This window comes from Caballeronia novacaledonica, from assembly GCF_900258035.1.
GTDB lineage: Bacteria > Pseudomonadota > Gammaproteobacteria > Burkholderiales > Burkholderiaceae > Caballeronia > Caballeronia novacaledonica.
Genome location: NZ_OGTP01000015.1, coordinates 114,077 through 163,749, shown reverse-complemented (window position 1 = coordinate 163,749; position 49,673 = coordinate 114,077). Strand labels below are relative to the sequence as shown.

Sequence of the window (49,673 nt, the reverse complement as noted above, 5' to 3'; positions counted from 1 at the left end):
CATTACTCACAGGCTGAATTGAACGCAATTGCCAAGCGACTCAATGAAAGGCCGCGGCAGACCTTGGGCTTTATGACTCCAGCGGAGAAATTGGCCGAGACGTTGGGGGTTGCGTTGACCGGTTGAATCCGCCGCTTTTCAGGCCCGCTGTCACACGCAACTTGGCCATTTTTCTCCCTCAAGTTGGCACTCGCCTAAGTGTTGGCATCGAAGGCCCAGTCGGACTTGGCTCGCGCACGATCTGCCGCACCACAAGTTTTAGGGCGCTGGTTCAGCACAAAATAGCGTCGGCACAGCGCTTCGCGCTGCCGTTGGGTCTGCAAGGGAAACCGACGAAGAACAAATGCCGCGAGATGGCGGCGCTAGCAAGAGAGCGCGCGCCAACCCGATTGACCGGTCGGCCGCGAAGCGGGCTGGCGCTGTTTCGTGCTGAACCAGTTTGTTATGCGGTGCGATGTGTCGGACCGTGCGCGATCCAAGCCCGATATGACCTTTGAGGGCACTCGCTACTCTGGGGGCCATTAGGTCAATCGCCTGTGCCGCGGCCGGTGTGAGGCACTTTGGATGGGAGAAGCTACTTTCTTTGCAGCAGCAAAGAAAGTGACTGCCGCCCCGCACAGGGGCAGTGCTAATAGACCGACGCGAATACGGGATCCGGCAAAAGAATTAACACTCTGGGGGCCATTAGGTCAATCGCCTATGCCGCGGCCGGCATGAAGTATTTTGGATGCAAAAAAAGCTGCTTTCTTTGGTCACTTTCTTTGCAGCAGCAAAGAAAGTGACTGCCGCCCCGCACAGGGGCAGTGCCAATAGACCGACGCGAATACGGGATCCGGCAAAAGAATTGGGGGCCATTCGGCCAAACGAAAAAAACTCACGAGCAAAACTTCGCCAGCAACCCCAACTGCGCATTGCGAATAGACTTCCCCGGACGCCGCTTACGATAATGCCCATCGCTCTGCATGACCCACGCCGATTGATTATCACCGAGACACACCGACAAGCCCTCGGCAATCACGCGCCGCTTCAACCGCCGATCGCGTATCGGAAACGCCACCTCCACGCGGCGGAAGAAATTCCGGTCCATCCAGTCCGCGCTCGACAGAAACACATCTTCCTTCCCATTCGCATAGAAATAGAAGATGCGATGATGCTCGAGAAAGCGCCCGACGATCGACCGCACCGTGATGTTCTCCGACAAGTCCTCGACACCGGGCTTCAACGAGCACACACCCCGCACGATCAGATCGATCTTCACGCCGGCATGCGACGCCTCGTAAAGCGCGGCGATGACCGTCGGCTCCAGCAGCGCATTCATCTTCGCGACGATCCGCGCCCGCCGCCCCGCGCGCGCATGCTCGGCCTCGGCGCGGATGGCATCGATAAGCTTCGCGTGCAGCGTGAACGGCGACTGCCATAGCTGATGCAGCGCAATCTCGCCGCCGATGCCCGTCAGTTGCTGGAAGACATGATGCACGTCCTCGCACATTTCCTGATCGGACGTCATCAGGCCGAAGTCGGTATAGAGACGCGCCGTGCGCGGATGATAGTTGCCCGTGCCCAGATGCGCATACCGCTTCAGCACGAGCTTGCCGCCTTGCGACACACGCCGCACGATCAGCATCATCTTCGCGTGACACTTGTGGCCGACCACGCCATACACCACATGTGCGCCCACCGCCTCAAGCTGCGACGCCCAGTTGATGTTCGTCTCCTCGTCGAACCGCGCGAGCAGTTCCACGACGACCGTCACTTCCTTGCCATTGCGCGCGGCTTGCATGAGCGCGTCCATCAACGGGGAATCGGTGCCCGTGCGATAGATCGTCTGTTTGATCGCAACAACTTGCGGATCTTTCGCCGCCTGCAGCAGCAACTCCAGCACCGGCTGGAAGCTCTCGTACGGATGATGCAGCAGGATGTCGCCCTGATCGATCGCATCGAAGAGATTCGATGTGTTCGCGATCGGCTTCGGCACCGACGGAATATGCGGTACGAACTTGAGGTCCGGCCGGTCGACCATTTCCGGCAACTGCATGAGGCGCACGAGGTTCACCGGCCCGTTCACGCGATACAGATCGCGTTCGCTCAACTGACCTTCATCGAGCAGACGCCGCACGAGATGCGCAGGCGTTTCCGCCGACACTTCGAGACGCACCGCGTTGCCCAGATGCCGCGCCGGCAATTCGCCCTGCAGCGCGACGCGCAGATTGGTGATTTCGTCTTCATCGACGAAAAGCTCGCTATTGCGCGTGATACGAAACTGATTGCAACTGCGCACGACGAGATGCGGGAACAACTCGTTCACAAAGTGCTGCATGAACGAACTCAGCAGCACGAAACCATGCGGATAGCCCGACAGCGCTTCAGGCATGCGCACGAGGCGCGGCAGCGCGCGCGGCGCCTGGACGATGCCCATCATCGCCTGACGGCCGAATGCGTCGGTGCCTTCCAGCTCGACGACGAAGTTCAGGCTCTTGTTCAACACGCGCGGAAACGGATGCGCGGGATCGAGTCCGATCGGCGTGAGCACCGGCAGCAGTTCGTTGTGAAAGTAATCGCGCGCCCAGGCGGTCTGCTGCTCGGTCCAGTCTTCCGCGCCGTGGAAGTAGATGCCTTCCATTTCGAGCGCGGGCAGCACGATGTCATGCAGCATCGAGTATTGCTGGCGCACGAGACGCTGCGCGCGCTCGGAGACGAGGTCGTAGACGTGTTGCAGCGACATGCCGTCCGGCGACAGCGAGCCGGGGTTGTCGCGCATCTGCTCTTGCAGACCCGCCATGCGGACTTCGAAGAATTCGTCGAGATTGCTGCTGGTGATGCAGATGAAACGCAGGCGCTCCAGCAGCGGAACCGTCGTGTCGGCGGCCTGTGCGAGGACGCGCTCGTTGAAACCTAATATGCCCAGTTCGCGGTTGAATAGCGGATAGCGTATGGACATCGGAGGGAGGGAAGGGGTCTCGATCAGATGGACAAGGGAACTCTCGGATGCTCTCACAATATGATGTATTTTTTAAGACAGAACGAATTTCACAAATTCTACTCACAACCGGGATAGCGTCGCTACCGCAAATGCGCGATTTCGGATGAATCGACGAGGGCGCGGGCTGCCTCGGCATAGAATAGAATTCGTGCGCTGCAACAGCGCCGCTGTGACAGTGCCTTTTCCCCACTTCACGATTCTGGATATCCGATGGTCACACATCCCCATTTACTTGCCGCCGTCGACCTCGGATCGAACAGCTTTCGCCTGATTGTCGGACGGGTCGAGGAAACGCCCGCCGGCAGCCAGATTTATCAAGTCGACGCACTGCGCGAGCCCGTGCGGCTCGGCGGCGGCCTGTCGAAGGACAAGATGCTCGACCGCGCGTCGCAGGTGCGCGGCTGGGACGCCCTGAAGCGTTTCGGCGAACGCCTTCGCGACTTTCATCCCGATCAGGTGCGCGCCGTCGCCACCAACACGCTGCGCGTCGCGAAGAACGCGCACGACTTTCTCGTCGAAGCGGAAGCCGCGCTCGGTTTCCCGATCGAAGTCATCGCCGGGCGCGAAGAAGCGCGCCTCATCTATGCGGGCGCCGCGCATTCGGTGCCGGCGAGCGCGGGCAAGCGGCTCGTGGTCGATATCGGCGGCGGCTCGACGGAGTTCATCATCGGCTCGCATTACACGCCGATCCACATGGAAAGCCTCTATATCGGCTGCGTGAGCCATAGCCTCCAGTTCTTCCCGGCAGGCAACGTCGACGAATACACGATGCGTCAGGCCGAACTCGCCGCCAAGCGCGAAATCCAGATCATCTCGAGCGAATACAAGGGCACCGGCTGGGATCAGGCGATCGGCTCGTCGGGCACGGCGCGCGCGCTCGCGGAACTGATCGAGGCGAACGGCTTCAACGACGAAGGCATCACGCACGGCATCTCGCGCGGCGGCCTGGAGAAACTGAAGCGCGCGCTCATCAAGGCCGAGAACGTGAACCGGCTGAGACTCATCGCGTTGAAGCCCGATCGCGTGCCGGTGCTGGCCGGCGGTTTGTCGATCATGCTCGGCGTGTTCGAGGAACTGGGCATCGAATATGCCGACACGACCGATGCCGCGCTGCGGTTAGGCGTGCTGTACGACCTGCTCGGGCGCTCGCAGCATCAGGACATGCGCACGGTGACGGTCGAAGGCTTCAAGCGCCGTTATGCCGTCGATGCCGCGCAGGCCGAGCGCATCGGCGAACTGGCGATCAGCTTCTACGATCAGCTCGGCGAACCCGACGAAGACGTGCGCGAGGAAAATCGCATGTTCCTCGCGTGGGCGTCGTCGTTGCATGAGATCGGCTTGTCGATCGCGCATAGCGCCTATCACAAGCATTCGGCGTATATCGCGAGCAACGCCGACATGCCCGGCTTTTCGCGCACCGATCAGGCGCGTCTCGCGGCGCTCGTGCTCGGACATGCGGGCAAGCTCGGCAAGCTCGCACAGGCGCGCGACATCGAGTGGACATTGCTCTTCTGCCTGCGGCTCGCGGCGCTGCTGTCGCGCCGCCGCACCGATGTCGGGCTGCCCGGCATCCAGGTGAAACGCGCGGGCAGCGGCTTCGAGGTGCGTCTGCCGAACGAGTGGGTGACGAACAATCCGCTCACCGATTACAGCCTCGTTCAGGAAGCGATGGAATGGGAGAAGATCGGCCAGCCTTATCGCGTGGTGTACACGGACGACTGATCCCGCAAAGAGAAGGCCCCGTCGAACGGGGCCTTGTCATATCGGCGCTTCAGCGTGCCTGCATGTCGCCGATGAAATGCCGCGCGTAACGCGCGTTGATCTCGGAGAGACGGAAGAGGGTGAGGAAGTCGGCGGTGTTGAAGTCCGGATCCCAGGCCGGCGCGCCGCAGATTTTCGCGCCCAGGCGCAGATATCCTTTCACGAGCGGCGGCGGGCTCACGCTCGCGCCCGTGCGCAGTTCCTCGACGGGCAGCGGCGTGTGCGGGAAGGCGCGGTATTCGGGCGCGGTGAGCGCATCGGCCGGCATCGAGGTATAGAGATTCGCGGCGTAATGCCCGCCGTCGATCATGCCGACGCTCGCGCAGCCGAGCATCGTTTCGTAGCCGTTCTGCATCATGTACGCGGCGAGTCCGCCCCACAACGACATGATCACCGCCCCGTTGCGATAGTCCGGATGCACGCACGACCGGCCCACTTCGACGAGCTTCGGACGCAGGTGCGTGAGGCGCGACACGTCGAACTCGCTTTCGGCGTACAGACGGCCGATGCGCGCGGCTTGATGCGGCGGCAGCACGCGATACGTGCCCACGACCTGCAGCGTGTCGAGATCGCGCACGAGCAGGTGATCGCAGTAGGCGTCGAACGCATCGACGTCGAGGCCCGCGGGCCCGGACAGACGTGCACCCATTTCATCGGAAAACACGCGGTAGCGCAGGCGTTGCGCGTCGCGCAGCGCGTCTTCGTCACGCGCCCACGCGACTTGCAGGCGCTCGCGGCCGGTGACGGTTTCCGACGTGCGCGGAAGGTGGCGGCGCGAATCGAGCGAGAGCGATGACGCTCCGAGTTGCAGGAAGGGCGTCGGCAAATCTTGCATTGGCGTTCCTCGACAGGACGTTGCTGTGGCTTTCAGTCCCCGCCAATGTAGTAATGAACGGTTACGCTCGCATGGCATCGCAATGACGTTTCGATGAAACGACACGCGGATGAACACGAGCTTGCGCCGCCGATGCCGCTCCGCTCATAGCAGGTCGGGGTTGATCACCGCGCGCAGCACGACATGACCGTCGCCGCCGCGCGTGCGTCCCTGAAACCACCAGACGCCCGCTTTCTTGATCGACCACTCCGTTTCGTGGCCGGTCATGAGAAGCGACGCGACCCGCCCGAGCGTCGGTTGATGCCCGATCACGACGACCGTTTCGGCGACGCCGTCCGGCCAGCCGGCCGCATCGAGCACGGCCTGCGCGTCGTTGCCGGGCGCGAGTGCGTCTACGACGCGATAGCGGTCGCCGAAGGCCTCCGCGGTCTGGATCGTGCGCGTCGCGGGACTGGCGAGGAACGCGGCGTCATCGTCGATGCGCGACTTCAGCCACTTTGCGATGCCCTGCGCCTGCTTGCGTCCGCGCGGCGTGAGCTGTCGTACAAGATCGCTCGACGCCTGGTCTTCCGCTTCGGCGTGACGCCAGAGAATGAGGTTCATGAATCGTCTCCGTGATGAGGTTCGCTTTCCGAATGATGCAGAAAGATGCGTGCCTGTGTTCGGCATTGCGCATGCGAGCGGGGCACGTTACAATCTGCGGCTCGTCGGAGCGTAGCGCAGCCTGGTAGCGCATCTGATTTGGGATCAGAGGGTCGAAGGTTCGAATCCTTTCGCTCCGACCACGATACACGAAGGGGTTACAAGTCACGGCTTGTAACCCCTTTGTCTTTTCGACGCTCGTACGGGAATTTCATGCCGCGTATCGTTTTCAACCTCGTTTGTGCCGCATTCATCGCGTTCGGCTTCGCCGCCTGCGCCGACACCGCTCATCAAAAGCATGAGCCGCAAGATCCACCCGACTACAAAGGCGTGCCGACGGACATGACCCCGCCGTCGATGACCACCGATCCCGTCAAGCTGCAATAGGACTGTATGCGCCTGTCTCGGCGCGTAACGGGACGCAAGCCGCAGTCCGGATCAGCGTTTGGCAGCGCACAATCTCAATTCGGAAAACGTTACCTGCCGCACAAAATCAGAGTATTCGCTCAAGCGAAATATTTGCCGGGCACGTATCATTCGGCGAATATGTTTCAAAGTGTATCTGTCATGGATTTGCTCTGGATTTTCGCCGGCGTCGCGCCGCTCGCCGTTGCTTCGCTCGTTGCCTTTGCTGCGCATATCGATCCGTTATCGGGGCGCTGGCGCGCGCCGTCGTCGAGAAGGCCGAAAGACGACGCCGTCGACGCCTGACCGGCGCGGCGTTACTGCTTGCAGCGGATCACCATCGAGCGATTCTTGATGTTCGCGCCGAGAATCCCGCCGACAGACCCGCCCGCCGTCGCGCCGTTATCGGCGTCTTTCGACACCACGTCGTAGCCATACGCGCCGCACATTTCGCCCGCCTGCTTGTAACAGGCCGCCCAGGTCGTGCTCGCATCGCTGCCGCTGCAGTTGATCGCGAAGCCCGTGTCGCCCGAAGGCAGATAGGTCATCGTCGCCGTGTGCGCGCATCCGGCGAGTGCGCCGGTCAAGGCCAAAGCCGCGCCCAGCGCGGCCGTGTTCATCCTCATCGTCAATCTCATCAATCTTCCTTTAACGTCCGCCGGATTTTCAGCGCGGCGGTAGATAGCGTGCCGGGTCCGTCGAGCGGCCCATGTAGCGCACTTCGAAATGCAGCATTGTGCGATCGCTGTCGGTGTCGCCCATTTCGGCGATCTGCTGGCCTTGCTGCACGGTCTGACCTTCCTTCACCAGCAGCGCGCGATTGTGGGCGTAGGCGGTCAGATAATCGTCGTTGTGCTTGACGATCAACATGTTGCCGTAGCCGCGCAGGCCGTTGCCCGCGTAGACGACACTGCCCGTCGCCGCGGCGACGACCGGCGTGCCCGGCACATTGGCGATGTCGATACCCTTCGAGTTCTTGCCGTCGAAGCCGCGAATGATGCTGCCCTGCGCCGGCCAGACGAGCGTCACGCCCGGTCCAGGCTTGTTCTGCGACGACGCCTGCGCGCCGCCCGCCGTTCCCGCAGCCGATGAATCGGCCGTGGTCGCGCTGCCCGCCGGCGGCGTGATGCGCAACACCTGCCCGACCTCGATGGCGTCGGGATTCGTGAGCCCGTTCCAGCGCTTGATGTTCGCCACCGAGGTGCGATTCTCACGCGCGATCTTGGACACGGTGTCGCCGCGCTCGACGCGATAAAAGCCCGGCGCGACCGGCCCCGTTCCGCAAGCGGCCAACACTGCGATGAGCGATGCGCAGATGAGCCGTCGAATTCTTTTTTGCAAACCTGACCTCGTAAAGCACCGCCGCGAGACGTGCACGCACAGTCGCGCGGCGAATCGAAAGGCAGGATTTTACCGTCTCGGGTTTCCCCGGACAGAAAGGCGCGTCGTATCGGAGTCGATCGCCTTATTCGTCGCGTGTGACGACGAGCCTGAGCGACGCCGTCTCCGTCTTGCCCGGCGCGAGCCAGCGCAGGCCGCGGCCGTTGTGGATGGCGTCGGGCAGGCCGATCCACGGCTCGACGCAATAGAAGTCCGAGGTGTCCGATTCGGTCCACGTCGTCACCGCGTACCACGGCACCGAGTCCGGCTGCCGCAGTTCGAAGCCGATCGTGCGCTTCAGGCCCGGCAGCTTCACGAGCATCGGTTCGTCGGTTTGTCGCGTGAGGCAGTGAAACGTATCGACGATGCCCGGATCGGCGAGCGAATAGCGCGGCAGGCCGGGCTCGGCTTCGCTGATCGCGCCGTCCGCCAGTTGTCGCCGCCGCTCGGTGTGCGGCAGCTCGACGCTGCTCTCGGCCCGCTGGCCGTGCGGCAGATGAAAGTAGAAATGATGCCCGGCGTAGTAGGGCAGCGCGACTTCGCCCGGATTCGACGTGGTGAGCTCCACTTCGAGCGTATTGCCGTCGACGATGCGATACGCCGCCTCGAAGCGGAACGCGAACGGATAGCCGTCGCGGGTCGCGTCGCTGTCGACGAGCGTCATGCGCAGGCCGTGGCCGTCGGCGTCGCGCGTGCAGGAGGAGGGCAGATTGCGCGCGAAGCCGTGGGTCGGCAGCGCGTGCACGACGCCCTCCGGATCGCGCCATTTGCCGATTTCTCCATCGACGAAATGGCGTCCGAGAAACGGAAAGAGCAGCGGATTGCCGCCGCGGATCTTGGCCGGATTGGACCAGTCCGGCGCATCGGGCCAGTGCACGACCGGCTCGCCGCCGACGCGCCAGGTCATGAGCCGTCCGCCCGCGCGCGGCGCGAGCTGGATGGCGGCGCCGTCGCGCCCGATTTCGATGACGTCAGTTTCCGGTGACATGATGGAGGCGCTCCGTTGGATGGCAAGGCGCCGCGCACGGCGATCCGGCGCGGCCTCGACGATTCTGCCTTGGATTTCCGTCCGGAAAAACCCTTTGCGGGAAATTGCGACTGAGCAAGCTTCATGCAATGTGTTGTTATATCCTCCGTGTGTTGGGAATCAGACGGACAAGGAGCAGTCATGGATCTGGCGATGGCAATGGGCGTCGCGATGTTCGCCCTCTTCGGCGCGAGCACGGCGATCTTTCTCTACAAGCTGGCGGCCTGAGAGGCGCTCGCGGGCGCGTTTTCTTTCGTGCCGCCTATATGTTGCTTGCGATTATCGTTCGTTCGCCCGACGATTGACTGTCGGCGCATCTTGTGTGCGGTTTGCGCTTGGCGCGGGTTTTCACCACCGGCATAATCGGTCCCGTTTGCGCGCCGTATCGAATTTTCCCTTCCTGTTTCCATTTCCCTGATGCCTCTTCGGCTTCGCGTAATGCGAGGGATGGAACTGCACGGCGCGTCCTTCTTCCTCCTCAAAAAAGGACCGACGCGTGACTTTGTGGTTTCTCGTATTCCTGAGCGTGCTCCAGGGCGTGACCGAACTCTTTCCGGTCAGCAGTCTCGGCCACACCTTGCTCGTTCCCGGCCTGATCGGCATGCACATCGACAAGCATGCGCCGCAGTTGCTGCCGTTTCTCGTCGCGTTGCATCTGGGCACGGCCATCGCGCTGCTGTGGTATTTCCGCGCTCGGTGGATCGCGCTGATTCGCGGCTTCTTCGCGTCGCTCGGCGGCCGCAAGAACGACGACGGCCACATGATGTGGGCGCTCATCATCGGCACGATTCCGACGGGCATCGTCGGGCTGGTGCTCGAAAAGCGGCTCGAGGCGATTTTTCACGATTTGCGGATCGTCGCGGCGGCGTTGATCGTCAACGGCGTGCTTCTGTGGCTGGGCGACCGTCTGCAAAAAAGCCGCGCGATGCGGGCGCCCGAGAAACTCACGTTCAGGCAGGCGTTTCTGGTCGGACTGGCGCAGATCGGCGCGCTGATTCCGGGTTTTTCGCGCAGCGGCCTGACGATGATCGCGGGCACGGGCGCCGGGCTCACGGCGGAGGCGGCGGCGGAGTTTTCGTTTCTCCTCGGTACGCCGATCATCTTCGCGGCGGGCGTGCTCGAATTGCCGAAGCTCTTCCACGCGCCGGGACAACTGGCCGATTCCGTGCTCGGCGGCGTGCTGACGGGCATCGCGGCGTATCTGAGCGTGCGCTTCCTGATGCGTTACTTCGAAGGGCACGGCAAGCTCGCGTCGTTCGGTGTGTATTGCGTGATCGCGGGGATTTTCTTCCTCGGCTGGTTCATGATGCATCCGCAGCCGGTCTGACGAACGCGGGACTCGCGGGGCGGTGAATGAGGTAAAATCGCGGTCTCTTCTGATCCGCGGCTGTTTTCTTCGCCGCCGCGCGCTCCGGTTCTCCGCCCTTAGCTCAGCTGGATAGAGCAACGGCCTTCTAAGCCGTAGGTCACACGTTCGAGTCGTGTAGGGCGGGCCAAACGGCCTGCGTCGAGCCCAGTCTCAGCGACTGGGCTTTTTGTTTTTTTGTGTCCGTGCAGGCATCGATGATCGTCTGCATGCCTAAGCGAATCGCGCCGCTGGCCCGCTTCCTGCCACTTTCTCCAACAGCGTCCGCGCCCGATCCCCGCAATCCCGCGCCGCGCAACGTATCGGAAAAATTAACCATCTCGTACAAGCGAGCGTTCCGCCCGTTCACGGTGCACGGCTGCCTCATCGTGGCGCGCGATGCGCCATAACGGTGACACCAACGAGCCGAATCGACGCAAGAGGAGCGACTTGAACAAACGAGCATACGAATCCAGCCTGGCGCAATGCTCGCTATGGAACCGCAAGCAGGCGCGCCTGCAGCCGGAGTCGCGGCGCGTGTTGCTCGCGCTGCCGGAGCGTGTGCTCGGCGCGTCGCTCGCGTCCTTGTTCGAACTGAAGGGCTTTCCTGCGCAACTCGCGGTGGACGCGTCATCGCTCAGGCGCATCGCCGGGGAATGGCGTCCGCATGTGCTTTTTCTCGATACGCGCGTCGGGGGCTGCGGCAACTACGCGCTGGTCGGCGGGCTACGCGAGCTCGATGACGACGCGAATCGGCTCATCATCGCGATGAGCGGCTTTCTGCCCGAAGAGCCGATCGCGCATCTCAAGGAAGCGGGCTACGACGGCCATTGCCGCCGTCCGTGTCCGGTGTGGCAGATGACCGATTTGCTCGACGAGTTCTTCGCATGTCACGCGGTGCGTTGAGCGCGCCGTCCTGCTGCCGCATCGCGCGCGCGTAGCCGCGCGGCCCGAAGACGACGTTCAGCGCGATCATCGCGACGAGGCTCGCGGCCAGCACCGTCCACGACATCGAAAAGCCGCCGCTCACATCGCGCACGATACCCGCGACGACCGGCGCGATCGCCGCGATCACGAAGCCCACGCCCTGCACGAACGCGACGAGCCGCGCGGCCACTCCGGGATCGTCGGCGTGATCGAGCGTCAGCACGAGCGAGAGCGCGAACACGCCGCCCAGTCCGCCGCCGAGCAACGCGACCGTCGCGAGCGGCGCCGAAAGCGGCGCGGCGAGCAACAGGCCGAATCCCGCGAGTTGCGCGACGAGACCGAGCGCGAGCCACGGACGACGATCCCGGCCGCGCCCGAAGCGAGCGGCCGCCATCGGCAGCAGCAACGCCGACGATGCCTGGAACACCGTGAGCATCGCCAGCAGCGTGCCGCTTTCGGTCACGCTCCGGCCGAGTTGCTGATAGTACGCGGGCATCCACGCGACGAGGCTCGTATAGCCGCCGTTGACGAGCCCGAAGAAAATCCCGAGCGTCCACGCCCGCCGATTGAAAAAGAGCGACGGCGCGGGTTTCGCGTCGCGTGCCGACGACGCGCGCGGCAACGCGTCCGCGCGCATCAAGAGCATCCACGCCGCAAGCGCGATCAGCGCGGGCATCGCCCAGAACGCGAGCCCCGCCTGCCACGACACGCGCGACGCGAGCGCCGGCGTGATGCTCGCGCCGAGCCCTCCGCCCGCCATGATCGACGCGGAGTAGAGGCCCATCGCGAAGGGCAGGCGCGCGGCGAAGCGCGTCTTCATGACGCCCGGCAGGAGCGCCTGAATGACCGCGACGCCCGTGCCCGCGATCGCCGCGCTTGCGACGAGCGCAGCCGCATTCCCGGCGAAGAGCCGTCCCGCGCAGGCGGCGACGATCGCGATGAGCCCGATCGCCACGCCGCGCGCATTGCCGATCGAGCGTGACAGCGCGCCCGCGCCGAACGCGCACACGCCCATCGCGACGACGGGCAGACCCGTCAGCATCGACGCGCCGCGAAACGACAGTCCGGTCGCGTGCAGGATCACGCCCATCAGCGGACTGATCGACGTGAGCAGTGGCCTCAGATTGAGGCCGATCGCGACGATCACCGCGAGCCACGCTGCGTTCGAGGATTTCATGCGATGATGCGCTCCGTGTATCGTGCGATTTGGTTGACCATTCTAGCAGCGTTTGGTCAACCAAAAATACGCGAAACCTGATAGACCGGATTCGCGCCGAAACGCGGGCACTGGCTACAATGCGATTCAACGCAAGCACGACCAGGCATCATGGCATCACGCAAGGACACATCATCCAACGAAGCCGCGAACGCGACGCCGCCCGACGAGCGCGTGTACGCGGCGATCGCTTCCGCGCTTCTGCGCGGCAAGCTCGCTCCCGGCGCGCAACTCGTCGAGCGCGAACTCGCCGCCGCGTTCGACTGCACGCGCGGCACGATCCGCAAGGTGCTGGCGCGGCTCGGCGCCGAAGGCAAGCTCACGCTCGAAGCGAATCGCGGCGCGTTCGTGCCATCGCCGACACCCGCCGATATCCGCGAGGTGTATCGCGCGCGGCAGGTGGTGGAAGCGGGCATCGTCGCGACGCTGTGCGGTGCGTTGAGCGCGCCCGACAAACGCGCGTTGCGCGCGCACGTCAAGGCCGAGCAGCGCGCGTTGAAGGCGGGGAGCGTGGAGGAGTGCGTGCGCCTCGCGGGCCGCTTTCATCTGCTGCTCGCGGAACTGGCGGGCGCGCCGGAAGTGCTGGCGTTTCTCGCGAAGCTGGTCGCGAAAACCGAGCTCTACAAGGCGCTGTTCGATCCGACGAAACTGTCGAACTGTTCATCGGACGAACACGGGCGGCTCGTCGATGCCCTCGACGACGGCGATCTCGCCGCCGCGCTCACGGCGATGCGCACGCATATCGACGAACTGGAAGCGCGCGTGCTCGCGCAGGCGAGCGGCGCGCGCACGAACGATCTGGCGACGCTCTTCGCGGGCGCGTGAGCATCGGCGCAAAAAAACGGGCCGCGGCGTGAAAGCCGCGGCCCGTTTCGTTTTGAAGCCGAGCGAAAGCGCTTATTGCGAGAAGTCGAGCGCGTTGGTCAGATCGCCCATCGCCTTGCCGCCGTTCGCGACGAGCGCGTCGTCACGCGACTTCAGGCCCGCCAGTTCCGGCAGGCTGAAGCGCTTGGTGATGAAGCGCAGGATCGACGTCGTGTCGTATTGCGTGTGATCGACGAAACCCTTCTTCGCATACGGCGAGATGATGAGCGCCGGAATGCGCGTGCCCGGACCCCAGCGGTCGCCCTTCGGCGGCGCGACGTGATCCCAGAAACCGCCGTTTTCGTCATACGTCACGACGACGACCATGTTCTTCCACTGCGGGCTCTTCTGCAGATGCGAGATCAGATCGGCGATGTGCTGATCGCCCTGCGCGACGTCCGTATAACCGGCGTGCTCGTTCAGGTTGCCCTGCGGCTTGTAGAACGAGACTTGCGGCAGCGTGCCCGCGTCGATCGCCTTGATGAACTCTGAGCCGTTCGTGCCGCCGTCGAGCAAGTGCTGCGCGCGATTGGCGGTGCCCGGCGCGAGGTCGACGAAGTAGTTGAACGGCTGATGGTGCGTCTGGAAATCAGGCACCACGTTGACCGCGCCGTTGATGAGCGAACGGTCCGCCAGCGCCGCCGCCCACGAGCCGCCGTACCACGCCCAGCTCACGCCGGCCGAGTTCAGCAGATCGCCGATGTGCTGCTGCGTCTGCGGCGGCAGCGTCGTCGGCTGGCTCGGGTCCGCGAGGTTCTGATCGCCGCCCGTGACCGGCTTGTTGCCGCTCGGCTGATACGGCGGCTGCATCGTGTTGACCGCGAAGAAGTCGGGCGTGAGCGTGCCCGAATTCACGAACTGCGCGTCGGCCGAACCGGTCAGCGCGGAAGGCGGGGGATTCGTCTTCGTCTTGAGCGACACGCCATCCGCATTCACCGACGAGATCGATCCCTTCGCGACGCTCGTGTCCGCGTTCGGATAAACCGGCGTGCACGCGCAGATGAGCCATTGGTGGTTCAGGAACGAACCGCCGAACGCGCTCATGAAGAAGTTGTCCGCGAGCGTGTATTGCTGTGCGATCTTGTAGAGCGGCAGCTTGTCCGGCGGCGTGTCGTAGTGACCCATCACGAGACCGCCCGAGTCGCCCCACGCGGCGAACTTGTCGTTCTTGCCGCCGTCGATCTGCATCTGGTTCTCGTAGAAACGGTGATACAGATCGCGCGTCGTGACGTTGAGTTGCGTGTTGAAGCCCTTGGGATCGTCGATCGCGAACGGCGAGTTCGGCAGGTTCACCGTCATCGCTTCGGAGATCGCGGGCGTCACGCCCTTCGCCGTCAGGCCGGTCCAGATCGTCGGCAGCGTCGCCAGCACGGAGCCGTCGCGATCGAGCTGCTGCGAGTTCGCCGCCGTCACGTTCTGCAGACCGTTCGCGCCGGGGAAGTGGCCATAGAGGTTATCGAAGCTGCGGTTTTCCGCGTAGATCACGACGACGTTCTGCACCGACGAAATATCGTTGTCGTGGTGATCGTCGCCGCCGCATGCGTAGAGGCCGAATGCGGCGGCTGCCGCGAGCGGCACCGCGCAAACGAGTTTCTTGTTCATTGAGGTTCTCTCTTGTGTTGGGGACCGGTGCGCGACGCGGGCATCGTCGACGCCAAGCCTTTGCCCGCAGGCGTTCGCAGTGTCGCAACGCAAATTGACGCAGCCGTGTAACAAGCCTTTCGTTTGCGTAATGTTCGCTTAATAAATATCTGCCGGCGGGTCCGGCATGACAGCGTCGAGTCCTGTCACGTGAACGACACGCGCGCGACATACGCTTCGGCTTCTTTCAAGACCAATCCTCACGCCCATGTCTTCGATGCGCTTGCCGTTCGTCCTCTGTGCTCTCGCGCTCGGCGCGTTATCGGCGGCGATGAGCGGCTGCGATTCGCATGCGGCCGACAAAAGCGCGAGCGCTCCGGCGCAACCGGCGACGAACGTCGCGGCCAACGCGGCGCCGCACGGTCAGTCGCGCGCGGAAGTGTTCGCGCATGTGAAGCAGATGACGTCGCTCGGCGAGAAGCTGTTCCTCGATCCGTCGCTGTCCGGCTCGGGCAAGCTCGCGTGCGCGTCGTGTCATAGCCCGAGCCACGCGTTCGGGCCGCCGAACGCGCTGTCCGTGCAACTCGGCGGCAACGACATGCATCAGCCGGGTTTCCGCGCGGTGCCATCGCTGAAGTATCTGCAGGCGGTGCCGGCGTTCACGCTCCACTATCACGATTCCGACGACGAAGGCGACGAGAGCGTCGATGCCGGACCGACCGGCGGCCTCACGTGGGATGGCCGCGTCGATCACGGCTCGGACCAGGCGCGCATTCCGCTCTTATCGTCGTTCGAAATGGGCAGCACGCCCGGCAAGGTCACGGCTGCGGTGAAGGTCGCGCCCTATGCCGACGACTTCCGCAAGGCGTTCGGCGCCGATGTGTTCGACAGCGACGACAAGGTGTTCGCCGCCGTGCTGCAATCGCTCGAAGCGTTCGAGCAGTCGCCCGAGAAGTTCTATCCGTACACGAGCAAGTACGATGCGTTCCTCGCGGGCCGCGCGAAGCTCAACGACGCCGAGATGCACGGCCTTCAGCTCTTCAACGACGAGAACAAGGGCAATTGCGCGTCGTGTCACATCAGTCAGCGCGCGAAGGACGGTTCGCCGCCGCAGTTCAGCGACTTCGGTTTGATCGCGATCGGCGTGCCGCGCAATGCCGCGCTGCCGGTCAACAAGAATCCGAACTTCCACGATCTCGGCGCATGCGGTCCCGAGCGTCATGATCTGAAGGGCCAGGACGAGTATTGCGGCATCTTCCGCACGCCGTCGCTGCGCAATGTCGCGACGCGCAAGGCCTTCTTCCACAACGGCATCTATCACAATCTGGACGAGGTGGTGCGCTTCTATGTCGAGCGCGACACGAACCCGGAGAAGTTCTATCCGGTGTCGAAGAAGGGCGTCGTCCGGAAGTTCGACGATCTGCCGAAGCGCTACTGGGAGAACATCAATACCGAAGCGCCGTTCGATCGCAAGAAGGGCGAGAAGCCCGCGCTCGACGAAGCCGAGATCAAGGACGTGGTCGCGTTCCTCGGTACGCTCACCGACGGCTACGATCCGGCCAAGGACAAGGACTCGCAGAAGGGCACCGGCATCAACGAAATGAAGTCCGTGTCGAACTAACGCACGTCCGTGCGGCGGGGCGGCCGAACGTCCCGCGTCATGCTATCCTCGTTGCGGCCCGCCCAAGCGGGCCGAGGTCGATGAATCGACGTTGCCGCTCTGGTTGCACTTGCAGGCGGCATACTCATCCGCAACGAGGACACTTCAATGCCGACCGCACATCGAGCATTCGCTCGCGCTTCATTCACGACGTTCGCGGCAGCCGCGCTCGTCGCCGTGAGCACGGCCGCATCCGCCGCCAATCTCGGCTTTCTGAACAACACGCCGATCACCTACATGAAGCAGCGCGACCTGCAGGCGCTCAACAACGCCGCGCAGACCGCGCTCAATACCAAGCAGGACGGTGAATCGCTCGACTGGGACAACAAGGGCACGGGCAACACGGTCCCGATCAACGGCACCGTGACGCCGCAGGATACGTTCGAGTCCGGCGGTCTCAAGTGCCGCAAGGTCACGCTCGTCGCGCACGCGAAAGGGCAGACGCAGACCTGGATGCCGGTCGCCTGCAAGGCGAGCGACGGCAAATGGAAACTCAAGAAGCAGTGATGAGCGGAGCAGGCCGTCGATGACCGCGCGCGCCGTATCGTGCGGCGTGGTCATCCTGAACGGGCAGGGCGACGTGCTGCTGTGCCACGCGACCGAGACCACGCACTGGGACGTGCCCAAGGGCGCCGCCGACCCTGGCGAGGGGCCGCGCGAGGCGGCGTTGCGCGAGCTCGTCGAGGAGACGGGCATCGTGCTGCCCGCCGAGCGGCTGAAGGATCTCGGGCGCTTCGTCTATCGACGTGACAAGGATCTGCATCTCTTCGCGGTGCGCGTGAGCGAGGACGACGTGCAGCTCGAAAACTGCGTGTGCGAATCGTATTTTCCGCGCTACAGCGACGGCACCATGATTCCCGAAATGGACGCTTACCGCTGGGTCAGTCCGGCGGACGTCGACAAATTTGCGAGCCGCAGTCTCGCGCGTTTGTTTCAGACGACGTTATCGCTCGTTGAGTTGCATGAGATGCTTTGAGGTTTTTCGCTGGATCCCGTTTTGTTATTGGTCTATTAGCGTTCCCCTTGTGCGGGGCGGCAGTTATGTTTTGCTCCTGACGAAAGGTTCATCGGGCTTTTTCGCCGGATCCCGATTTGTTATTGGTTTATTAGTGTTGCCCCTGTGCGGGGCGGCAGTCACTTTCTTTGCTGCTGCAAAGAAAGTAACCAAAGAAAGCAGCTTTTGAGGCCCGCGGTCACACGCACGTTGGCCAATTTTCTCCTCCAAGATGGCACTCGCCTAAAGAGTGCCCTCACAACAATCACCGGGCTTGGCTCGCGCACGGTCTGCCGCACCACATGTTTTAGGGCGCTGGTTCAGCACGAAATAGCTTCGGCACAGCGCTTCGCGCTGCCGTCGGGTATGCAAGGGAAACCAACGAAACACAAATGCGGTGAGATGGCGGCGTTAGCGAGAGGGTCTGCGCTGACCCGATCGACCGGTCGGCCGCGAAGCGGGCTGGAGTTATTGGTGCTGAACCAGTTCGTTATGTGGCGAGTGATGGCGGACCGTGCGCGAGCCAAGCCGCGCGAGGCCTATGAGGGCACTCGCTACTCTGGGGGCCATTAGGTCAATCGCCTGTGCCGCGGCCGGTATGAAGCACTTTGGATGGGGATAGCTGTTTCTTTGGTTACTTTCTTTGCAGCAGCAAAGAAAGTGACTGCCGCCCCGCACAGGGGCAGTGCTAATAGACCGACGCGAATACGGGATCCGGCAAAAGCATCAAAACTCCGGGGGCCATCAGCCAATCGCCTGTGCCGCGGCCGGCATGAAGCACTTAGGATGGCGAAAGCTGCTTACTTTCTTTGCAGCAGCAAAGAAGGTGACCGCCGCCCCGCACAGGGGCAACACTAATAAACCAATAACAAATCGGGATCCGGCGAAAACCCAACTCAGTCGCGAATACGGGCTCCAGCAAAACCCCACCTCAATCGACCGTGCGGTCGTTCGGATTGGCGAAGAGCGCCTTCATTTCCGGCGACATCGGAAATTGCAAATTCATGCCGTCCGGCGGAATCGGGCGCATGAACCAGGTGTCGTAGAGCTTCGTGGCTTCGCCCGAGCGCTGCATGTTGGCGATCACGTCATCCACGATACGCTTGAACACCGGGTCGCCCTTTCTCATCATGCAGCCGTACGCCTCGTTCGCAAGCGATGCGCCCGTCACCATGTAGTCGCTGCGCGCCGCGCCTTCCTGGGCGATCTTGCCGTAGAGCAGCGGGTCGTCCATGACGAACGCCACCGCGCGATCCGACTTCAGCGCGGCGAACGCTTCCGCATGATCGCGCGCGCTGATGATGCGCAGATTCAGCTTCTGGTCGATGCTCATCTGCCGCAACATGCGCTCGTCCGATGTACCCGCCGTGGTCGCCACGGTCTTGTTCGCGAGGTCGGCGTAGTCGCGGATGCCCGACTTCTTCTTCACCGCCATCCGGATGCCGTACTGGAAAAAACTGTTCGAGAACGCGACGAGCGGATCGCGCTCGGCCACATGCGCGGTCGAGCCGCATTCCAGATCGACCTGATTGTTCACGACATACGAGATGCGGTTCGCCGACGTGACCTGCACGTTCTTCACCGCGAGATTCGGCATGTTGAGGCGCTTCTTGATCTCGTCGACGACCTTCAGCGCGATGTCGTACGAGTAGCCGACCGGCTGCTGCTTCACCGTGTACGAGAACGGCACCGACGACTCGCGCGTGCCCAGCACGATCGCGCCGTTCTCCACGATCTTGCGCAGCGTCGCGGAAGGCGGCATCTGATCGACGGCGGCCTGCGCCGCCGTGAGTCCGGCAGCGGTGGCGCCATGCGCGCCGGCGGACGCGAGCACGAGCAGGAAGGCGAGGGCGGCACGTCGTTGCGCCCATATGGGGTGCGGCGCGAAGCAATGCGGCAGCTTCATGATGTCCTCGTTGGGAGCGGCGTGCGAAGAGTCCGGCGAGATTCGTCGAACGCGCCGCGTGGCTGCGCGGCGCGCCCGTTACGTCGATATCAGGCCGGTTTGCCCCAGCTATCGCGCAAGCTCACGATGCGGTTGAACACCGGCTTGCCCGGTTGCGAATCCACACGGTCCGCGACGAAATAGCCGTGCCGCTCGAACTGGAAGCGGTCTTCGGCGTTCGCGTCGCGCGCGCTCGGTTCGAGATACGCATTCACGACGCGCTTCGAGTCCGGATTGAGCGCGTCGAGGAATTCCGCGCCGCCCGCGCCGGGCTGCGGCTCCTTGAAGAGGCGGTCATACAGGCGCACTTCGGCCGCATACGCGGTCGCCGCGCTGACCCAGTGAATCGTGCCCTTCACCTTGTAGTTGTTCGCGCCTTCCGTGCCTGAGCGGCTGTCCGGGAAGTAGTTGCAATGGACGGCGGTCACGTTGCCGTTTTCGTCCTTTTCCGCGCCCGTGCATTCCACGACGAAGCCGTACTTCAGCCGCACCTTGTTGCCGGGGAAGAGGCGGAAATAGCCCTTCGGCGGCGTTTCCTGGAAGTCTTCGCGCTCGATCCACAACTCGCGCGAGAACGGAAACGAGCGCACGCCGCGATCCGGGTGATGCGGATGCACCGGCGCGCTGCACGACTCGCTCTGTCCTTCCGGATAGTTGTCGATGACGAGCTTCAAAGGGTCGAGCACTGCGATCGCGCGCGGCGCCTTCTCGTCGAGATCGTCGCGCAGCGCGCCCTCGAGAATGCTCATGTCGATCCACGAATCGACCTTCGTGACGCCGACGCGCTCGACCATCAAGCGGATGCTTTCCGGCGTGAAGCCGCGCCGGCGCACACCGACGATGGTCGGCATGCGCGGATCGTCCCAGCCGTCGACGTGATTTTCCTGCACGAGCTGCAGCAGCTTGCGCTTGCTCGTGATCGCATACGTGAGGTTCAGGCGCGAGAACTCGATCTGCTGCGGCAGCGGACGTTGAAACACGCCGTCGTCCGCGAGCTGCGCGAGGAACCAGTCGTAGAGCGGACGATGATCCTCGAATTCCAGCGTGCAGAGCGAGTGCGTGATGTTCTCGATCGCGTCCGACACGCAGTGCGCGTAGTCGTACATCGGGTAGATGCACCACGTGTCGCCCGTGCGGTAATGATGCGCGAAGCGGATGCGGTAGATCACCGGATCGCGCATGTTGAAGTTCGGCGAAGCCATGTCGATCTTCGCGCGCAGCACGTGCTCGCCTTCCTTGAACTCGCCCGCCTTCATGCGGCGGAAGAGTTCGAGGTTCTCCTCCGGCGTGCGCTCGCGATACGGCGAGTTGATGCCCGCTTCGGTGGCCGAGCCGCGCGTGGCGCGCATCTCTTCGGCGGTTTGACTATCCACGTATGCCTGGCCCTTCTTGATGAGCATCTCGGCGTATTCGTACAGCTTGTCGTAGTAGTCGCTCGCGAAGTATTGATGCTCCGCGCCGTCCTTGTTCCAGTCGAAGCCGAGCCACTTCACGGCGTCGATGATCGACTCGACGTATTCGACGCTTTCCTTCTCGGGGTTCGTATCGTCGAAGCGCAGGTGGCACACGCCGCCGTAATCCGCGGCGAGGCCGAAGTTCACGCAGATGCTCTTCGCATGGCCGATGTGCAGATAGCCGTTCGGCTCGGGCGGAAAGCGCGTCTCGACTCGCTGCGACCATTTGCCGGAGCGGTTGTCGTCTTCGATGATGTTGCGAATGAAATTGGATGGCGCCGGAGCGTCGTTGCGATCGGTGTTCATGCGAAAGAGAGTGCCAGCGGATGCGCTCGCGCGCGTGAAACGGTTCGGGAAGCGTTCCTTGGCCAACCGGCCCGGAACGCGTACGAATGCCTTGAATATTGAGTCGATTCTACCTTACGCAACCGTCCGGGGCAGGCGGCGACGGCGTTCGTCGCGCGATTCGCACAGTCGCGCGGTTTCGCGAGTTCCGTTACATGGTTTACGCCCGGCGACGCCCTTCGTAACCCCCGTAACCGGACGTAAATCGCGTTGAAAGGCGCGTGCGCGCAATTTTAAGATCGGCTCGCCTGCATCGGCCGCGCCTTCGTGAACGGCGCGGACATGCGCGAAAAGCACGACACATCACAACGACAACACAAGGAAGCCCATCATGAAGAAGATCGCCATCACGACGCTCAAGTTCGCCGCCGCCGCCGCGCTCGTATCGAGCCTCGCCGCTTGCGCAAACGTGTCGCGCCAGCAGGCGCACGCCGGAGTCGGCGCGGCTGCGGGCGGCGCGCTCGGCTATCTCGTCACCGGCGGGCCGATCGGCACCGTCGCGGGCGCGGCGGCGGGCGGTCTGATCGGCGCGGGCGTTCGCTGATGTCCGCTCAGATGGCCTTCGACGCCCGCAATTGCGCGATTTTCGCTTCGTCGTAGCCGAGCACGTCGGCGAGCACGCTCGTCGTGTGTTCGCCCAGCAGCGGCGGATGCGTGCGCGCTTCGGGCGGCGTCGCGCTCATCTTGATCGGGCTCGCGACGAGCTTCACCGTTCCGGCCGTCGGATGCGGCAAATCGATCTGCATCTTGCGCGCGAGCACTTGCGGATCTTCGAACACTTCGCCGAGATCGTTGATCGGACCGCACGGCACGCCCGCGGCTTCGAGTTGCGCGATCCAGTCGTGCTTGCCCTTGCCGCGCACCATGTCCGCGAGAATCGGCACGAGGATGTCGCGGTTGCGCACGCGTGACGGATTCGCCGCGAAACGCGGATCGTCCGCCAGTTCCGCACGTCCGCCGGCTTCGACGAACTTGCGGAACTGCCCGTCGTTGCCCACGGCGACGATGATCCAGCCATCGCTCGTCTGGAAGGTCTGATACGGCACGATGTTCGGATGCGCGTTGCCCCAGCGCACCGGCGGCTTGCCGCTCGCGAGGAAGTTCGTGTTCATGTTGGCGAGCATCGCGACTTGAACGTCCAGCAGCGCCATGTCGATGTATTGCCCCTCGCCCGTGCGGTCGCGGTGCGCGAGCGCGGTGAGCACGCCGATGGTCGCGTACATACCAGTCATCAGGTCCGCGATCGCCACGCCGGCTTTTTGCGGACCGCCGCCGGGCTGGCCGTCGCGCTCGCCGGTGATGCTCATGAATCCGCCGATGCCCTGCACGATGAAGTCGTAGCCCGCGCGCGACGCATACGGCCCGCTTTGTCCGAAGCCCGTGACCGAGCAATAGACGATGTCCGGCTTCACGGCCTTCAGCGATTCGTAGTCGAGCCCGTACTTCTTCAGTTGCCCGGCCTTGTAGTTCTCCAGCACGACATCGCTTTGCGCGGCCAGTTCGCGGACGATTTGCTGGCCTTCGGGCGTCGCGATATCGACCGTCACCGAACGCTTGTTGCGGTTCGCCGCGAGATAGTACGCGGCCTCGTGCGTGTCGTCGCCTTCGGGCGTCTTCAGGTAGGGCGGGCCCCAGTGGCGCGTGTCGTCGCCGGTTTCGGGCCGCTCGATCTTGATGACGTCCGCGCCGAAGTCGGCTAAGGTCTGCGCGCACCACGGTCCCGCCAGCACGCGGGTCAGGTCCAGCACGCGGATATGGCTCAAGGCTCCCATACGATGTCGCTCGCTTTCGTCGTGTCTGCAGGATTGCGACTGTCGCACAGAACCGCCGCGCGCGCGATAGCGGGGGTGCCCGTTGGGCGGCCGCACCCGCCGAATCCCGTATAATCGACAATCACCCTTGCCACGCCGGCAGCGCTCGAACAGAGCCGCCCGCGGGCGCCATCAAAGAACCGAAGACACGCCCCGTACGCTATGAAAGCCGCCGAAATACGCGAGAAATTCCTGAAGTTTTTCGAATCGAAGGGCCATACGATCGTGCGTTCGTCGAGCCTCGTGCCCGGCAACGACCCGACGTTGCTCTTCACCAACTCGGGCATGGTCCAGTTCAAGGACGTGTTTCTGGGCAGCGAATCGCGTCCGTACTCGCGCGCGACCACCGCGCAGCGCAGCGTGCGCGCGGGCGGCAAGCACAACGATCTGGAGAACGTCGGCTACACCGCGCGGCATCACACGTTCTTCGAGATGCTCGGCAACTTCTCGTTCGGCGATTACTTCAAGCGCGACGCCATCCACTATTGCTGGGAACTGCTGACGAAGGTCTACAGCCTGCCCGCCGAAAAGCTCACGGTGACCGTCTACCAGGAAGACGACGAAGCCTTCGACATCTGGGCGAAGGAAATCGGCGTGCCGGTCGAGCGCATCATCCGCATCGGCGACAACAAGGGCGCGCGTTACGCGTCGGACAACTTCTGGCAGATGGCCGACACCGGCCCGTGCGGTCCGTGCTCCGAAGTGTTCTACGACCACGGCCCGGAAATCTGGGGCGGCCCGCCGGGATCGCCGGAAGAAGACGGCGACCGCTTCATCGAGATCTGGAATCTCGTGTTCATGCAGTTCAACCGCGACGCGCAGGGCAACATGACGCCGCTGCCCAAGCAGTGCGTCGACACGGGCATGGGCCTCGAACGCCTCGCCGCCGTGCTGCAGCACGTGCACAGCAACTACGAAATCGATCTGTTCCAGAACCTCATCAAGGCCGCCGCGCGTGAAACGAACACGCCGGATCTGGAAAACAACTCGCTGAAGGTGATCGCGGACCACATCCGCGCGTGCTCGTTCCTGATCGTCGATGGCGTGATTCCCGGCAACGAAGGCCGCGGCTACGTGCTGCGCCGTATCGTGCGCCGCGCGATCCGTCACGGCTACAAGCTCGGCAAGAAGGGCGCGTTCTTCCACAAGCTCGTGGCCGATCTCGTCGCGGAAATGGGCGCGGCGTACCCGGAACTCGCGGACGCGCAGCAACGCGTGACCGACGTCCTGCGTCAGGAAGAAGAGCGCTTCTTCGAGACCATCGAGCACGGCATGTCGATTCTGGAAGGCGAACTCGCCGATCTGGAAAAGAAGGGCGTCAAGACACTGGACGGCGAACTCGCGTTCAAGCTGCACGACACCTACGGCTTCCCGCTCGACCTCACGGCGGACGTGTGCCGCGAACGCGGCGTGACCGTCGACGAACCCGCGTTCGACGACGCGATGGCGCGTCAGCGCGACCAGGCGCGCGCGGCGGGCAAGTTCAAGCTGGCGGCGGGCCTCGAGTACTCGGGCGCGAAGTCCACGTTCCACGGCTACGAAAAGGAAATCTTCGACGACGCGAAAATTCTCGCGCTGTATGTCGAAGGCGCGTCGGTTCAGCAAGCGCAAGCGGGACAACAAGCGGTCGTCGTGCTCGATCACACGCCGTTCTACGCAAAATCGGGCGGTCAGGTCGGCGATCAGGGCGTGCTCGCGAACGCGAACGTGCGCTTCGCCGTCGCGGATACGTTGAAGGTGCAGGCCGACGTCGTCGGTCATCACGGCACGGTCGAGCAGGGCACGCTCAAGGTCGGCGACGTCGTGAAGGCCGAAATCGACGCGGTACGCCGCGCCCGCACCGCGCGCAACCACTCGGCCACGCACCTGATGCACAAGGCGCTGCGCGAAGTGCTCGGCGGCCACGTGCAGCAGAAAGGCTCGCTCGTCGATGCCGACAAGACGCGCTTCGACTTCGCGCACAACGCGCCGATGTCGGACGAAGAAATCCGCCGCGTCGAGCAGATCGTGAATAACGAAATCATCGCGAATGCGCCGGGCGTCGTGCGCGTGATGCCCTACGACGACGCCGTGAAGGGCGGCGCAATGGCGCTCTTCGGCGAAAAATACGGCGACACGGTCCGCGTGCTCGATCTGGGCTTCTCGCGCGAACTCTGCGGCGGCACGCACGTGCAGCGCACCGGCGACATCGGCTTCTTCAAGATCGTGATGGAAGGCGGCGTCGCGGCGGGCATTCGCCGCGTCGAAGCCATCACCGGCGACAACGCCGTGCGTTACGTGCAGGAGCTCGATTCCCGCATCAACGCGGCGGCGGGCGTTTTGAAGGCGCAGCCGTCCGAACTCACGCAGCGTATCGCGCAGGTTCAGGAGCATGTGAAGTCGCTGGAGAAGGAACTCGGCGCATTGAAGTCGAAGCTCGCGGCAAGCCAGGGCGATGAACTCGTGTCGCAGGCCGTCGATGTGTCCGGCGTGCACGTGCTCGCCGCACAACTCGAAGGCGCGGACGTGAAGACGCTGCGCGAAACCGTCGACAAGCTCAAGGACAAGCTCAAGAGCGCGGCGATCGTGCTCGCATCGGTCGAAGGCGGAAAGGTCAGCCTGATCGCGGGCGTGACGCCGGATGCGTCGAAGAAAGTGAAGGCGGGCGAACTCGTCAACTTCGTCGCGCAGCAAGTCGGCGGCAAGGGCGGCGGCCGCCCGGACATGGCGCAGGCGGGCGGCACGGAGCCGGCCAACCTGCCGGCCGCGCTCGCGGGCGTGACGGGCTGGGTTCAGCAGCAGCTCTGATCCGCTTCTTGGTCTGCCAGATAACGGCTCGGTCCTCACGGATCGGGCCGTTTTTCTTTCAGCCTGTCAGGCACATCGCGTGCAACGCTCCCATCACGTTCAACAACAAAGGGAGAAGCGTCGTGAGTCGCAAAATCGTATTGATCGCGCTGACGTCCGCCATGCTCGCCACGACGGGCGCGGCGCAGGCGAAGGGCTGCGTCGAAGGCGCGGCGGTCGGCGGCGTGACGGGGCACGTCGCGGGCAAGCACGGCACGGCGGGCGCGGTGGGCGGCTGCGCGGTCGGCCATCACGAAGCCAGCAAGAAGGACAAGAAGGCACAACAAGCGAACGCGGCGAGCGGATCGGACGCCAAGTAAGCATCGCCCGGATCGGCGCCACGGCGCGCGCCGATCCGAGCCGCTAGAATGGCCGGATCGCCGGCCGCGCGACGCTATTCGTCCGCGCGCCTCGTTCAAAAAAGGCCATCACAGCGATCCCATGACAGCGCCCACGGACCCGATCCAACACTTCGCCTCCGACAATTACGCAGGCATCTGCCCCGAAGCGCTGCAAGCGCTCATCAACTCCAACACGAGCGGCCACGAGCCCGCTTACGGCGACGATTCCTGGACGGCGCAAGTCTGCGACCGCATCCGCGATCTCTTCCAGACCGATTGCGAAGTCTTCTTCGTCTTCAACGGCACCGCGGCGAATTCGCTCGCGCTCGCTTCGTTGTGTCAGTCGTATCATTCGGTGATCTGCCACGAACTCGCGCATATCGAAACCGATGAATGCGGCGGCCCCGAATTCTTCTCGGGCGGCTCGAAGCTGCTCACCGCGCGCGGCGAGAACGGCAAGCTCACGCCCGACGCGATCGAGGAACTCGTCACGAAACGCGCGGACATCCACTATCCGAAGCCGAAGGTCGTGTCGCTCACGCAGGCGACGGAAGTCGGCACCGTGTACACGGTCGCGGAAATCCGCGCCATCGCCGCGATCGCCAAGCGCCGTCATCTGAAAGTGCACATGGACGGCGCGCGTTTCGCCAACGCCGTCGCGACGCTCGATGTGCATCCGTCGGAGATCACGTGGCGCGCGGGCGTCGACGTGCTGTGCTTCGGCGGCACGAAGAACGGCCTGCCGGTAGGCGAGGCGGTCGTGTTCTTCGACAAGGCGCTCGCCGCCGATTTCGCGTATCGGCTCAAGCAGGCGGGCCAGCTCGCCTCGAAGATGCGCTTCATCTCCGCGCCGTGGCTCGGCCTGCTCGACGACGACGTGTGGCTGCGCAACGCGCGTCACGCGAACGCGATGGCGCAACGGATGGCCGAGCGCCTCGCCGACATTCCCGGCGTGAGCCTGCTTTTCAAGCCCGAATCGAATGCGGTGTTCGCGGAACTGCCGCCGCACGTCGCCGCGGCGCTGCGTGCGAAGGGCTGGCGTTTCTACCAGTTCATCGGCTCCGGCGGCTGCCGTCTGATGTGCGCGTGGGATACGCAGCGGGAAACCGTCGAGCGCTTCGCCGATGACGTGCGCGCGCTGGCCGCGTCGACCTAACCCCGATTGACACGCGCGTCGCAGCGATCCAACATGCCCGCACATTCCTCACAGGTTCCCGCGCCATGGCCTTCATCTTTTATCTGACCCATATCCATCTCGGCTACGACGCGCTTCAGACGCTGGAAAGCGAATGCGCGCGCATCGGTATCAAGCGTCCGCTCGTCATCACCGACAAAGGCGTCGCGGCGGCGGGCCTCGCGGATCGCGTGATCGAAAGCGCGAAGCTCGGCGCGCTGCCGGTGTTCGACGACACGCCGTCGAATCCGACCGAGGCAATGGTCATGCGCGCCGCGGAGCAATACCGTCGCGAAGCGTGCGACGGCCTGATCGCGGTGGGCGGCGGCTCGTCGATCGATCTGGCGAAGGGCGTCGCGATCGCGGCGACGCACGACGCGCCGCTGACGAGCTTCGCCACGATCGAAGGCGGCAGCGGCAAGATCACCGAGCGTTCCGCGCCGCTGATTGCGGTGCCGACCACGTCGGGCACGGGCAGCGAAGTGGCGCGCGGCGCGATCATCATCCTCGAAGACGGGCGCAAGCTCGGCTTCCATTCGTGGCATCTGCTGCCGAAGTCCGCGATCTGCGATCCGTCGCTGACCCTTGGCCTGCCGCCGTCGCTCACGGCCGCGACGGGCATGGACGCGATCGCGCATTGCATCGAAACGTTTCTCGCGCCCGCGTTCAATCCGCCCGCCGACGGCATCGCGCTCGACGGACTCGAACGCGCGTGGGCGAACATCGAGCGCGCGACGCACGACGGCCAGGACCGCGACGCGCGCCTGAACATGATGTCCGCGTCGATGCAGGGCGCGATGGCGTTTCAAAAGGGCCTGGGCTGCGTGCATTCGCTGTCGCATCCGTTGGGCGGGCTCGCGGTGAACGGGCGCACGTCGTTGCATCACGGCACGCTGAACGCGGTGGTGTTGCCGGCGGTGCTGCGCTTCAACGAGCGCGCGCCGACGGTCGTCGCCGAGCGGCGCTTCGAACGCATGCGCCGCGTGATGAATCTCGCGGAGAGTGCCGACGTCGCGCAGGCCGTACACGACATGACCGCGCGCCTCGGCTTGCCGACGCGTCTTTCGCAGATGGGCGTCGACGAAAGCATGTTCGACAAGGTGGTGAAGGGCGCGCTCGCCGATCATTGCCACAAGACGAATCCGCGCGAGGCGAGCGCCGACGATTATCGACGCATGCTGACGGAGTCTCTCTAAGCGATGAGCAAGCCGGTTCCGACCACGCGCGCGGACTACGCGCACTTTCTCGCGATCAGCACGCGCTGGTCGGACAACGACGTGTACGGGCATATCAACAACGTCGTCTATTACAGCTACTTCGACACGGTCGTGAACGAATATCTGCTGCGCGCGGGCGTGCTCGATTTCAGCGAGGGCGAGACCATCGGCCTCGTCGTCGAGACGCGCTGCAACTTCTTCGCGCCGATCGTGTTTCCTGAAGCCGTCGAGGCGGCCTTGCGCGTCGAGAAGCTCGGCAACACGAGCGTGCGCTACGAAGTGGCGATCTTCGCGGAAGGTTCGGACAGCGCCGCCGCGCAGGGACATTTCGTGCACGTCTATGTGGATCGCGTGACGCGCAGGCCGGTGCCGCTGCCCGCGCCGCTCGTCGATGCGCTGAAGCCGCTCATCACCGGCTGAGGGCGCGTCTTGCTTCAGTGGCTCTGCGTGAGTCTGCTCAACGGCGTGAGCGTCGGGTTGCTGCTGTTCATGCTGTCGGCGGGGCTGACGCTGATTTTTTCGATGCTCGGCGTGCTCAACTTCGCGCAAGCGAGCTTCTATATGCTCGGCGCGTATGTCGGGCAGGCGCTCGCCGCGTATGGCGGATTCTGGTTCGCGCTGATTCTTTCGCCGTTGGCCGTCGGCATCGCGGGCGCGTTGTTCGAACGGCTGTTGCTCAGACGCGTGCATGCGCGCGGCGCGCTGGCGGAAATGCTGCTCACGTTCGGCGCGGCCATCGTGATCGGCGAGGGCGTGAAGCTCGTGTGGGGGCTCGGACCGTTACCCGCATCGATTCCGCCTGTGCTCGACGGTCCGCTCTTCACACTGTACGGCGCGTCGTTCGCGCGCTATCGCGTGTTCATGATGACGGTCGCCGTCCTGATGCTCGGCGCGCTCTGGCTGAGCTTGCGCGTATCGAAGACGGGCCTCGTCGTGCGCGCGGCGCTCACGCATCCCGCCACCGTCGAAACGCTCGGCCACGACGTGCCGCGCGTGTTCACGATGGTCTTCGCCGTCGGCACCGCGCTCGCCGCGCTCGGCGGCGTGATCGCTGCGCCGCTCGCCGTCATCGAACCGGCGATGGCCGACGCGATGGGCCCCATCGTGTTCGTCGTCGTCGTGATCGGCGGGCTCGGGTCGCTGGGCGGCGCGCTCGTCGCCTCGCTGCTGATCGGCTGCGTGCAGACTTTCGCGGTCGGCGCGAGCGTGTCGGCGGGCGGCATCGCCGCGTCGCTCGGCGTCACGCTGCCGCCCGCGTGGAGCGCGTTGACGGTCGCGCAGCTCTCGCCCGTGCTGCCTTACCTCATGCTCGTCGCGATGCTGGCCGCGCGGCCGCGCGGACTCTTCGGCGAGCGCACGCACGATGCCTAGATTTCTCGCGCTCGCCGTGGCGCTCGCGCTGCCGCTCTTCTTCGGTCAATCCTGGCTGCTCGCGTATTTCGCGCAGACCGCGACGCTGATCGTTTTCGCGCTCTCGTACAACCTGTTGCTCGGCGAGACAGGTTTGCTCTCGTTCGGCCACGCCGTGTATTCGGGGCTCGGCGCATTCGCCGCCGCGCACGTGTTCAATCGCTACGGCGTGTCGCTGCCGCTCTTGCCGATCGTCGGCGGATTCGCGGCGATGCTCGTCGCCATCGTGTTCGGCGCGATCTCGACGCAACGCGCGAGCACGGCGTTCGCGATGATCACGCTCGGCATCGGCGAACTCGTCGCCGCGTGCGTGTGGCTCGTGCCGGGATGGTTCGGCGGCGAGGGCGGCGTGACGATCGATCGCGCGAGCGGACCGGCGTTCTTCGCGTGGACCTTCGGACCGTTGCGCGAGGCGTATGCGCTGATCGCGTGCTGGTGCGTCGTCGCGGCGCTCGCGATGTTCGCCTTCTCGCGCACGCCGATGTGCCGCCTCGCGAACGCCGTGCGCGACAATCCCGCGCGCGCGGCCGCGATCGGCTTCGCGCCGGCGCGCGTGCGTTTCACGATGCTCGTCGTGTCGGCGTTTTTTGCGGGCATCGCGGGCGTGCTGACGTTGATCAATGTCGAGCTGGTGTCGTCGGAAGGCGTGGGCCTCGCGCGCTCGACGAGCGTGCTCGTCGCGACCGTGATCGGCGGGGCGGGCGCATTCTTCGGGCCGGTGATCGGCGCGGTGCTGCTGACGTTCCTAAGCGTCGCGGTGGCGAGCGTGAGCGCCGCGTGGCCGATGTACCTCGGGCTCTTCTTCGTGTGGGTCGTGATCGCCGCGCCGGAGGGCGTCGCGGGTCTGATCCGGCGCGATGCGCGAACGCTGGGCCTTGCCGCGTTCAGCGCGATGGTCTGGGGTGTCGCGGTCGTCGTGCCGGTCGAGGCGCTCTATGCGGGAAGAATCGATATGCGCGCGTGGCTGATCGCATTGCCGTGCGCCTTGCTCGGTCTATGGCTCGCGCGACGCACGAGGTCCGCGCGATGAGCGCCGCGCTCGAACTGCACGGCCTGACCAGGCGTTTCGGCGCGACGCGTGTGTTGCGCGGCGTCGATCTGCACGTTGCGGAGGGCGAACGGCACGCGCTCATCGGACCGAACGGTGCGGGCAAGTCCACGCTCTTCGATCTGATCTCGGGGCGCGCGCGGCCCGATGACGGGCGCATCGTCGCGCAGGGAATCGACATCACGGGCAAGCCGCCGCAGCGCGTCTCCCGTTTGCTTGCGCGCAGCTTCCAGACGACGAGCGTGTTCGGCGGTTTGTCGGTGCTCGACAATCTGCGTTGCGCGGCGCTCGGCGCGTCGTCATCGCGGTTTTTCGATCGATGGCTGCCTTCGCGAAGAATCGATGAACGCGCACACGCGATGCTCGACGCCATCGGACTCACGGAACGCGCCGATGAACTTGCCGCGCGTCTGACTTACGCCGAGCAGCGCGCGCTCGATCTGGGCATTGCACTCGCGACCGACGCGCCGCTCATCCTGCTCGACGAGCCCACCGCCGGCATGAATCGCGCGGAGGCGACACGCGCGCTCGCGTTGATTCGCGCGACGACGGAAAGGCGCACGCTGCTCGTGATCGAGCATGACATGGACGCGGTGTTCAGTCTCGCGGATCGCATCTCGGTGCTCGTGCAGGGGCGCGTGATCGCGACCGGCACGCCCGCCGCGATACGTGCGAATCGCGATGTGCGGGAAGCCTATCTCGGGGCATTCGCGTCATGAGCGCGGCACTGCGCATCGACGGTTTGCGCGCGTGGTACGGCGCGGCGCAGGTTCTGCACGGCGTGAACCTGTGCATCGGCGAAGGGGAAGTCGTGGCGCTCGCCGGACGCAACGGCTCGGGACGTTCGACACTCGCGAAGGCCATCATGGGACTCGTGCGATGCGCGGGTGACATGCGTTATCGCGATGTTCAGCTCGTCGGAACAAGGCCGCACCGCATCGCGCGGCTCGGTATCGGTTACGTGCCCGAAACACGCGACGTGTTTCCCGCGCTCACCGTACGTGAAAATCTCCTGCTCGGCGAAAGGAAAGGCACACGCTTTTCGATAAGGGATGCTTATCGATTGTTTCCCGTGCTGGAAGAGCGCGCGTCGGTGAAGGCGGGCGCGCTATCGGGCGGCGAGCAGCAGATGCTCGCGTTGGCGCGCACGCTGACGGGCGATCCTTCGCTCGTCGTCATCGACGAACCCGGCGAAGGGCTAGCGCCGCAAGTGCTCGCGCAAGTGGCCGCGTGTCTCGCGGCGCTGCGCGAACGCGGCGTCGCGATGCTGCTGATCGAAGAGCGTTTGACGATCGCGCGCATGCTCGATGCGCGCGTCGCAGTGATGGGCCATGGAGCGATTCAGTTCGATGGCGCGATCGCGTCGCTCGCTCGGGACGAGGAAGTCATGCGCGAATGGCTTTCCATCGGCTAGGCCGATGCCTTGCTGTCTCGCTCCACGATCCATTCGTGCTTCGGATCGTTCTTGAAGTGCCACGTGCGCTTGTCGCCCGCCATCACGTTGAGATAGTAATTGTCGTAGCCATACGGCACGACCACCGGATGATATCCGCGCGGCACCATCACGACATCGTGATCTTCGACGGCCATCGTTTCGTCGAGGTCGCGCTCGTCGGTATAGACGCGCTGAAACGCAAACCCTTGCGGCGGATTCAGCCGATGGTAGTACGTCTCCTCGAGCGAACTCTCGACGGGCACGTTGTCCTGATCGTGCTTGTGCGGCGGATAGCTCGATGCATGTCCGCCGGGCGTGCGCACTTCGACCACGAGCAAGGACTCGGCGTTTTCCGTTTGCGGAAGAATGTCGCACACGTAGCGCGTATTCGCGTTCTTGCCGCGCGTCGAGCGCTTCATCTGCGACGGCTCGATCAGCCGCGGCGGAAACTCGCCCTTCGCGGGCGCGCTCGCGACGCCGATTTCCGCGTCGCGTTCCGCGCGCACGATCGCCGCGAGCTTCGGCGGCACGTAGACCGCATAGGGCGCGGCATCTTCGAACACGCTGTCGCGCGAGCCGATCGACTGATAATGCTCGTCGCCCGCCTCGACGCTCACGGTGCCCGTCAATACGACGATGCAGCTTTCGCGATCGGCATCGTAGACGTGCACGACATCGCCCGCGTTCAGGCGATACGCCGCGAAGCCGACGTGCTTCCAGCCCGCGGAATCGGGCGTGACGCGCGCGATGGTTTGTGCCTCGCGCGATGCTTTCACCAGCAGGCTCATGCCGCCTCCTTGAATGTTGCGTCGACGAGCGCGCGCAGCGTGCGATAGCCCTTTTCGGCATACGCGTAGCTCGGCGCGATCACCGGATCCTGTTCCGCTTCCACGACGAGCCAGCCGTCGTAATCGTGCTGCGCGAGACACGCGATGATGCCCGGATAATCCACGCAGCCGTCGCCCGGTACGGAGAACGCACCGTTGATGACCGCATCGAGAAAACTCCAGTTGCGATTGCGCGCGAGCTTCACGATGTCCGGCCGCACGTCCTTGCAATGCACGTGACACACGCGGGCGATGTGCTTTTGCAGCACGGTCAGGGCATCGCCGCCCGCGAACGTGATGTGGCCCGCGTCGAACAGCAGACCGACTGCATCGTGGGTCAGCGCCATCAGGCGATCCACATCCGCGGGCGTTTCGACATACGCGCCCATATGATGATGATAGGCGACGCGCACGCCGCGCGTGAGCGTGAATTCGGCGAAGCGGTTCAGGCGCTCGGCGTATTCGTTCCACTGCGCGTCCGAGAAAAAGCGCGGACGTTGATAGAGCGGGCGCGGTGCGCCCTGAATCGAATGGGCGACTTCACCGTAGACCATGACGGTTGCGTTGTTTCTCGCCAGGAGGTCGAGATGTGGGCCGACGGCTTCTATTTCCTCTTCTGCGCTGCGTTGCGCGAGTTTTCCCGAGTACCAGCCGGAGACGAGCTGGAGATCGTATTGTGCAAGCAGCGCTTTTAGTGCCTGCGGCTCGCGGGGGAACTTGTTGCCTAGCTCGAAACCTTCATAGCCGATTTGTTTTCCTTCCGTCAGTGCGGTAGACAGAGGGGTCTCCCCGCCGAGAGAAGGCAAGTCGTCGTTCATCCACGACAATGGATTGATGCCGATGCGGACGTTTAATGCCATTGTGGTTTCCTCTTCGTTTATTGTGCGCGGGGGCGATGTTGTATCGCTGGATCCCGTATTCGTGTCGGTCTATTAGCGTTGCCCCTCGTGCGGGGCGGCGGTTATTTTTTGCTGCTGCTGAAGAAAGGTACATCGGGTTTTTTCGCCGGATCCCGTGTTCTTAGTGGTCTATTGGCGTTGCCCCTGTGCGGGGCGGCAGTCACTTTCTTTGCTGCTGCAAAGAAAGTAACCAAAGAAAGCAGCTTTTCAGGCCCGCGGTCACACGCACGTTGGCCAATTTTCTCCTCCAATATGGCACTCGCCTAAAGAGTGCCCTCACAACAATCACCGGGCTTGGCTCGCGCACGGTCTGACTCATCGCACCACATAACAATCTGGTTCCGCACCAAATAGCTCCGGCCCGCTACGCGGCCGACGGGTCAATCGGGTTTGCGCGCGCGTTCTTGCTCACATTGCCGTCTTGCCGCATAACCGTTGCATACAGGTGGTTTCCCTTGCATACCCAACGGCAGCGCGAAGCGCTGTGCCGAAGCTATTTCGTGCTGAACCAGCGCCTTAAAACATGTGGTGCGGCAGACCGTGCGCGAGCCAAGCCGTGTTCTGCTTGTGAGGGCACTCGCTATAGCCGTTCCATTCAGCCAATCGCCTGTGCCGCGGCCGGCATGAAGTGCTTAGGCTGGGGATAGCTGCTTTCTTTGGTTACTTTCTTTGCAGCAGCAAAGAAAGTGACTGCCGCCCCGCACAGGGGCAACGCCAATAGACCGACACGAAAACGGGATCCGGCGAAAACCCTCGAAGCTTCAAAAAGCCCCCGCGCCGCGCGCGATAAAAGCTGCCTTCATTGCAGCAGCAAAGAAAGCGACTGCCGCCCCGCACAGGGGCAGTGCCAATAGACCACTAAGGATTCCACGAAAATCCCCTAAAATCCCCGCGCTTTGAGCGCCCGCTCATAACCTTCCCGAGCAACCACGACCGCTTCGCGGTCAGAAACCTCGGGCACGGCAACCTCCCACCACCATCCCCCTTCCTCGGTAGGCCGAGCCGGATCGGTATCGATAGCAATCAGATAACTTCGATCCGCCGCACGCGCGCGCTTCATCGCGGCTTGCAATTCGTCGATGCTCGACACATGCTCCGACAACGCGCCCAGCGAGCGCGCATGCATCGCGAAATCGATCTCGGGTGCACCGGGCGCGCCTTGCCTGCAATCATCGATAAGATTATTGAACGGCGCCCCCCCGCAAGCCTGCTGCAATCGATTGATGCAGCCAAACCCGCGATTGTCGAGCAACACGACGATGATCTTCGCTCCGAGCATCACGGACGTGGCGAGTTCGCTATTCATCATCAGATAGCTGCCGTCGCCGACGATCACGATCACCTCGCGATCCGGCCGCGCGAGCTTCACGCCCACACCGCCCGCGATTTCGTAGCCCATGCACGAATAGCCGTACTCGACGTGATAGCCGCCCGGCGCACCCGTGCGCCACAGCTTCTGCAAGTCCGCCGGCAGCGTGCCCGCCGCACACACGACGATGTCCCGATGGGGCGATGCATCGTCCGAACGCTGCACCGCGCCGATGACATCGGCTTCGCGCGGCAACACGCCATCCGCGACGGGCGCGCTCGTCACGTGCGCGACGGTCTCGCGCCATTCGTTCGCGAGCCGATGCGCGCGCGTCGTCCATTGCGGCGCCGCGCGCCAGTCGCCGAGCGCATCCGACAACGCATCGAGCGCGGCGCGCGCATCGGCCTGCACGGAGAGCGCGTTCTGCTTCAACGCATCGAACGGATTCGCATTGATCGCGACGAGCCGCGCCTGCGTGAAGAGCGTGTTCGATCCGGTCGTGAAGTCCTGCAAGCGCGTGCCGACAGCGAGCACGCAATCGCTCGCATGAGCGAGTTCGTTCGCCGCCGATGCGCCCGTCACGCCGATGCCGCCGACGTTCAACGCATCGTCCCACGCGAGCGCGCCTTTGCCCGCCTGCGTTTCCGCAACCGGAACGCCGTGCTTGTGCGCGAACGCGCGCAAGGCGTCGGTTGCGAGTCCGTACAGCACGCCGCCGCCCGATACGATCATCGGTTCACGTGCTTCACGCAGCATCGCTGCGGCGCGTTCGATCTCGCGCGGAATCGGCGCGGGCGCATGAAACTCGACGACCGGCGGCGCGAAGAACGAAGCAGGGTAGTCGTACGCCATCGCCTGCACGTCTTGCGGCAGCGCGAGCGTGACGGGACCGCAGAGCGCCGCATCGGTGAGCACGCGAATCGCGCGCGGCAAGGCGCTCAGCAATTGCGCGGGATGCACGATGCGATCGAAGTATCGCGACACCGCTTTCAACGCATCGTTCGCGGACACGCCGCCGTCATGAGCGTCTTCGACTTGCTGCAACACCGGATCGGGCGCGCGCGAGACGAAGATATCGCCGGGCACCAGAAGAACCGGCAGGCGGTTCACATGCGCGAGCGCCGCGGCGGTCACGAGATTGGTCGCGCCCGGACCGATGGACGTCGTCACCGCCATCATGCGGCGTCGCATGTGCGCTTTTGCATAGGCGATCGCACTATGCGCCATCGCCTGCTCGTTGTGCGCGCGATACGTCGGCAATTCATCGCGATGCCGATACAGCGCTTCGCCGATGCCCGCGACATTGCCGTGGCCGAAGATCGCGAACACGCCGCCGAAAAGCGCTTCGCCATGCTCGTTGCGAAGGGCCACGAGATAGCGCACGATGGCCTGCGCGGCGGTCAGCCGGATCGTGCTCGAAGTCGCGGCCGTTTCCGTTTGCGTTGCACGCTGGTTCATGCGGCTTGCTCCTGTTTGACCGGATGATCTTCCACACGCGGTGCCGCACGCGCATCGCGCCATGCAGCAATCAGCGCTTCGAACGTGCGGCGCACGCGCGCGATCAGTTCGCGGTCGTCGATCTCGTTGGCGAGCCACGCATGGCTCGGTTCATGAAAGATCGTGCGCCCGACGGTGAAGCCCTTGCAAGTCTTCGACGATGCGGCCGCCTTGAATCCATCGCGCAACTGATCGACGCCCGCCGACAGCCCGAGCAGCACCACGCCACGGCAATACGGATCGCGTTCGGCGATCAGCGCATCGATCGCCTGCCATTGCTTCGCGCTCATCGGTTCGAGCTTCCACCATTCCGGATAGATGCCGAGGTTGTAGAGACGCTTCAATGCGCGATATACGGTGTCATCCTCCACCGGCGGGCCGTTCTTTGGCGCGATCACTTCGAGCAGCAGTTCATTGCCGCTTTCCTGCACGGCATCGTAGAGCGCGCGAATCTGCGCTTCCTGTTCGAGCCGCACGTCATGCGGATGATCGGGGTGATAGTGCACGAGACATTTCGCGACCTGCTCGCGCGGCCATTGAACGAGCGTCGTGCCGATCGAGCGGCCGTGATCGAACACGAGCGGCATCGAGCCCGGCAATTCGACCGGACGTCCGATCCACCAGCCGCGTCCGGTCGCCGCGTTCAGCGCGTCCTGGCCGTAGCGATCGTCGATCAACACGCCGATTCTTCCTTCGAGGCCGAGTTCCTTTTCCGTCTGCGCGACGGCTTCGACGAACAGGTTCTTCAATGTCGCGATGCGCGTTTCGCTCGCGCCGGTCTGCTGCGCGAGATCGAAGAACTGATTGCGATGATCGAACGCGAAGCCGAGCACTTCATCCCATTGCCTGCGTTTCGGGCTTACGCGATGCAGCCGCGCGAGCGTCGCATCGCGATCGGGGCGGCGCATGCGCACCGGATCGTCCTTGGCTGCGGCGAGAAAGTAGTCCAGCTCGGCGGGCGTGGGCATCGCGGGCGCGCAGCCGTGACGCGACACGACGAGCGCGCCGCATGCATTGGCCGTTTGCGCGCACGCTTCGAGCGGTTCGTCGCGCAGCCAGCCCGAGAGGAAGCCCGATGCGAACGCATCGCCCGCGCCGAGCACGTTGAGCACTTCCACTTCGACGCCGCCGTGTATCGGCGCTTCGTCGATGGAAGCGGGCACCGCGTCCTCGATGATCGAGCAGCCGAGCGGACCGCGCTTCACGACGAGCGTCGCGCCGGTGACGTTGCGCACCATCGCGAGCGCATCGATCAGACGATCCTTGCCGCCCGCGATGCGAAACTCTTCTTCCGTGCCGATCACGAGATCCATCAACGGCAGGATGCGCTGCAAATGCGCGGTGACGCTTTCGTCGGCGATGAAGCGCGTCTCGCCATCGGCCTTGCCCGTGAGGCCCCACAGCACGGGCCGGTAGTCGATATCGAGAATCGTGCGCACGTTATTGCGCCGCGCATATTCGAGCGCGCGGCGGCTCGCGCGGTTCACCTGTTCCGTCGAGAAGTGCGTGCCCGTGATGATCAACGCCTTCGACGATGCGATATACGCTTCATCGAAATCCGCTTCATCGACAGCCATGTCCGCGCAGTTCTCGCGATAGAACACGAGCGGAAACGTGTCGCGATCTTCGAGACCGAGCAAGACGAGCGCAGTGAGCCGTTCACGATCGATGCGCACATGGCTCACGTCGCAGCCTTCGCGTTCGAGCGTTTCGGTGAGAAAGCGGCCCATGTGATCGTTGCCGACGCGTGCAAGCATCGACGATTCGAGGCCGAGCCGCGCGCAGCCGAACGCGATGTTCGCCGACGAGCCGCCGAGATACTTCGCGAACGTCGATACGTCTTCGAGGCGCGCGCCGACCTGCTGCGCGTAGAGATCGACGGCGAGGCGTCCGAGGCACACGATATCGCGTGTGCGATCCGGCGCGAAGCGAGAGGTAGGTTGTGTTGGCATGGCTTGAATGTCCTCAGATCGTCGCGCCTTCGAGTTCGGTCATCATCTGCTGCATTTCCGCGCCGCCCGCCATCATGTCGAGCACTTCGTTCTTGCTGATGGTGTCCTTCGTGAACGTGCCCATCGAGCGGCCGCGATTGAGCAGCGTGAACGAATCGCCGATCGGATACGCGTGATGCACGTTATGCGTGATGAAGATCACCGAGATGCCTTTTTCGCGCGCCTTGTGAATCAGCTTCAGCACGTTGAAGCTCTGCTTCACGCCGAGCGCGGCGGTCGGTTCGTCGAGGATCAAGACGCGTGCGCCGAAGTGGATCGCACGCGCGATCGCGAGACATTGCTTCTCGCCGCCGGACATCGTGCCGATGGGCTGATGCGGATCGCGCACGTTGATGCCCATTTCCGCGAGCTTGGCGCGAGACGTTTCGGCGGCGAGATCGAGGTCCATCACGCTGAATAAACCGAAGCGCTTCTTCTGCGGCTCGCGTCCCATGAAGAAATTGCGCGCGACGGAAAGGAGCGGCACGAGCGCGAGATCCTGGTACACGGTCGCGATGCCGAGATCCAGCGCTTCCTTCGGCGAATCGAAATGGACGGGCTTGCCATCGACCAGATAGTCGCCGGAAGAGGGCGTGTGCACGCCGGCCAGCGTCTTGATGAGCGTGGACTTGCCCGCGCCGTTATCGCCGAGCAGGCAGTGCACTTCGCCGCGCTTGAGCCGCAACGTCACGCCGTTGAGCGCGATCACCTTGCCGAAAAACTTGCTGACGTTTTCGAGCGCGAGGATGTTGTCGTCGTTCATGTCGGTTCTCTCCTCATTGAGCCTGCGAGACGCGGCGGCGCACGTAATGGTTGAAGAGCACGGCGATCAGCAGCATCACGCCGAGGAACACGCGGAACCAGTCCGAGCTTACGTTCGTATAAGTGATGCCGATCTGCACGACGCCGAAGATCAGTGCTCCGAAGCATGCGCCGACCACCGAGCCGTAACCGCCCGTCAGCAACGTGCCGCCGATGACCGCCGCGATGATCGCTTCGAATTCCTTTTGCAGGCCGCGGTCAGCCGCCGCCGAACCGATGTCGCACACTTGCAGCACGGCGAAGAGACACGAGCAGAACGCGGTCAGGACGAAGAGCGAAATCTTCACGCGCTTCACCGGCACGCCGACGTTCTTCGCGGCGTTCGCATCGCCGCCGACCGCGAGAATCCAGTTGCCGTAGCGCGTCTTGGCGAGCACGAACGCGCCGATCGCCGCGAGCACGAGCCACCAGATGATGACTTTCGGAATGCCCGGCACGAGCGGCTCGCCGCTGTCGAGCAGCTTGCCCGCGCCCATATGCGCGAGCCACGTGAACACGCCGTGGAACGCGACGCCATGAAAGAGCGTGTTGGCGATCGGATCGGCCTGCGCGAGATCGCCCACGCCGGAGATGATGGTGCGGTCTGCGAACATGATCGAGAGCGCGAGCGTCAGGCCGCGCAGGATGAAGAGGAACGCGAGCGTGACGATGAACGACGGCAGGCGCGTGCGCATCACGAGATAGCCGTTCAGCGCGCCGAGCAGCATCGACATCACGAACGCAAAAAGTATGGACAGCGATAGCGGCCAGTGAAAGTAGACCGAGGGCAACGCGACCATCATGCCGGCGAAGCCGATCATCGAACCGATCGACAAGTCGAACTCGCCCGCGATCATCAGGAGACACGCGCCGACCGCGAGCAGGCCGAGATAGGCGGCGACCTGCGACCAGTTCATCACGCCGTCGAGGTTGAACATGCCCGACGAACCCGCGCCGAAACCGAACACGAGGAACACGAGCACGGTGCCCGAAATCGCCGCGAATTCCGGGCGATTCAGCAAATGACCGAACCACGATTGCCGGCGCACGCGCTCATCCGAGGGCCTTGCCTTGTCAGGTGCGTCAGCGTCGTCCTGCTGAGCGTTCACGTGAGGAGGGTAGTGCTTGCCGGCTACGCCCATGATGGCTCCTTGAGGCTCGATACGATGCAGTACCGATGTGCGTGCCCCCGCCGCGTCCCGAAACGGAGCGCGGCAGAAGCAGTGGACAGCGATGAAGGCGGGCGGCGCTAAGGATGCCGCCCAAAGAAGGTCAGCTTGCGATCAACGATATTGACCGGCGTACTTCACGACCTTGTCGAGATTTTCCTTGGTGATGAAGCCCGGTCCCGAACGAATGTTCTTCGGGCCATACGACGGCTGCAATCCGTAGGTTTCGAGGCGCGCCTTGAACTTCGGATTCGCTTCGAGAATTTGACGGATCTTCGCCGGATCGGTGGTGTGCTCCTTGTGCACGATCGCGAGCACCGCCACCGGGATATAGCCCTGCAGATACGGCTGCTGATCGATCGCGAACTTGATCGTGCCGTCCTTGATCGCCTTCGCGATGTCGTCGGAGAAGTCGAAGGTCACGAAATAGATCTTGTTTTGCAGGCCCATTTGCGTCACGGCCTTGAGCGTCGCGGATGCGGGCGTCGGTCCGAGCGTGAGGATCGCGCCCGTGTCCGGATGATTGCGCAGATACGCCGATACCTTCGATTGAATCTCGGTCGGGTCTTGTCCCGAATCGATCGTCGACGCCTTGTAGTCGATGCCGAGCGCATCGGCGAAGCCCTTGCATCGATCGAACGACACGGTGTTGGTCGCGATGTGATTCACGCACAGGAACGACTTCACGCCCGCGGCTTTCGCTTTTTCGCCCGCCGCCTTGCCCGCGACATATTCCGGCTGGCCGACGTGCATGATCGCGCCCAGTTGCGCGCTCTGTTCCTCGGTGCCGGAGTTGATCGTCACGAGCGGAATCTTCTTCGCGGTGACCTTGTTGATCGCGCTCTTCAACACGTCGAAGTCGGCGATGGTGGTGATGACGCCGTCGTAGTTGCGCGCGGCGGCCTGCTCGATCAGACGCGACATGTCCGCGATATCGCCGTTCGGCGGATTGCGGTAGTCCGTCTGCACGTTGAAGTCTTCGTCGGCCTGCTTGATCGCGTTTTTGATGGTGTTCCACCAGGAATCCGAATCCGGCGCGTGGCTGATGAGCACGAACTTCGCGTCGGGCGCCGCCGCTGCCGGACTCGCCGCCATCAACGTTGCGCTGCACAACGCAGCAGCAGCCACCAGCGCGCGCAGCGCGGCCCGACCGTTGCAAATGGTCATTGTCTCCACCTATCTCGGTTGTTGTTTGGTGTGATGTCTCACGAGCCGGCCCTTCGATGTGCCGTGCTCAGGACCAAGAGTAGGTCAGTTTTCAGTGGCCTGCAATAGATATTTTATTGGTTCGGCAAATGGAAAATACATTCCAATTTGCTTGCCGCCTTCCTATAATCGGTTCCAAGACGAACATCGAAAGAGCCTGTGATGGATGACGCCAGCACCGACGTACAAAGCGTCGACGAACTCATGCAGCGGATCACCGACGCGTACGACTCGCTGCCGCGCCAGTTGAAGAGTGTCGCGACGTATATCGAGCAGCATCGCCCCAGCGTGATGATGGATCGCACGAGCGATATCGCCAGTGCGTGCGGCGTGCATGCGTCGGCGGTCGTGCGTTTCGCGCAGCGCTTCGGCTTCTCCGGCTTCTCGGATCTGCAGGCCGTTTTCAGGCAGGCGTACACGGGCGCGGGCGGTTCGCAGCAGAGCTATCAGCAGCGCATTCGCAAGCTCATCGACGAGAAGGCGGGCGAGGCGTCGGGGCTGTCGGTGGCGCGCGAGTTCATCGCGGCGAGCCGTACAGGTCTCGACGAACTCGAAGCCGGCCTCGACGACGCGCAATTCGAAGCCGCCGTCGACATGCTCTCGCAGGCCGAGAACATCTACGTGATCGGCGTGCGCCGGTCGTTCGCGGTGGCGAGCTACATCGTCTATGCATTGCAGCACACGAAGAAGCGCGTGCATCTGATTTCGGGCTTCGGCGGCATGTTCCGCGAGCAGGTCCGCAGCGTGAAGAAGGGGGACGTGGTGGTCGCGATCAGCTTCGCGCCCTACGGCAAGGAGACGCAATACTGCGTGCGCGCCGCGCAGCATCACGGAGCGAAGACCCTCGTCATCACCGATAGCCAGCTTTCGCCGCTCGCCCGACACGCGAGCGCGAGCCTGTTCGTGAAGGAAGGCAGTGCGTTCGCGTTCCGTTCGCTCACGAGCACCATTTGCCTGTGCCAGGCGTTGTTCATCGCGCTCGCGTACCGGCTGGAGTTGAACGTCGAGGAATCCAAGGAGACAGGTGGCTATGACGATTGATGTGGCGGTGTTTGGAGCAGGGCGCATCGGCAAGATTCACGCGGCCAATCTCGCGCGGCAGCCGGGCGTGCGTTTGAAATACGTCGTCGATGTGAACCGCGACGCGGCCTCCGCATTGGCCGACTTGCACGGCGCGCAAGTCGCCGATGTCGATGGCGCGATGGGCGATGCCTCCGTCGGCGCGACCGTCGTGTGTTCGAGCACGGACACGCATGCGGACCTGATTCTCGCGTCGGCGGCGCAGAAGAAGCACGTGTTCTGCGAGAAGCCCGTCGATCTCGCGATCGAGCGCGCGCGTGCATGCGCCGATGCCGTCGCGAATGCGGGCGTCGTCTGCATGATCGGCTTTCAGCGCCGCTTCGACCCGACGTTCTCGGCGCTGAAGGCGCGCATCGACGCGGGCGAGATCGGCGATCCGGAAATGCTGATCGTCACGAGCCGCGATCCGGGCGCGCCGCCTGTCGAGTACATCAAACATTCGGGCGGCATCTTCAAGGACATGCTGATCCACGACTTCGATATCTTCCGCTGGATTCTCGACGACGAAGCCGACACGCTGCACGCGACGGGGAGTTGCTTGAGCGATCCGGCCATCGCCGATGCGGGCGACATCGATTCGACCGCCGTGACAATCCGCACGAAACGCGGGCGTCTTTGCCAGATCAATACGGCGCGGCGCGCGGCGTACGGCTACGATCAGCGCTTCGAATTGCTCGGCAGCGCGGGCATGCTGCAAGCGGGCAACGTGCGGCCTACCGAAGTCACGTCATATACGAAGACGGCCGTATCGAACGACGTTCCCGAAGCGTTCTTCCTCGAACGCTATCGCGCGGCGTACGCGGCGGAAATCGCGCATTTCTTCGATGCGGTCGAGAACGGCAAGCCAGTGCGCACGACGGTCGCGGACGGTTTGAAGGCGCTTGAACTCGCCGAAGCCGCGACGCTGTCGTGGCGCGAGAAGCGCATCGTCAGGCTCGGGGAGAACGTCGCATGAACGCGGTGCGCTTCGGTATCGTCGGCTTGGGGCGGCTCGGGCGCCGTCATGCGGAAAATCTCGCGTGGCACGTGCCGGGCGCGAAGCTCGTCGCGGCGTGCAGCCCTGTTGCGCAGGAACGCGAATGGGCTTCATCGTGCCTGCCCGAACTGTCGCTTCATGCGGACTACGAAACGTTGCTCGCCGATGCGTCGATCGATGCCGTGTGGCTCGTCACGCCGACATCGCTGCACGCGCGGCAGATCATCGCCGCGTTGCGCGCGGGCAAGCACGTGTTCTGCGAGAAGCCGCTGTCGCTCGATCTCGACGAATGCGACGCCGTGCTCGAAGAACATTCGCGTCATCCGCATCTGCAGGTGATGATCGGCTTCGTGCGGCGCTTCGATGCGAGCTATCGCGATGCGTTCGACGGCATCGCGAAAGGCGCGATCGGCCGGCCCTTCATGGTGCGCTCGCAGACTTGCGACAAGAACGATCCGGACGGCTTCTTCGTGCGATTCGCGCCGACATCGGGCGGGCTCTTTCTCGATTGCAGCGTGCACGACATCGATCTCGCGCGCTGGCTGCTCGGCAATCCGAAGCCGAAACGCGTGTATGCGAGCGGCACCATCGCGATTCATGAAGGCTTGCGCGAGTGCGGCGATATCGACAACGGCGTGGGCACGATCGAGTTCGACGACGGACGGCTGGCCGTGCTGTATGCATCGCGCACGATGGCGCACGGGCACGACACGCAGACGGAAGTGATCGGCACGGCGGGCGCGCTGTCCGTGGGGCGCAATCCGCGGGCGAATCGCGTCGAGATCGCGGATGCGCACGGCATGCGCAATGCGTGCACGCCGACGTTCTTCGAGCGCTTCGAAGATGCGTTCTTGCGCGAGGCGCAGGCGTTCGTGGCGCTGCTCCGAGACGGAAGGCCGACCGGGCTCACGCTGGAGGACGCGAGGGAAGCGACGCGCATCGGGATCGCGATGCGAGAGGCTTACGAAAAGGGGCGCGCGGTGGAGTTGTGAACGCTGCGCTAGAATCGAACCTTCACCGGGCGCTCACCCCACAGGCAAAGAAAGGTTCAATCGCGATGGAAGTTCACAAGGAAGTCGACGCGCGCGGGCTCAACTGTCCGTTGCCGATTCTGCGGGCAAAAAAGGCGCTCGCCGACATGACGAGCGGTCAGATTCTAAAGGTGCTCGCAACCGACCCGGGATCGCAGCGCGATTTCGCGGCGTTCGCCAAGCAGACCGGCAACGAGATCGTCGAATCGACGGCGCAGGACAAGACGTTTATTTTTCTGATGCGCCGACGTTGAAACGGACAAGCAGGCGCCCGAAAGCAAAAAGCCCGTCACGCAAGTGACGGGCTTTTTTCCATGAGCGGGGCAATGGAAAAGGCGGGGCTTCAGCCTTCCAGAATCGGCGCGCGGTTGCGCAGATATTCCTCGAACTCCGCCTTCACTTCCGGATGACGCAGCGCGAATTCCACCGTGGCCTTCAGATAGCCCAGCTTGCTGCCGCAGTCGAAACGGGTGCCGTGATACTTGTAGGCGAGCACTTGCTCGTCCGACAGCAGCGATTGAATCGCGTCCGTCAGTTGCAGTTCGCCGCCCGCGCCCGGCTTCAGCGCGCGGATGTGATCGAAAATACGCGGCTTCAGCACGTAACGGCCAACGACGCCCAGGTTCGACGGCGCCACCGCCGGTTCCGGCTTTTCGACGATGCCCGACAGCTTGAAGATGTTGTCTTCCCACTCCTTGCCGTCGATGATGCCGTACGACTTCGAATCCGCAGGCGGGATTTCTTCGACGCCGATCACCGAGCTGTGATAGTGGTCGAACACCTCGATCATCTGCGACATCACGGGCGGCTTGCCGTACAGCAAGTCGTCCGCGAGGATCACGGCGAACGGGTTGTCGCCGACGAGCTTCTCCGCGCACAGCACCGCGTGGCCGAGGCCGAGCGCTTCGGCCTGACGCACGTAGAAGCAGTCCACATGGCTCGGCTTGATGCTGCGCACGAGTTCGAGCAGCTTGTCCTTGCCGCGCGCTTCGAGTTCCGCTTCGATCTCGTAGGATTTGTCGAAGTGATCTTCAATGGCCCGCTTGCTGCGGCCCGTCACGAAGATCATTTCGGTGATGCCGGCGGCCATCGCTTCTTCAACCGCGTATTGAATCAGCGGCTTGTCCACGACGGGCAGCATTTCCTTCGGGCTTGCCTTGGTCGCCGGTAGGAACCGCGTGCCCAGACCTGCGACGGGGAATACCGCTTTGGTAACTTTTAGCATGTGATGACCCTGATCCTTTTAAATCAATGAAACGCCGAGACAACCGGAACGGATCGATAAATGATTCGAACCCCCAATTCAATCAGGCAAACGCAATAATTGGGCCTGAAGTTTCTCGATAGTGGTTCCGTATTCTGCCAGCCTTTTGCGCTCCTGTTCAACGACAGCCGCAGGCGCTTTTGCAACAAAGCTTTCATTGCCGAGCTTCGCGTTACATTTAACGATCTCGCCATTCAGACGGTCCACTTCCTTCGTGAGACGTTCACGCTCCGCGGCGACATCGATCTCGACCTTCAGCACGAGCTTGTTCGTGCCGACGATCGCGACCGGCGCGCCATGCGCCTCCTTGTCGAGGGCGGCTTCGTCGTCGATGACCTTCACTTCGGAAAGACGCGCGAGGGCGGCGATATACGGCGCGAACGCGGAAAGGCGCGCCGCGTCGCCGTGCGCGAGCAACGGCACCTTCACCGCGGGCGACAGATTCATTTCGCCACGCAGATTACGACACGCATCGATGACACTCTTCAGTTCGGCGGCCCACTGTTCCGCGGATTCGTCGATCTTTTTCTGCTCGGCGCGCGGGTAGGGCTGCGTCATGATCGAGACTTCGCCTTCCTTCGCGCCCGCCGGGAACGCGTCCGTCAGCGGCGCGACCTTCTGCCACAGCGCTTCGGTGATGAAAGGAATGATCGGATGCGCGAGGCGCAGCACCGTTTCCAGCACGCGCAACAGCGTGCGGCGCGTCGCGGTCTGCTGTTCCGCCGTGCCGGTCTGAATCTGCACCTTCGCGAGTTCGAGATACCAGTCGCAGTATTCGTCCCACACGAACTTGTAGAGCGCGCTCGCGACGTTGTCGAAGCGGTAGTCCGCGAAGCCCTTCTCGACTTCCGCTTCCACGCGCTGAAGCAGCGAGACGATCCAGCGGTCCGCCTGCGAGTAGTCCGTGTAGCCGCCGGGGCCGCAATCGCCCGGCTTGCACGCGCCCGGATTGGCGAAACCGCAATCGTGACCTTCGCAATTCATCAACACGAAACGCGTGGCGTTCCACAGCTTGTTGCAGAAGTTGCGATAACCCTCGCAGCGCGCGAGGTCGAAGTTCACGTTGCGGCCGAGCGTGGCCATCGACGCCATCGTGAAGCGCAGCGCGTCCGTGCCGAACGACGGAATGCCTTCGGGAAATTCCTTGCGCGTCTTCTTCTCGATCTGCGCAGCGGCCTTCGGATTCATGAGGCCCGTCGTGCGTTTCGCGACGAGCGATTCGAGATCGATGCCGTCCACGATGTCGATCGGGTCGAGCGTGTTGCCCTTGCTCTTCGACATCTTCTGACCTTCGGCGTCGCGCACGAGGCCATGCACATAGACGGTGTCGAACGGCACCTTTCCGGTGAAGTGCGTGGTCATCATCACCATTCTGGCGACCCAGAAGAAGATGATGTCGAAGCCCGTCACGAGCACGGACGAAGGCAGAAACGCCGCGAGTTCCTTCGTCTCGTTCGGCCAGCCGAGCGACGAGAACGGCACGAGCGCGGACGAGAACCACGTGTCGAGCACGTCTTCATCGCGCTTGAGCGAGCCTGCGTAGCCTTGCGCGTCGGCGTCGGCGCGCGCGTCTTCTTCGGTCTTCGCGACGAAGATCTCGCCGTTCTCGCCGTACCATGCGGGAATCTGATGGCCCCACCACAACTGACGCGAGATGCACCAGTCCTGGATGTTCTCGAGCCATTGGTAGTACGTGGTGGTCCAGTTCTCCGGCACGAACCTGATCTGGCCGCTCTTCACGACATCGAGCGACGTCTCGGTGATCGACTTGCCCGGATTGAACGTGCCCTCCGGCGCCGGCCGGGTCATCGCGACGAACCACTGGTCCGTCAGCATCGGTTCGATGACCACGTTCGTGCGATCGCCGCGCGGCACCATCAGCTTGTGCGGCTTGATGGATTCGAGTAGGCCGAGCGCTTCGAGATCCTTCACGACTTCCTTGCGCGCGTCGAAGCGGTCCAGGCCGCGATACTTTTCGGGTGCGTTGCCGTTGATCTTCGCGTCGAGCGTGAGAATTTCGATTTGCGGCAGCTTGTGGCGCTGGCCGACGGCGTAGTCGTTGAAATCGTGCGCGGGCGTGACCTTCACGACGCCCGTGCCGAACTCGCGGTCGACGTATTCATCGGCGATGACCGGAATTTCGCGATCGCACAGCGGCAGCACGACCGTCTTGCCGATCAGATGCCGGTAACGCTCGTCTTCCGGATGCACCATCACGGCGACGTCGCCGAGCATGGTTTCGGGGCGCGTCGTGGCCACCGTGAGGTGGCCCGAGCCGTCCGGCAGCGGATACCGGATGTGCCACAGGCTGCCGTTCTCTTCCTCGCTCGCGACTTCGAGATCCGAGACGGCCGTGCCGAGCACCGGGTCCCAGTTCACGAGCCGCTTGCCGCGATAAATGAGCCCTTGCTTGTAGAGCGTGACGAAGACATCGCGCACGGCGGCCGACATCTTGTCGTCCATCGTGAAGTATTCGCGCGACCAGTCGATCGACGCGCCGAGGCGGCGCACCTGATTCGTGATCGTCGAGCCGGATTGCTGCTTCCACGCCCAGACGCGCTTAAGGAACTCCTCGCGGCCGAGATCATGGCGCGAGACGCCTTGCGCATCGAGCTGACGTTCGACGACGATCTGCGTTGCGATGCCCGCGTGGTCCGTGCCCGGCACCCACAGCGTGTTCTCGCCGAGCATGCGGTGATAGCGCGTGAGACCGTCCATGATGGTCTGATTGAACGCGTGCCCCATGTGCAGCGTGCCGGTGACGTTCGGCGGCGGCAGTTGAATGGAGAAATTCTTCGCGCCGTCCTTGAACGTGGGAGCGGAGTAACCGCGCTTTTCCCATTCCGGGCCCCATTGGGACTCGATGTTTTGAGGCTCGAAGCTCTTCGCAAGCGTGCTGTCGCTCATTGTGGAATCTGCCGAAAAATGCGTGAAAAAATGCGGGGGAATCCCCAATTATAAGGTTCCGCGCGGGCCGTCGGACGAATTCGGCCCGTGCGC

General features: G+C 63.6%; 44 protein-coding genes, 2 tRNA genes and 1 pseudogene. 27 read left to right on the top strand and 20 right to left on the bottom strand.

The window, feature by feature from the left end; genetic code table 11:
• A pseudogene (locus NOV72_RS32810) lies at nucleotides 1-126 on the top strand (IS30 family transposase); the annotation flags it as partial.
• Nucleotides 127-874: 748 nt separating this feature from the next.
• Here NOV72_RS32810 and ppk1 read toward each other — a convergent pair.
• Entirely contained in the window at nucleotides 875-2,938 is a 2,064-nt protein-coding gene (gene ppk1 / locus NOV72_RS20935) for a polyphosphate kinase 1 (RefSeq protein ID WP_106856492.1), read from the bottom strand.
• Nucleotides 2,939-3,190: 252 nt separating this feature from the next.
• Here ppk1 and ppx point away from each other — a divergent pair, with 252 nt between their 5' ends.
• Nucleotides 3,191-4,702, top strand: coding sequence for an exopolyphosphatase (gene ppx / locus NOV72_RS20930; protein ID WP_106856491.1), 1,512 nt, complete (start codon nucleotides 3,191-3,193; stop codon nucleotides 4,700-4,702).
• Nucleotides 4,703-4,751: 49 nt separating this feature from the next.
• Here ppx and NOV72_RS20925 read toward each other — a convergent pair whose 3' ends face one another.
• The gene (locus tag NOV72_RS20925) at nucleotides 4,752-5,576 is read right to left on the bottom strand and encodes a GNAT family N-acetyltransferase (RefSeq protein WP_106856490.1); all 825 of its coding nucleotides are present in this window, start codon (nucleotides 5,574-5,576) and stop codon (nucleotides 4,752-4,754) included.
• A 144-nt stretch (nucleotides 5,577-5,720) separates the two neighbouring features.
• On the bottom strand, nucleotides 5,721-6,179 hold the full coding sequence (locus NOV72_RS20920; protein WP_106856489.1) for a SixA phosphatase family protein: 459 nt from the start codon (nucleotides 6,177-6,179) through the stop codon (nucleotides 5,721-5,723).
• A gap of 105 nt (nucleotides 6,180-6,284) precedes the next feature.
• Between NOV72_RS20920 and NOV72_RS20915 the strand changes: the two genes are divergently transcribed.
• The 3 genes from NOV72_RS20915 (at nucleotide 6,285) to NOV72_RS32560 (ending at nucleotide 6,929) form a co-directional block, all read left to right on the top strand.
• A tRNA-Pro gene (locus tag NOV72_RS20915) sits at nucleotides 6,285-6,361 on the top strand.
• Between the two features lie 70 nt (nucleotides 6,362-6,431).
• Nucleotides 6,432-6,605 carry a hypothetical protein gene (locus tag NOV72_RS32410; RefSeq protein WP_181291129.1) on the top strand — a complete coding sequence of 58 codons (174 nt, stop codon included), beginning with the start codon at nucleotides 6,432-6,434 and terminating at the stop codon, nucleotides 6,603-6,605.
• Between the two features lie 180 nt (nucleotides 6,606-6,785).
• Nucleotides 6,786-6,929, top strand: a complete 144-nt coding sequence (locus NOV72_RS32560; RefSeq protein WP_216858889.1) for a hypothetical protein — start codon at nucleotides 6,786-6,788, stop codon at nucleotides 6,927-6,929.
• An 11-nt stretch (nucleotides 6,930-6,940) separates the two neighbouring features.
• Here the strand turns inward: NOV72_RS32560 and NOV72_RS20910 are convergent, their stop codons facing one another.
• The 3 genes from NOV72_RS20910 to NOV72_RS20900 form a co-directional block, all read right to left on the bottom strand.
• Nucleotides 6,941-7,261: a hypothetical protein gene (locus tag NOV72_RS20910; RefSeq protein ID WP_106856488.1), complete on the bottom strand. Its 321-nt coding sequence runs from the start codon at nucleotides 7,259-7,261 to the stop codon at nucleotides 6,941-6,943.
• Nucleotides 7,262-7,289: 28 nt separating this feature from the next.
• Nucleotides 7,290-7,964, bottom strand: coding sequence for a peptidoglycan DD-metalloendopeptidase family protein (locus NOV72_RS20905; protein ID WP_106856487.1), 675 nt, complete (start codon nucleotides 7,962-7,964; stop codon nucleotides 7,290-7,292).
• Between the two features lie 124 nt (nucleotides 7,965-8,088).
• On the bottom strand, nucleotides 8,089-8,991 hold the full coding sequence (locus tag NOV72_RS20900) for an aldose epimerase family protein (protein WP_106856486.1): 903 nt from the start codon (nucleotides 8,989-8,991) through the stop codon (nucleotides 8,089-8,091).
• A 535-nt stretch (nucleotides 8,992-9,526) separates the two neighbouring features.
• Here NOV72_RS20900 and NOV72_RS20895 point away from each other — a divergent pair.
• From NOV72_RS20895 to NOV72_RS20880, 4 genes are all read left to right on the top strand, one after another.
• Nucleotides 9,527-10,357, top strand: coding sequence for an undecaprenyl-diphosphate phosphatase (locus NOV72_RS20895; protein WP_106856485.1), 831 nt, complete (start codon nucleotides 9,527-9,529; stop codon nucleotides 10,355-10,357).
• Nucleotides 10,358-10,449: 92 nt separating this feature from the next.
• Nucleotides 10,450-10,526: transfer RNA gene (locus NOV72_RS20890), tRNA-Arg, on the top strand.
• A 67-nt stretch (nucleotides 10,527-10,593) separates the two neighbouring features.
• A complete protein-coding gene (locus tag NOV72_RS32040; RefSeq protein ID WP_146150032.1) occupies nucleotides 10,594-10,785 on the top strand; it encodes a hypothetical protein in 192 nt (63 codons plus the stop codon).
• A gap of 40 nt (nucleotides 10,786-10,825) precedes the next feature.
• Entirely contained in the window at nucleotides 10,826-11,281 is a 456-nt protein-coding gene (locus NOV72_RS20880) for a response regulator (RefSeq protein ID WP_106856483.1), read from the top strand.
• Here the strand turns inward: NOV72_RS20880 and NOV72_RS20875 are convergent.
• Nucleotides 11,181-12,479 (bottom strand): cyanate transporter, encoded by a 1,299-nt coding sequence (locus NOV72_RS20875; RefSeq protein ID WP_106856482.1) that lies wholly within the window; start codon nucleotides 12,477-12,479, stop codon nucleotides 11,181-11,183. The genes NOV72_RS20880 and NOV72_RS20875 overlap by 101 nt on opposite strands.
• Nucleotides 12,480-12,629: 150 nt before the next feature.
• Between NOV72_RS20875 and NOV72_RS20870 the strand changes: the two genes are divergently transcribed.
• Nucleotides 12,630-13,343 (top strand): GntR family transcriptional regulator, encoded by a 714-nt coding sequence (locus NOV72_RS20870; RefSeq protein ID WP_106856481.1) that lies wholly within the window; start codon nucleotides 12,630-12,632, stop codon nucleotides 13,341-13,343.
• Between the two features lie 72 nt (nucleotides 13,344-13,415).
• Here the strand turns inward: NOV72_RS20870 and NOV72_RS20865 are convergent, their stop codons facing one another.
• On the bottom strand, nucleotides 13,416-14,984 hold the full coding sequence (locus tag NOV72_RS20865) for an acid phosphatase (protein WP_106856480.1): 1,569 nt from the start codon (nucleotides 14,982-14,984) through the stop codon (nucleotides 13,416-13,418).
• A gap of 247 nt (nucleotides 14,985-15,231) precedes the next feature.
• Between NOV72_RS20865 and NOV72_RS20860 the strand changes: the two genes are divergently transcribed.
• From NOV72_RS20860 to NOV72_RS20850, 3 genes are all read left to right on the top strand, one after another.
• The gene (locus NOV72_RS20860; protein ID WP_106856479.1) at nucleotides 15,232-16,584 is read left to right on the top strand and encodes a cytochrome-c peroxidase; all 1,353 of its coding nucleotides are present in this window, start codon (nucleotides 15,232-15,234) and stop codon (nucleotides 16,582-16,584) included.
• 147 nt (nucleotides 16,585-16,731) lie between these two features.
• A complete protein-coding gene (locus NOV72_RS20855; RefSeq protein ID WP_106856478.1) occupies nucleotides 16,732-17,130 on the top strand; it encodes an RT0821/Lpp0805 family surface protein in 399 nt (132 codons plus the stop codon).
• Between the two features lie 19 nt (nucleotides 17,131-17,149).
• Nucleotides 17,150-17,599 carry an NUDIX hydrolase gene (locus NOV72_RS20850; RefSeq protein ID WP_106856477.1) on the top strand — a complete coding sequence of 150 codons (450 nt, stop codon included), beginning with the start codon at nucleotides 17,150-17,152 and terminating at the stop codon, nucleotides 17,597-17,599.
• Between the two features lie 949 nt (nucleotides 17,600-18,548).
• Here NOV72_RS20850 and NOV72_RS20835 read toward each other — a convergent pair.
• Both NOV72_RS20835 and NOV72_RS20830 read right to left on the bottom strand, forming a co-directional pair.
• On the bottom strand, nucleotides 18,549-19,523 hold the full coding sequence (locus NOV72_RS20835; RefSeq protein ID WP_106856474.1) for a transporter substrate-binding domain-containing protein: 975 nt from the start codon (nucleotides 19,521-19,523) through the stop codon (nucleotides 18,549-18,551).
• A gap of 89 nt (nucleotides 19,524-19,612) precedes the next feature.
• Nucleotides 19,613-21,322: a glutamine--tRNA ligase/YqeY domain fusion protein gene (locus NOV72_RS20830; protein ID WP_106856505.1), complete on the bottom strand. Its 1,710-nt coding sequence runs from the start codon at nucleotides 21,320-21,322 to the stop codon at nucleotides 19,613-19,615.
• Between the two features lie 370 nt (nucleotides 21,323-21,692).
• Here NOV72_RS20830 and NOV72_RS20825 point away from each other — a divergent pair, with 370 nt between their 5' ends.
• On the top strand, nucleotides 21,693-21,905 hold the full coding sequence (locus tag NOV72_RS20825) for a hypothetical protein (protein WP_041730537.1): 213 nt from the start codon (nucleotides 21,693-21,695) through the stop codon (nucleotides 21,903-21,905).
• A 7-nt stretch (nucleotides 21,906-21,912) separates the two neighbouring features.
• On the opposite strand, the gene NOV72_RS20820 is transcribed toward NOV72_RS20825, so the two are convergent.
• Nucleotides 21,913-23,133: a CaiB/BaiF CoA transferase family protein gene (locus NOV72_RS20820; RefSeq protein ID WP_106856473.1), complete on the bottom strand. Its 1,221-nt coding sequence runs from the start codon at nucleotides 23,131-23,133 to the stop codon at nucleotides 21,913-21,915.
• A 201-nt stretch (nucleotides 23,134-23,334) separates the two neighbouring features.
• Here NOV72_RS20820 and alaS point away from each other — a divergent pair, with 201 nt between their 5' ends.
• The 9 genes from alaS to NOV72_RS20775 all read left to right on the top strand — a co-directional run bounded on the left by alaS (nucleotide 23,335) and on the right by NOV72_RS20775 (nucleotide 32,602).
• Nucleotides 23,335-25,959: an alanine--tRNA ligase gene (alaS, locus tag NOV72_RS20815; protein WP_106856472.1), complete on the top strand. Its 2,625-nt coding sequence runs from the start codon at nucleotides 23,335-23,337 to the stop codon at nucleotides 25,957-25,959.
• 161 nt (nucleotides 25,960-26,120) lie between these two features.
• Nucleotides 26,121-26,318 carry a hypothetical protein gene (locus tag NOV72_RS20810; protein WP_106856471.1) on the top strand — a complete coding sequence of 66 codons (198 nt, stop codon included), beginning with the start codon at nucleotides 26,121-26,123 and terminating at the stop codon, nucleotides 26,316-26,318.
• Nucleotides 26,319-26,460: 142 nt separating this feature from the next.
• Nucleotides 26,461-27,495 (top strand): threonine aldolase family protein, encoded by a 1,035-nt coding sequence (locus NOV72_RS20805; protein WP_106856504.1) that lies wholly within the window; start codon nucleotides 26,461-26,463, stop codon nucleotides 27,493-27,495.
• Nucleotides 27,496-27,560: 65 nt separating this feature from the next.
• The gene (locus NOV72_RS20800) at nucleotides 27,561-28,709 is read left to right on the top strand and encodes an iron-containing alcohol dehydrogenase (protein WP_106856470.1); all 1,149 of its coding nucleotides are present in this window, start codon (nucleotides 27,561-27,563) and stop codon (nucleotides 28,707-28,709) included.
• Between the two features lie 3 nt (nucleotides 28,710-28,712).
• Nucleotides 28,713-29,150, top strand: coding sequence for an acyl-CoA thioesterase (locus NOV72_RS20795; RefSeq protein ID WP_106856469.1), 438 nt, complete (start codon nucleotides 28,713-28,715; stop codon nucleotides 29,148-29,150).
• A 69-nt stretch (nucleotides 29,151-29,219) separates the two neighbouring features.
• Complete coding sequence (locus NOV72_RS20790; protein ID WP_245933110.1) at nucleotides 29,220-30,101, top strand: branched-chain amino acid ABC transporter permease; 882 nt, start codon at nucleotides 29,220-29,222, stop codon at nucleotides 30,099-30,101.
• Nucleotides 30,094-31,170, top strand: a complete 1,077-nt coding sequence (locus NOV72_RS20785; RefSeq protein WP_106856467.1) for a branched-chain amino acid ABC transporter permease — start codon at nucleotides 30,094-30,096, stop codon at nucleotides 31,168-31,170. Before NOV72_RS20790 ends, NOV72_RS20785 begins: the two co-directional genes overlap by 8 nt.
• On the top strand, nucleotides 31,167-31,907 hold the full coding sequence (locus NOV72_RS20780) for an ABC transporter ATP-binding protein (protein ID WP_106856503.1): 741 nt from the start codon (nucleotides 31,167-31,169) through the stop codon (nucleotides 31,905-31,907). Before NOV72_RS20785 ends, NOV72_RS20780 begins: the two co-directional genes overlap by 4 nt.
• Nucleotides 31,904-32,602, top strand: a complete 699-nt coding sequence (locus NOV72_RS20775) for an ABC transporter ATP-binding protein (RefSeq protein ID WP_106856466.1) — start codon at nucleotides 31,904-31,906, stop codon at nucleotides 32,600-32,602. Before NOV72_RS20780 ends, NOV72_RS20775 begins: the two co-directional genes overlap by 4 nt.
• Here NOV72_RS20775 and iolB read toward each other — a convergent pair.
• The 7 genes from iolB to NOV72_RS20735 all read right to left on the bottom strand — a co-directional run bounded on the left by iolB (nucleotide 32,599) and on the right by NOV72_RS20735 (nucleotide 42,283).
• Nucleotides 32,599-33,411, bottom strand: a complete 813-nt coding sequence (gene iolB, locus NOV72_RS20770) for a 5-deoxy-glucuronate isomerase (RefSeq protein ID WP_106856465.1) — start codon at nucleotides 33,409-33,411, stop codon at nucleotides 32,599-32,601. The genes NOV72_RS20775 and iolB overlap by 4 nt on opposite strands.
• Nucleotides 33,408-34,310, bottom strand: a complete 903-nt coding sequence (gene iolE / locus NOV72_RS20765; protein WP_106856464.1) for a myo-inosose-2 dehydratase — start codon at nucleotides 34,308-34,310, stop codon at nucleotides 33,408-33,410. The genes iolB and iolE overlap by 4 nt, the downstream gene beginning before the upstream one ends.
• 919 nt (nucleotides 34,311-35,229) lie before the next feature.
• The gene (iolD, locus tag NOV72_RS20755; protein WP_106856462.1) at nucleotides 35,230-37,116 is read right to left on the bottom strand and encodes a 3D-(3,5/4)-trihydroxycyclohexane-1,2-dione acylhydrolase (decyclizing); all 1,887 of its coding nucleotides are present in this window, start codon (nucleotides 37,114-37,116) and stop codon (nucleotides 35,230-35,232) included.
• Nucleotides 37,113-39,107, bottom strand: coding sequence for a bifunctional 5-dehydro-2-deoxygluconokinase/5-dehydro-2-deoxyphosphogluconate aldolase (locus tag NOV72_RS20750; protein WP_106856461.1), 1,995 nt, complete (start codon nucleotides 39,105-39,107; stop codon nucleotides 37,113-37,115). The genes iolD and NOV72_RS20750 overlap by 4 nt, the downstream gene beginning before the upstream one ends.
• A 13-nt stretch (nucleotides 39,108-39,120) precedes the next feature.
• Nucleotides 39,121-39,909, bottom strand: coding sequence for an ATP-binding cassette domain-containing protein (locus NOV72_RS20745; protein ID WP_106856460.1), 789 nt, complete (start codon nucleotides 39,907-39,909; stop codon nucleotides 39,121-39,123).
• A gap of 13 nt (nucleotides 39,910-39,922) precedes the next feature.
• Nucleotides 39,923-41,089, bottom strand: coding sequence for an ABC transporter permease (locus NOV72_RS20740; RefSeq protein WP_106856459.1), 1,167 nt, complete (start codon nucleotides 41,087-41,089; stop codon nucleotides 39,923-39,925).
• A gap of 141 nt (nucleotides 41,090-41,230) precedes the next feature.
• Nucleotides 41,231-42,283: a sugar ABC transporter substrate-binding protein gene (locus NOV72_RS20735; RefSeq protein WP_106856458.1), complete on the bottom strand. Its 1,053-nt coding sequence runs from the start codon at nucleotides 42,281-42,283 to the stop codon at nucleotides 41,231-41,233.
• A gap of 201 nt (nucleotides 42,284-42,484) precedes the next feature.
• Between NOV72_RS20735 and NOV72_RS20730 the strand changes: the two genes are divergently transcribed.
• The 4 genes from NOV72_RS20730 (at nucleotide 42,485) to NOV72_RS20715 (ending at nucleotide 45,663) form a co-directional block, all read left to right on the top strand.
• Nucleotides 42,485-43,363: a MurR/RpiR family transcriptional regulator gene (locus NOV72_RS20730; RefSeq protein WP_106856457.1), complete on the top strand. Its 879-nt coding sequence runs from the start codon at nucleotides 42,485-42,487 to the stop codon at nucleotides 43,361-43,363.
• On the top strand, nucleotides 43,353-44,357 hold the full coding sequence (gene iolG / locus NOV72_RS20725) for an inositol 2-dehydrogenase (RefSeq protein WP_106856456.1): 1,005 nt from the start codon (nucleotides 43,353-43,355) through the stop codon (nucleotides 44,355-44,357). The genes NOV72_RS20730 and iolG overlap by 11 nt, the downstream gene beginning before the upstream one ends.
• Complete coding sequence (locus NOV72_RS20720) at nucleotides 44,354-45,370, top strand: Gfo/Idh/MocA family protein (RefSeq protein ID WP_106856455.1); 1,017 nt, start codon at nucleotides 44,354-44,356, stop codon at nucleotides 45,368-45,370. The genes iolG and NOV72_RS20720 overlap by 4 nt, the downstream gene beginning before the upstream one ends.
• Nucleotides 45,371-45,435: 65 nt before the next feature.
• The gene (locus NOV72_RS20715; protein ID WP_008341954.1) at nucleotides 45,436-45,663 is read left to right on the top strand and encodes a sulfurtransferase TusA family protein; all 228 of its coding nucleotides are present in this window, start codon (nucleotides 45,436-45,438) and stop codon (nucleotides 45,661-45,663) included.
• 89 nt (nucleotides 45,664-45,752) lie between these two features.
• On the opposite strand, the gene galU is transcribed toward NOV72_RS20715, so the two are convergent.
• Nucleotides 45,753-46,634: a UTP--glucose-1-phosphate uridylyltransferase GalU gene (gene galU, locus NOV72_RS20710; protein WP_106856454.1), complete on the bottom strand. Its 882-nt coding sequence runs from the start codon at nucleotides 46,632-46,634 to the stop codon at nucleotides 45,753-45,755.
• 78 nt (nucleotides 46,635-46,712) lie between these two features.
• Entirely contained in the window at nucleotides 46,713-49,580 is a 2,868-nt protein-coding gene (locus tag NOV72_RS20705) for a valine--tRNA ligase (protein WP_106856453.1), read from the bottom strand.
• Between the last annotated feature and the right edge of the window lie 93 nt (nucleotides 49,581-49,673).

Bases quoted from the DNA above. Each gene is read 5' to 3' on its own strand.
- ppk1 (WP_106856492.1), bottom strand. From the start codon at position 2,938: ATGTCCATACGCTATCCGCTATTCAACCGCGAACTGGGCATATTAGGT.
- ppx (WP_106856491.1), top strand. From the start codon at position 3,191: ATGGTCACACATCCCCATTTACTTGCCGCCGTCGACCTCGGATCGAAC.
- NOV72_RS20925 (WP_106856490.1), bottom strand. From the start codon at position 5,576: ATGCAAGATTTGCCGACGCCCTTCCTGCAACTCGGAGCGTCATCGCTC.
- NOV72_RS20920 (WP_106856489.1), bottom strand. From the start codon at position 6,179: ATGAACCTCATTCTCTGGCGTCACGCCGAAGCGGAAGACCAGGCGTCG.
- NOV72_RS32410 (WP_181291129.1), top strand. From the start codon at position 6,432: ATGCCGCGTATCGTTTTCAACCTCGTTTGTGCCGCATTCATCGCGTTC.
- NOV72_RS32560 (WP_216858889.1), top strand. From the start codon at position 6,786: ATGGATTTGCTCTGGATTTTCGCCGGCGTCGCGCCGCTCGCCGTTGCT.
- NOV72_RS20910 (WP_106856488.1), bottom strand. From the start codon at position 7,261: ATGAGATTGACGATGAGGATGAACACGGCCGCGCTGGGCGCGGCTTTG.
- NOV72_RS20900 (WP_106856486.1), bottom strand. From the start codon at position 8,991: ATGTCACCGGAAACTGACGTCATCGAAATCGGGCGCGACGGCGCCGCC.
- NOV72_RS32040 (WP_146150032.1), top strand. From the start codon at position 10,594: ATGATCGTCTGCATGCCTAAGCGAATCGCGCCGCTGGCCCGCTTCCTG.
- NOV72_RS20875 (WP_106856482.1), bottom strand. From the start codon at position 12,479: ATGAAATCCTCGAACGCAGCGTGGCTCGCGGTGATCGTCGCGATCGGC.
- NOV72_RS20870 (WP_106856481.1), top strand. From the start codon at position 12,630: ATGGCATCACGCAAGGACACATCATCCAACGAAGCCGCGAACGCGACG.
- NOV72_RS20865 (WP_106856480.1), bottom strand. From the start codon at position 14,984: ATGAACAAGAAACTCGTTTGCGCGGTGCCGCTCGCGGCAGCCGCCGCA.
- NOV72_RS20860 (WP_106856479.1), top strand. From the start codon at position 15,232: ATGTCTTCGATGCGCTTGCCGTTCGTCCTCTGTGCTCTCGCGCTCGGC.
- NOV72_RS20855 (WP_106856478.1), top strand. From the start codon at position 16,732: ATGCCGACCGCACATCGAGCATTCGCTCGCGCTTCATTCACGACGTTC.
- NOV72_RS20850 (WP_106856477.1), top strand. From the start codon at position 17,150: ATGACCGCGCGCGCCGTATCGTGCGGCGTGGTCATCCTGAACGGGCAG.
- NOV72_RS20835 (WP_106856474.1), bottom strand. From the start codon at position 19,523: ATGAAGCTGCCGCATTGCTTCGCGCCGCACCCCATATGGGCGCAACGA.
- NOV72_RS20830 (WP_106856505.1), bottom strand. From the start codon at position 21,322: ATGAACACCGATCGCAACGACGCTCCGGCGCCATCCAATTTCATTCGC.
- NOV72_RS20825 (WP_041730537.1), top strand. From the start codon at position 21,693: ATGAAGAAGATCGCCATCACGACGCTCAAGTTCGCCGCCGCCGCCGCG.
- NOV72_RS20820 (WP_106856473.1), bottom strand. From the start codon at position 23,133: ATGGGAGCCTTGAGCCATATCCGCGTGCTGGACCTGACCCGCGTGCTG.
- alaS (WP_106856472.1), top strand. From the start codon at position 23,335: ATGAAAGCCGCCGAAATACGCGAGAAATTCCTGAAGTTTTTCGAATCG.
- NOV72_RS20810 (WP_106856471.1), top strand. From the start codon at position 26,121: ATGCTCGCCACGACGGGCGCGGCGCAGGCGAAGGGCTGCGTCGAAGGC.
- NOV72_RS20800 (WP_106856470.1), top strand. From the start codon at position 27,561: ATGGCCTTCATCTTTTATCTGACCCATATCCATCTCGGCTACGACGCG.
- NOV72_RS20795 (WP_106856469.1), top strand. From the start codon at position 28,713: ATGAGCAAGCCGGTTCCGACCACGCGCGCGGACTACGCGCACTTTCTC.
- NOV72_RS20790 (WP_245933110.1), top strand. From the start codon at position 29,220: ATGCTGTCGGCGGGGCTGACGCTGATTTTTTCGATGCTCGGCGTGCTC.
- NOV72_RS20785 (WP_106856467.1), top strand. From the start codon at position 30,094: ATGCCTAGATTTCTCGCGCTCGCCGTGGCGCTCGCGCTGCCGCTCTTC.
- NOV72_RS20780 (WP_106856503.1), top strand. From the start codon at position 31,167: ATGAGCGCCGCGCTCGAACTGCACGGCCTGACCAGGCGTTTCGGCGCG.
- NOV72_RS20775 (WP_106856466.1), top strand. From the start codon at position 31,904: ATGAGCGCGGCACTGCGCATCGACGGTTTGCGCGCGTGGTACGGCGCG.
- iolB (WP_106856465.1), bottom strand. From the start codon at position 33,411: ATGAGCCTGCTGGTGAAAGCATCGCGCGAGGCACAAACCATCGCGCGC.
- iolE (WP_106856464.1), bottom strand. From the start codon at position 34,310: ATGGCATTAAACGTCCGCATCGGCATCAATCCATTGTCGTGGATGAAC.
- iolD (WP_106856462.1), bottom strand. From the start codon at position 37,116: ATGAACCAGCGTGCAACGCAAACGGAAACGGCCGCGACTTCGAGCACG.
- NOV72_RS20750 (WP_106856461.1), bottom strand. From the start codon at position 39,107: ATGCCAACACAACCTACCTCTCGCTTCGCGCCGGATCGCACACGCGAT.
- NOV72_RS20745 (WP_106856460.1), bottom strand. From the start codon at position 39,909: ATGAACGACGACAACATCCTCGCGCTCGAAAACGTCAGCAAGTTTTTC.
- NOV72_RS20740 (WP_106856459.1), bottom strand. From the start codon at position 41,089: ATGGGCGTAGCCGGCAAGCACTACCCTCCTCACGTGAACGCTCAGCAG.
- NOV72_RS20735 (WP_106856458.1), bottom strand. From the start codon at position 42,283: ATGACCATTTGCAACGGTCGGGCCGCGCTGCGCGCGCTGGTGGCTGCT.
- NOV72_RS20730 (WP_106856457.1), top strand. From the start codon at position 42,485: ATGGATGACGCCAGCACCGACGTACAAAGCGTCGACGAACTCATGCAG.
- iolG (WP_106856456.1), top strand. From the start codon at position 43,353: ATGACGATTGATGTGGCGGTGTTTGGAGCAGGGCGCATCGGCAAGATT.
- NOV72_RS20720 (WP_106856455.1), top strand. From the start codon at position 44,354: ATGAACGCGGTGCGCTTCGGTATCGTCGGCTTGGGGCGGCTCGGGCGC.
- NOV72_RS20715 (WP_008341954.1), top strand. From the start codon at position 45,436: ATGGAAGTTCACAAGGAAGTCGACGCGCGCGGGCTCAACTGTCCGTTG.
- galU (WP_106856454.1), bottom strand. From the start codon at position 46,634: ATGCTAAAAGTTACCAAAGCGGTATTCCCCGTCGCAGGTCTGGGCACG.
- NOV72_RS20705 (WP_106856453.1), bottom strand. From the start codon at position 49,580: ATGAGCGACAGCACGCTTGCGAAGAGCTTCGAGCCTCAAAACATCGAG.